Here is a 57671-nt window from a genome sequence, read left to right on the forward strand (position 1 = left end):
GAAGGGCTTGCTGTTCAGATGCCACCCCGTAAAGATTACTGGCAACCCAGTAAGATAATTCTCTGGGAAGGGTCGGCAAGTCTTCTGGTAGCTCCATGTCTTGGTCGGTCAACTTGGATGAGAGACGCACCACATCTCTGAGCAGTTGTTCAACCTCAGAAGCTAAAGTTCTGAGGTCTTTTTCTGGTGGATGGTCTTCAATCCATTCCACCAAACCGACGCGATAAGGTTTTTCTCGGACGTACTCTAAGACCCTAAACCGCTGCTGTCCCAAAGTCAAGATTTTCATACGGTCATCGGGAAGACGCTGGAAGTGGATAATTTCAGCGCAGCATCCCACGGCGGCTGGTTTACTTTGAACTGGGTCCCACATCAAAACCCCAAAACGGCGATCGCTCTCCAGAATCGTGTTCATCATGATTCGGTAGCGAAATTCAAAAATATGTAGCGGTAAAGGTCTCCCTGGAAATAGCACCACTTCGGGCAGTGGAAACAGGGGGAGTTCTCGAACTGCGATTGAGGAAGAGGATGCCATTGTCCCTATAGTTGCGGTAAGTTGCGATTCTTTACTTACTTTAACCGATCTCTTTCCTAGAATCCCAACGACGAAGCCCTTTAGAAGTGTCTCTAAAGGGCTTCATCAAATGCAAACTCCCAAGAGTGTGTATTTAAAGTTTGACTTCAATATCGACGCCTGCTGGCAAATCCAGTTTCATCAAAGCGTCAATTGTTTTGGAGGTGGGCTGATAAATGTCAATAATGCGGCGGTGAGTCCTAGTTTCAAAGTGTTCCCGCGAATCCTTATCAACGTGAGGAGAGCGCAAAAGACAGTAAATTTTCTTCCGAGTTGGTAAGGGAATAGGGCCAATCGCTGTTGCCTGTGTCCGGTTTGCAGTATCGACAATCTTTTCGCAAGAGGTGTCAAGCAAACGCCGGTCAAAAGCTTTCAAGCGAATGCGAATTTTTTGCTGCTGGATAGTTGCCATTTTTAGTTGTCCAGGTTCTAATTAGGGGTTATTTGTTAGGTTTTAGTTGTTAGGATGACGGCGGTTTTTTTACCGTACACGCACAGCTTCGGAGTTTAGCATCTGATTTCAAGGACACAGATAAGGAGCAGAAAAGCATCTGCTTTCCTGCTCCCCATTTGTTTGTCAAAATCCTATTTCAGGATCTTGGAGACGACGCCAGCACCGATGGTGCGACCGCCTTCACGAATCGCGAAGCGCATCCCTTGCTCAATTGCGATCGCGTTGATCAATTCAACGGTCATTTTGATCCGGTCTCCTGGCATTACCATCTCGGCATTAGAGCCATCATCCGAGGTGAAAGCTCTGATGGTTCCAGTTACGTCGGTTGTCCGCACGTAGAACTGAGGACGATAGCCAGCGAAAAACGGTGTTTTCCGACCGCCTTCCTTTTCCTGAAGGATGTACACTTCAGACTCAAACTGAGTGTGAGGAGTAATTGTACCAGGTTTAGCTAGCACCATACCCCGTTCAATATCTTCCTTCTTCAAACCCCGAAGGAGTACACCGACGTTATCGCCAGCCATCCCTTCTTCCAAGGTCTTCTGGAACATTTCCACGCCAGTTACTGTTGTGCTACGGGTGTCTCGAATTCCCACCAGTTCAACAGTTTCCCCAACTCTGACTTTGCCCCGCTCAATCCGACCAGTCGCAACGGTACCACGACCGGAGATGGAGAATACGTCTTCCACAGCCATCAGGAAGGGCTTATCAATATCCCGCTCTGGAGTAGGAATGTACTCATCTACCTTGCCCATCAAGTCATAGATTTTATCTACCCACTCATTCTCACCGCGTGGAGTCTTGGGATTGGCAGCCATGGCGTTCAATGCTTGAAGCGCCGAGCCTGCGACGATGGGAATATTATCACCATCGAATTCGTAAGAACTTAGCAGTTCCCGGACTTCCAGTTCTACCAGTTCCAACAATTCTTCATCGTCTACCATGTCTTGCTTGTTCAAGAAGACAACTAGCCGGGGAACGCCAACTTGCTTAGCGAGGAGGATGTGTTCCCGCGTCTGAGGCATGGGGCCGTCTGCTGCCGACACCACCAGAATGGCACCATCCATTTGAGCTGCACCCGTGATCATGTTCTTCACATAGTCCGCGTGGCCTGGGCAGTCCACGTGGGCATAGTGGCGAGATTCGGTTTCATACTCAACGTGGGCGGTATTGATGGTAATACCGCGAGCCTTTTCCTCCGGCGCTGCATCAATGTCGGCATAACCCTTTGCTTTCGCCCGACCCATTGCTGCCAGAGTCATCGTAATGGCAGCGGTTAAGGTCGTTTTACCGTGGTCAACGTGACCAATCGTACCGATATTAACGTGGGGTTTATTGCGTTCAAACTTTGCGCGTGCCATGTATTACCTGTTCCTTTTTCCTTTTTCCTTTGCCAGTTGTCAGTTGTCAGTTGTCAGTTGGCTTTTCTACCGACAACTGACCAAAGACTACAGACCAATTTATGTGTTCCCTTTGCTCTTGGCGATGATGGTTTCAGCCACGTTGCGAGGAACTTCTTCGTAATGGCTAAACTCCATTGAGAAGATACCCCGCCCTTGAGTCATCGACCGGATATCCGTCGCATAGCCAAACATCTCTGCAAGTGGAACTTTGGCGGTCACTCTAGTAACGCCTTGTTCCGAGTTCATGCCTTCAATTTGACCGCGACGGGAGTTGAGGTTTCCCATCACATCCCCAAGGAAGTTTTCTGGAGCTTCCACCTCAACTTTCATCATAGGCTCCAACAGCACGGGTGAAGCCTTCATCACAGCTTCTTTAATCGCCATTGATCCTGCGATTTTGAAAGCCATTTCTGAGGAGTCTACCTCGTGGTAAGAGCCATCCACCATCGTTGCCTTGAGGTCAATCACCGGATATCCAGCTACAATACCCGATTCGCAGGCTTCTTTCATCCCTTGCTCTGCTGGGTTAATGTACTCTTTAGGTACTATACCGCCAACAATTTTGGAGACAAACTCGAAACCAGTCCCTGGCTCTCCAGGCTCAACTTGAATCACAACGTGACCGTATTGACCTTTACCACCACTCTGACGGATAAATTTCCCTTCAGCTTTGACAGCTTTGCGAATGGTTTCGCGGTATGCAACTTGCGGCGCACCCACGTTGGCTTCTACCTTGAATTCTCGCAACATCCGATCTACGAGAATCTCTAAGTGCAGTTCGCCCATCCCCGCAATTACTGTCTGGTTGGTTTCTGGGTCAATGTGAACTCGGAACGTCGGATCTTCTTCCGAGAGCGATTGCAGAGCTTTGGAGAGCTTCTCCATATCCTGCTTAGTTTTGGGTTCCACTGCTACGGAGATCACGGGTTCTGGGATAAACAGTGACTCCAGAATCACTGGTGAGTGTTCGTCACAGATGGTATCGCCCGTATAGGTGTCTTTCAGACCCAAAGCTGCACCTAAATCACCAGCCCGCATTTCATCTACTTCGATCCGTTCGTCAGCTTTGAGAACGATCAAGCGGGAGATACGTTCCTTTTTATCCTTGGTTGAGTTAAGGATGTAACTGCCCTTTTTGATTACGCCAGAATATACCCGAATGAACGTTAAGCGTCCATAGGGATCTGCCATAATCTTGAAAGCTAAAGCAGCCGCTGGTTCGTCATCGCTGGCGTGCCTTACCACCTCGGTTCCGTCTGCCAATAGTCCTTGAATGGGGGGAACGTCAATAGGAGCAGGTAGGTAATCTACCACTGCATCCAACAGCAGCTGAACACCCTTGTTTTTAAAGGCAGAACCACACAACAGCGGGACAATTGTGCCAGCAATTGTGCCTTTACGCAACGCCTTCCGAATTTCTAGTTCGGTGAGTTCTTCACCTTCCAGGTACTTTTCCGTCAGAGCATCATCGGTTTCTGCTACCGATTCGATGAGCTTCGTGCGGTACTCTTGGGCTATCTCCTGAAGGTTTGCAGGAATGTCTGTTTCTTCGATTTCTTTTCCTTGGTCGTCTTTGTAGAGGTAGGCTCGCATCCGAACTAGGTCTACAATTCCCTCAAAATCGCTTTCAGCGCCAATAGGAATTTGAATGGGGACAGCATTTGCCCGCATGCGATCGCGTATCTGGTTATAAACTTTGTAAAAATTCGCCCCAGTCCGATCCATTTTGTTAATAAAAGCGATCCGAGGCACCTTATACCGATCCGCCTGTCGCCATACAGTCTCAGATTGAGGCTGCACACCTCCCACCGAGCAGAACACAGCAATCACTCCATCCAACACCCGCATTGAACGTTCTACTTCAATCGTGAAGTCTACGTGACCGGGGGTATCAATGATGTTGATTTGGTGATTCCGCCAGCTCGTGCTAATCGCAGCGGCGGTAATGGTTATACCTCTTTCCCGCTCCTGCTCCATCCAGTCAGTCGTTGCTGTGCCTTCATGGACTTCGCCAATTTTATGAACAATCCCGGAATAGAACAGAATCCGCTCTGTTGTTGTTGTTTTACCCGCATCAATATGTGCGGCAATTCCGATGTTACGTGTTCTCTCTAGCGGGACGGTACGTGCCACAGCTACCTCCTTCATCTGTGCCGCATAGTAATGTGCTATGCGTTCTATCCGTTTAAAATTGTATACTTTATTTAAGATTTTCAGCTTCGTACAGACGCGAGGAAAAGGTCGCAATAACCGATCTCGCGTCTGTCGTAGTGCTTAGTATCGGTAGTGGGCAAATGCCTTATTCGCTTCAGCCATCCGGTGAGTTTCTTCGCGTTTGCGAATCGCATTCCCCGTCTCATTCGCGGCATCTAGCAGCTCATTTGCTAGCTTCCCAGCCATTGTGCGACCTGGGCGAGAACGAGCAAACTGAATCAGCCAACGCAGCGCCAACGCAGTTCCACGGTCAGGGCGGACTTCCATTGGCACCTGATAGGTTGCACCACCCACTCGACGAGCCTTGACTTCCACCAAGGGGGTTGCATTCCGAACTGCTTTCTCAAAAGTCTCTAGAGGATCTGCTCCAATCCGTTCTTCGATGCTTTTTAGGGCATCGTAGATAATTCCAGTGGCAATGGATTTCTTGCCACTATGCATAATCCGCCGCACCATCATACTGACAAGACGGCTGTTATACATCGAATCGGGGGGAACAGGACGCTTTTTAACAACGGTACGACGAGACATACTAAGCCTTCAATGAATAAAATACAGAATTTTTACAGATCCCTCCCAATGTTCGTGCCTGAGATGGGATTTTTTTCAACAAGTCTTTGCGGGTTCTAGAGAGCCGTTTGCTACTAAGGTGGAGATTTCGCCCGACTGTGAAACTCTCCCCTACCTACAGTGAGGTTTCCCCCGACTGCAAGCAATGGCTATCTTCCCTGGTGCAGTAATTTCCCAATTTTTCGTTTTGGGGAACTTAAGCAACCTTCTCCGGATTTGGATACATCCTACTGGATTCGCACACACTCGCTTTAAAAGGTATTTCTACCGCAACGGGTGCTAATCTACGTGTTTACAACATCTCTGATGCGTCTTCCCGCACGGAATCCAGTAAAAACATCTTCTATCCAACTTTACCATTTATACCGAGGGTTCATTGGCATCCTTTGGGAGGCAAATGATGTTTCCGCGCATTTTCTGTGCAATTGGCGCTAGATTCGGGAAGTTTTGAGCAACATTAGCGTTTTGTCTTTTCTGCAAATCGGAAGCCATTGATCTTGACTGTACCGAGGCAGATAAACCCTCCGCTTATTTTGCTGCCTTGGGACGTTTTGTGCCGTACTTAGAACGACCCTGACGGCGATCCTTAACTCCAGCGGTATCTAGGGTTCCGCGAATAATATGATAACGGACTCCGGGCAAGTCCTTAACCCGTCCGCCCCGAATCATCACAACTGAGTGTTCTTGCAAGTTGTGACCAATACCAGGGATATATGCCGTTACTTCAAAACCTGAAGTCAAACGGACTCTTGCCACTTTCCGAAGGGCTGAGTTGGGCTTTTTAGGCGTCGTCGTATACACTCTGGTGCATACTCCGCGACGCTGCGGACAGCTTTTTAGGGCTGGCGACTTGGTTTTCTTTTGGGTACTTAGGCGCTCGTTACGAATGAGCTGCTGGATTGTGGGCATGAGTTACTGGGGTTACTGAATCCTTGCTAGTTCCAAATTGCAGACAAATTCTGAGTGTATCATCTGTCTGGGGTTCTGTCAATTTACTCTGTTTACTCTGTCAGTTTAAAGGATCTGGAGATGAAGCTTCTGGGGTAGCAGAGTTGGCAAGCGGCTCGTTAATAGAGAAAGAGTTACCGCAACCACAGCTTTCTTTCGCGTTGGGATTGTAGAAGCGAAACCCTCCCCCCATAAGATCCTCGGAGTAATCTAAGGTGAGACCATTGAGGTAGGCTAGGCTTTGAGCATCAACTAATACTGCAATGCTATTGCATTCATACAGTCTATCGTCTGGCTTTACGGCTGCATCAAAGCCGAAAGCATAGGAGATGCCAGAACAACCGCCTAATTGTACGGCTAGACGAAAGAATTGAGCGTTGGCGTTTTGACGCTTGGATTGCAAACGCTTAATCTCACTAGCTGCTGCTTGAGTAAGATTGATCGTGGACTGAGTGAGTTTCACAGAGCTTTCATAGAGTGCTGAACCAATGCTACAGGCGGTTACGGTAAAGCTTGTCAATTTTTCAGGTTTTCAGGTAAAAAATTGAGTCATTAGTGTTCCCGCTCGGTAGTTCTGTTACATATACCGCAGGATGCTTGATTTTTATCACTCCAATAGATAAAAACTTGGTAGCGAAGTATGTTTTTCGCTTCTTGATGAGAAAAAGCAGAACGAGAAGAAACACTGCCATAACCAAGGCATCAAGTTGTCGTCATTCCTAAAAGTTGATATGAATCCTGAAACTCCCTCTTCTGAAAGTATGCCTGAATCTGAAAAGTCCTCAGTAGAAGTCAATGTACAAAACGTAGAAGAAACCCCTTCGGAGTTGCAAGTGCCTTCTACTGAAGTCTATAGTGCAAAATTGCAGCAGGTGTGGGCACAAATCGCTAGGTTTTTAGAAAAGATGCCAAGTTATGCGGGCAACTTTTTTTCCTCCTACCAGCGATCGCTCGTTACCCTTGGACTACTCTTAGCAGTGTTAGTCACATTAAGGCTAACAGTGGCTCTGCTGGCGGCGATTCATAGCTTGCCGTTGATAGCGCCAACCCTACAGCTTATTGGCATCGGATATACGGCTTGGTTCGTTTATCGTTACCTACTTACTGCTGAAAGCCGCAAAGAACTCTCTCAAGACTTCCAGACCTTAAAACAGCAAGTTTTGGGCAGAGGAACTTAAGACAGCTAACAGTCTTCATCTTCGATTCGACTGAATTTGTTTAGCCTGTGTAGGCAGGCTAAGTTTTTTTATAGCCGCACCTAAAGGGGTCAGGCTGGAATCATGACATACGCAAAAGCTGCCTTAGCAAAGGGCGGGCAAAGCGCAGTTGCTCTTGGTAGCAACCTCGGCGACTCCCGCGCCACTCTAGAGGCTGCTCTGGAAACGCTGAACCAAACTTCCGGAATTACTCTGCTAGCCCAGTCTAGGTGGTATCAAACGAAGGCTGTAGGGCCACCTCAACCAGATTATTTGAATGGTTGTGCCCTGCTGCACGTCCAGATGAAGCCTCAGCAATTGTTAGAGACGCTGTTGCAAATTGAAGATCGCTTTGGTCGTGTCCGTCAAGAGCGCTGGGCGGCGAGAACACTTGACCTTGATTTATTGCTCTTTGATGACGTCATCCTGGACACTCAGGGCGGAGAGATTCCATCTCTCCAGCTGCCTCACCCTCGGATGAGAGAAAGAGCGTTTGTGCTGGTGCCTTTAGCGGAAATTGCACCAGATTGGATCGATCCAGTTTCCGGATGTGCGATCGCGCAACTCGTTCAGGCTGTAGACTGTTCAGAAGTCCGCCGTTTGTAGTTTCCTATGGTACTGGGTCAAGAACCCCCTGAAGTCCTCAAACAACGCTTGTTCTACCAGGGGCGTAAATTTAATTTTGAAGTCAGCCGTCTGCGCCTCCCGAACCAAGTAGAGGGAGACTGGGAATGCATTCGGCATCCTGGTGGTGCGCTTGCTGTACCTGTAACGTCAGAAGGGAAGTTGATCCTATTGAGGCAGTATCGGTTTGCCGTACAGGGGCGTCTTTTGGAGTTTCCGGCTGGAACGATAGAACCGAATGAAGCTCCAGAGGAGACTATTAAGCGCGAAATTGAAGAAGAAACCGGATATCGCGCTCATAAATGGCAAAACTTAGGTAAATTTTCTCTTGCTCCCGGTTATTCAGATGAATTTATCTACGCTTTTTTAGCGCAAGATTTAGAACGTTTGGAGACACCTCCCAGTCAAGATGTTGACGAAGATATTGAAACGATTTTGATGACTCCCCAAGAATTAGAGCAAGCAATTCTGGCGGGTGAACCAGTAGATGCTAAATCGATTTCTAGTTTTTTCTTGGCTCGTCCTTTTTTACAATAGTTTGTCAAGTTAAAGTCTGCGACTACAAAAAATTAGCCAGTTTAGGATGGCTGATTTTTTGTATTTTAATAGCCAGATATGAGATTATTTCAATCCTCAATTAGGTGCGATACATCAGGAGGGATCTGGCATTGCTATGTCTCTACCGAGCATTAGAACTGCAATATATTCCACCCACCTGAGAAACGCTATATAGCAATCTTGTTTGATTTGGAAGATATCCAGCGGTTCAGATCCCCGTCTTTAAAGAAGCCGGGATCTTGCCTTCAGGAATCATTTAGGATTGCTATAGTCGTTTAGTTTGCAGTCACTCGCGGGAGTGATACACACGGTGTTGTCAGCTTTTAAACTGTCAAACATAAGCAAGTGATTTTAAAAGCAAGGGATTGAATGTCTGACCTGATTTTGTTTTGGCACCGCCGCGATTTACGCCTTTCGGACAATGTAGGATTGGCTGCTGCACGGCAGCAAAGTCCCAAGGTAGTAGGGATTTTCTGCTTAGATCCGAATATTTTGGATAGAGACGATGTGGCACCGGCAAGAGTGACTTATATGATTGGCAGCTTGCAGTCACTCCAAGAACGCTACGCAAAGGCTGGTAGTCAATTGTTGATCCTTCAAGGCAACCCGACTCAAGCAATTCCAGCGTTGGCGGCGGCGCTGAATGCGAAGGCTGTATTCTGGAATTGGGATGTAGAACCGTACTCCAAAGAGCGCGATCGCACTATCAGCGAAGTCCTGAAAGAAAAGGGTATTTTAGTCCAAAATCACTGGGATCAGCTATTACACGCACCAGAGGAGATTCACTCCGGTTCTAATCAGCCGTACACGGTTTATACTCCGTTCTGGAGAAATTGGAGTAATAAACCCAAGGCTAAACCCGCAGCAGAACTCCAGAATGCCGAGGGACTTACCCAAGAAGAACAGCAGAAAGCGCGACAAGCGGGTGCAGGTAAACTGCCTACGGCTAAAGATTTGGGATTTATTTGGGAAAAGGAACTGGTCAGTGCGCCAGGAGAGAAGGCGGCGCAAGAAAAACTGGCAGAATTTTGCGCTCAAGCGATCGCAGAATATAAAGAACAGCGGAATTTTCCAGCAGTTAGCGGCACCTCCCAACTCAGCGCCGCTTTGAAATTTGGTGTAATCGGCATTCGCACCGTTTGGGATGCCACGCTGAAGGTGTTAGAACATAGCCGCAGCGATGAAGAAGACACCCATATCCGCACATGGCAACAAGAACTAGCATGGCGCGAGTTTTATCAACACGCGATGTATTGGTTCCCAGAATTAGCCGAGGGTGCCTTCCGCGAAACGCTCAAAAATTTCCCTTACGACACCAATCCAGAACATTTCCAAGCTTGGTGCGAGGGGAGAACTGGCTACCCAATTGTCGATGCAGCAATGCGCCAGATGAATGAAACAGCCTGGATGCACAATCGCTGTCGGATGATTGTTGCTAGTTTTCTCACTAAAGACTTGCTGATCGATCCCCGGTTAGGGGAAAAATACTTCATGCAAAAGCTTTACGATTGGGATCTTTCTGCGAATAATGGCGGCTGGCAGTGGAGTGCTTCTAGCGGGATGGACCCCAAGCCAGTCCGAATTTTTAACCCAGCTTCTCAATCGCAGAAATTCGATCCAGACGGGGAATATATCCGGAAATGGGTGCCAGAACTCAGGTCTGTAAATACAGAATATCTCGTCAGTGGGAAGATACCGGCGAATGAACGCGATCGCTGTAATTATCCCGCCCCGATTGTGGAACACCAGCTACAGCAGCGTCTGTTTAAACAGCGCTACCAGCAGCAAAAAGAAGCACTAGGGGCTAAAGAGAAAGAGTAAGAGTCGGGTGGACAGTGGACGCCGTCCAAGCGTACTTTCTATACCCTAAAGTGTCACAATCACCACAGCTAATCCTTTAATCAAGAAGATGATTTGAGTATTCATCTCTAGGGTGGCTGCCGATGTCATCTTCACATGACCGCTCCATCAATATTAAAGTAACGATTAGCAACTCGCAGCCTCAGCTCTTGGAAGGTCTGGATGTTTGGCTGCGCTTGGGTTTGATTTCTGAGGGTCAGGTTAGCGATATAAGTCAAAAATACTTGGTCTGTGCGTTGCCACCCGTTGCGGTAACACCCAAACCAACGTCTCAACTAACGTCTCAAGTTACGGTATCTTCTGATTCGCAGTTACTACCAACAGCTGGTAAGACTGCTTCTCGCCAACGTCCCAAAGCGATCCCAGGGATATTGCAGTCGCTGATGGCAGAACTCAGCGTCCGGTGGCTGCTGTTTTTGGGAGTGTTCATGGTGGTGGTGTCGTCCGGGGTGCTAGCTGCCACTCAATGGGAAAGATTTCCGGCTGCTGGGCAGTATGGGGTTTTATTAGCGTATACCTTGATTTTTTGGCGGGTAGGCGCTTGGGCGAATCGCCAACCCAGTTTGCAATTGACGGCGCAGACGTTGCAAATTGTTACCCTACTGTTAATGCCCGTGAATTTTTGGGCGATGGATAGCTTTGGGTTGTGGCAGAATCCTGTTAATCAGATAGTCGTTGCGATCGCATCTGTTCTCTTGACGGCGATTACTCTCCAATTATTGAAAAATTGGCGATTGGCGGCTTCTAGACGGCTGAAGTTACTAGAAGCGTTACCAGCATTGAATATTTTGGGACTCAGTTACCTGCATTGGGGCTGGAATTTGTCAGGATTTCCCGTCATCGCCGTTTATCTGGGAATGGTGGGAACGTCCCTCCTCGCGTTCTATCAAGTTCGTCACCGACAGCCTGCGGGGACTATCGAAAAAAAGGGAATCGGGATTGAGTTGCCAGCCGGGGTAGTGATTTATGCCTTGGTGGTGCTGCTGGTACGAGCAATTTTTATTGTCCAAGTACCTGTAACGCAGTTGGGGTTAGCCCTTGGTATCTGCGGCTGGCTGGTGGTGTGGTTATCGCAACAGCAACCCGAAACATCCACCCAATCACCCCAATTGCCGTGGGAGAAAGTTGGCGGTAGTTTGTTGTGCCTCGGTTGGCTGGTTTCGGTAGGAACAACGGTTCCCTGGCAAGCAACGGCGATTAGCGGATTGGGTTTGTGGTTTTTCTTCAGCCGATTGCAGCGTTTTTGGCTACAGGTTGATCTGGCAGCATTTTTAGGGATTGCCTTACAGACGATTTGGCTGGTTTGGCGGTTAGTGCCTGCTTCCGTGCAAGAATGGGCGATCGCAACTGGCACTCAACTGACGGGTTCGGAAACGGTTCCTTGGGCGTTGCTGAGCCTGGTTTTATTTCCCTACGTTGTTTTTATCGTCGGGGTGAGCGATTGGCTGCATCGAGCTGCCAAGACCGATTTAGCCACTTTTGGCGAACAACTAGCACTCACTTGTGGGACGGTACTGAGTCTAATTAGTTTACTAAATCCCACATTGCGATCGCTTAACCTGTTGTTTTCGACTGTGACACTGGCAATTGTGACACAGCGCCGACTTCCTATTAGGGCTAATCTGGTCTATTTCACCCACTTAGTGGGGTTGCTGACGCTATTCTCTACGATTGACCGCTTTTTTCCCAATCTGCACCAAGAAGTTTGGGCAAGCATTTTGTTGGTGGTGATGGTTGCTGAATGGACGCTTCACGTCCTCCTACCCTCTTCAGCACTTCTGTGGAAGCAAAGTGCTTGGCATCTGGGTTTAGGACTAGCGGGACTCAGTTATCAATTATTGTTAGCAAATGTTTCCTTATTCGGGAACGATGCCTTTTGCCGTCAGCAGTGGGGCATTTTTTGGCTGATTACACCTTTGGCTTTGACGGGAGTTGCCAGCCAAACTGCTGGAAAGCAACGCACATTGGCGAGTTGGTTGAGTGTCGCCAGTTTGGGAATGGCACAAATTCTCACATTCGTGCTACCTGGAGGCAGATTAATTGGCTTAGGAATGGCAACTGGGCTGATGTTGGTGAATACGCGCTATTTACGGCATCTGGCAGCAGCCGTCATTACCGTTGGGTTTAGCTTGAGTTTTTTCAGCGTGCTGCTGGGGGATGGCGTGCCTGGAGTACCGCCTCTTTCGGTACCGGGTTGGTTTTTAGCCGGAGCGATCGCGCTGGTAGGTTTATGGCTTGCCAGAACCTGGCTGATGCGTCGTTATGGGACGTTAGCGGCACTTTATGCACAAGCGGTTGAGGGTTGGGCGATCGCGTTATGTAGTTTTGAGCTGTTGATGCTAACGCTGCATTCGCTTTTTCTCTACCAAGGGGTTGCTTCGCCCAGTGGGGAATATTTACTTGCGGTTACTTTGACAATTGGGGCGATCGCTTATCGCAGTTGGCAACAACCGAATCATTGGGCATTTTACGGACTGGGTTGGGGTTTAGAACTGTTGACAGCCGAGACATTGGGCTTCTTTGAACGCTCGGTGATAAATTTAGCGATCGCTAATATCGTCTTAGGTTTAGGCACGCAGCTTTTGGGAGAAGCATGGCGGCGGCGATCGCAAATCGAAAGTGTTCCGAACCGTTGGCATATCCTGCCGCTACTATACGGCGTGTTGGGGGCACTTCTGCGGTGGGATACATTTACCAGTTGGACAGGATTGTGTACGCTTGCGATCGCGTTCATTGCAATTGGAGTTGGCAGACGACGACAGGAACTCAAACCCATTCTCTATTTGGGACTTCTGGGAGTATCAATTTCTGCCTACGAACTTTTGTTCTACCAACTTTTACAAGCATCAGGTGGAGCTTTGGGCGATGGATTCATTGTCATGTCTGCCCTTGGCACCAGCATCATGTATGCTTATCGCTTGTTATTCCCCTGGCTGCTAAATTACTTACGCCTTACTGCTGAAGAACTGAAAGTAATTGCTCATTTTCATTGGGCTTGGAGCAGTTGCTTACTCATCGCGGCGATTGGTAATCCCATTGAAGCTAGCCGACTTCTGGGATTAGGAACCGGCTTGTTTTTAATCCGATATGCGATTTTTCAAGGGCGCAGATTTCCCCTTTCTTCTCCCTCAAAAAACAGGGGAGATTCACAAGACCTCTTAAAAACAGAGGAAAATTTAGCACATTCCTTATTCCGTGAAAAAAGGGGAATTAGCATTGCAGAAGTCTGGATTTACCTAGGTTTATTAGAAGTAGGTATCATCAGAATATTTTGGCTTTATACAGCCATTGGACAGTTCTGGGCTGGGCCATTAGTTCCTTGGAAAGCCCCAATTTCTTGTGTTTGGGCTTATTTTCTCTATATTTTGCCTTGGGAGAAATGGGGATGGTCTAAAAGACCTTGGCAGCACGCGGCATATATTCTGCCATTGGTGATGATTTGGGAAACCAGAGTAGAAATTCACCCAATTAGCTTGTTGATAACAGCGGCATTCTATGTCTTTATTGCCAAATTATCTAATCAAATTCGATTTACTTATCTCAGCCTAGCACTGATTAATTGGGCACTTTTTCGGTGGTTTTTGGAATTACAACTTTCCGATTACTTGTGGTACATCATGCCGGTTGGATTATCGTGGCTGTATGTTGCCCAAGTCGATTCTGATTTGACGCTACCAAGCCGCAAACAGACTCGCCATCTATTTCGTTGCCTAGGCGCTGGGGTAATTTGTGGAGCGGCATTTTTGCTACACCAAGAAACTGGATTGCTACCGGGAATCTTGAGTATTTTATTCATTTTTGCTGGATTGGCTTTCCGAGTCCGGGCATTTCTCTACGTTGGTACCGCCACCTTTTTACTGACTGCTTTTTATCAGTTGGTAATTTTTGTTTTCCGTTACTCCTTTTTCAAGTGGGTGATCGGGTTGATAGTCGGTATCAGTTTTATTTCGATTGCCGCTAATTTTGAAACTCGGCGCGATCGCTTTATCGCTTTGGTTCGGCACTGGCTGTCGGAATTGGAACAATGGCAATAATTTCCTTTCGTTCAATCCCACTCATCTAATCCTAAAACGATTAAATTTAGGCTCGCTTTGCTCCCATCTATCAGGTATCTCTTGGCTAACTGAGACATGGCTAACTGAGACATTGGGTAATTGCGTGGCATAATGAAGTATTTGCTTGCCTTATACGATTTGCCCTGTAAATTTACTAGGTTTTCAGATGATAGATCGTCCCTGAGGATAAGGCGCTGAATTGAGGCGCTGCCCTAGTCTGGGCGGGCGTACAGCCTGCAATTTAGCAAGATTCAAGAAAACAAAAACAGGAGCGCGAGGCGAACGTGAAGGTTTTGGTTGTTGGCAATGGGGCACGCGAACACGCCCTGGTATGGAAACTGCTGCAATCTCAACGCATTCGGCAGATAGTCTGTGTTCCTGGAAACGGCGGCACAGCTTCTCTGGAGCGTTGTCAGAATCTCCCCTTAAGTGTTGATGATTTTGAGGGGATAGCACGATTTGCCCAAGTGAATAACATCTCGCTGGTGGTCGTTGGACCTGAAGTCCCTCTGGCTTTAGGAATCGTAGATTACTTGCAACGCCAAAATCTCAAAGTGTTTGGTCCCACCAAAGCGGGAGCGCAAATTGAGGCGAGTAAGTCTTGGGCAAAGGATTTGATGCGGGAAGCGGGTATCCCAGCCGCCAGATCGGAGGTTTTTACTGAGCCAGAGGCGGCAAAAGCTTATGTAGCAGCGCAAGGGGCACCCATTGTTGTCAAAGCTGATGGGTTGGCAGCCGGTAAGGGAGTTACGGTAGCGGCAACGGTGGAAGAGGCATACTCTGCGATCGCAGATTTATTCTCCAGTCGAGTCAAGACTGTAGTGATTGAAGAATATTTAGCGGGTCAGGAAGTCTCGGTTTTGGCGTTGTCGGATGGCTTGACAGTTCGCCAGTTGTTACCGGCTCAAGATCATAAACGCATCGGTGAAGGCGATACAGGGGCAAATACAGGCGGAATGGGAGCCTATTGCCCTGCTCCTATCTTGACACCTGCCTTAAGTGCGCGAGTTCAGCAAGAAATTCTGGAGCCGACTGTTGCTGCTTTAAAGGCGAGGGGCATCGACTACCGGGGTGTCCTTTACGCTGGATTAATGATTACTCCCCAAGGCGATCCGAAAGTTTTGGAATTTAACTGTCGCTTCGGCGATCCGGAAACGCAGGCGATCTTGCCTTTACTCGAAACCCCTCTAGAAGACTTACTGGTTGCCTGCGTTGGACAAAAACTCGCCCAACAGCCTCCTATTGCCTGGAAATCAGGCGCTTCCGCCTGTGTCGTTGTAGCGGCGGGGGGTTATCCAGAAAGCTTTAAAAAGGGTCATGTCATTACTGGCATTGAGCAAGCCGAGACAGCAGGAGCGCATGTGTTTCATGCGGGCACTCAGAAGAAGCAGCAACAAGTGGTAACAGAAGGCGGTCGGGTGTTGGGAGTTACTGCGATTGGAGAGGATTTTGATGCAGCGCTCGCTCAAGCCTACACGGCGATTAATTGCATTGAGTTTGAGGGGATGTACTACCGACGGGATATTGGTTATCGTGTCCGCACGGCAGGGAAACTTTAGCGTTTAACGTCATGTGCAACTAAAACCCAATCGCTCCTTAGTTTTCAGAGCATTTGTCGTCTACGCTACAGAGTTTTGGAAAGTTGCACATCACGTAAATCTTTAAATTTCTTCAAAATCTTAATCGAGCTGCATCCAAAGATACATGAGAGTTCCAAGGGGAACATGAGAAAATAAAAGTAGATAATATAGTTGAGAAACGTTCAAAAATCCACCTCTCCTTGGTAAGAATCCTCTACAATTTTTGATAAATCTCTCATTTTTACCATTTTTAGTGGCAAATTTACCTTGCTGGCTCTACTAAAAACCCTTCGAGAAGTCATTGCCCATTGGTGGTCTGAGTTTACGCTTCAGACGCGCCTGATGGCGGCTGCTACCTTAGTCGTCTCCTTGGTGATGAGCGGTCTGACCTTCTGGGCAGTGAATACAATTCAGCAGGATGCTCGGCTGAATGATACTCGCTTCGGGCGCGACCTAGGTTTGTTGTTGGCGGCGAATGTCGCGCCTCAGATTGCCGAAAACAATCTGACAGAGGTGGCACGCTTTTCTCACCGCTTTTACAGCAGCACCTCCAGCGTGCGCTATATGCTCTATGCCGACGACACTGGCAAAATCTACTTTGGAATTCCTTTCTCTGAGTCCGAGGTACAAAACTCGCTGACGATTCAGCGTCGGATTCAATTGCCAGAAGATTACGCTGATAATTCCGACTTACCAATGGTGCGACAGCACCTAAGTCCGGATGGGGAAGTTACGGATGTCTTTGTTCCCCTGTCGCACGACGGCAAAAACTTAGGAGTTTTGGCAATTGGAATTAACGCTAATCCGACCGTGGTGGCGTCGTCCCATCTGACACGAGATGTCACGATTGCCGTATTTATTTCCATCTGGGTGATGGTGATTTTGGGGGCGGTTTTTAATGCCTTAACCATTACTCAGCCAATTAAAGAACTTCTCGTCGGGGTCAAGAATATTGCCGCTGGCAACTTTAAGCAACGAGTTGATCTGCCACTCGGAGGAGAACTGGGCGAACTGATTTACAGCTTCAACGAGATGGCAGAAAGGCTGGAGAGTTATGAAGAGCAAAATATCGAGGAACTGACAGCAGAGAAAGCCAAGCTAGAGACGTTGGTTTCTACAATTGCTGATGGAGCTGTGCTGATTGACACCAACTTTCAGGTGATCTTAGTCAACCCGACAGCGCGACGAATTTTTGGGTGGGATGGCGTTGATGTAGTGGGATCTAACGCTCTGCATTGCCTTCCTTCTCCAGTCAACGTGGAGCTAACACGACCCCTGTATCAAATTGCTGCCGGAGAATGCGAAGGGGCAGAGTTTCGGGTGACGCTATGCCAACCGACGAACCGCACCGTCCGCATTCTCCTAACGACCGTTCTCGACCAGTACCGGGAAACCATCAAGGGAATTGCGATGACGGTACAGGACATTACTCGTGAGGTAGAGCTGAACGAGGCGAAAAGCCACTTTATCAGCAATGTTTCCCACGAATTGAGAACGCCGCTTTTCAATATCAAGTCATTTATTGAAACGCTCCACGAATACGGCGAAGATTTGACTGAAGAGGAACGTCGGGAATTTTTAGACACTGCGAATCGAGAAACCGACCGCCTGACTCGCTTGGTAAATGACGTTTTGGATTTATCTAGGCTTGAGTCGCACAAGCGATATCACTTTGAGCCAGTAGAGATTGCCCAACCTGTGGAGCAAACGCTGCGTACTTACCAGCTAAATGCCCGCGATAAAGGAATTGAACTCATCCAGGAGATTGAACCGGATTTGCCAGCAGTTTGGGGCAATTATGATTTGTTGCTCCAGGTGTTTGCTAACCTAGTCGGTAATGGGCTGAAGTTTACTCAGCCGGGTGGAAAGGTGGCAATTCGCGCCTATTTGCTTGAGTTGAGAAATGAGAAGAGTCGGGATGCAGTCTCCCCGTCCGAAGCAGAGGAACACGGAAGAATTCCTGCAACTGCCAATCCCAAATTAGTCCGGATTGAAATTTCGGATACGGGAATTGGCATCGATACAGAAGACCAAGCGGCAATCTTCGATCGTTTCTTCCGAGTGGAAAACCGAGTTCATACCCTTGAAGGGACGGGTTTGGGTCTATCCATTGTTAGAAATATCATTGAGAAGCATCACACCAGGGTTCACTTGGTTAGCGAGGTCGGAGTGGGTACGACTTTCTGGTTTGATTTGACGGTTTTTCAAGAAGCAGCACCCGTTGAGGAGTTGCCTCTAAAAGAAGCAAAAGAAGCTTCAGAAACCAGTTCGGTTACGGCTAAGGTTGTCTAGATTTATTTTCTCGCATAGAAAGCGATCGCTAAACTGACGACGATTAGACCGCATAGCAGCAGTAAAGGTTGGTTTCGTTGGCACCAAAGCTGAAGCGAGTGACGCCAGCCGAGACTGTAGCGAGTGGCAGTTATCTGCTGAGATTCTTGAGAGCGATCGCTATACATCGTACATTCCTTGGCGTAAGGACGCTTGGAAAAGGTACAGGTATCATCTTCGTGGTAAGTGCAGGTATTGCACAGAAATTCCTCCCCCGTTGCTCGATGTAGGGGAATGCCAGGATGACCGTAGGCTTTTAGCTCGGTTCGGCAATAAGGACAGGTCGTTACCTGGGCATTGACGGGTTGATGGCACTTAGGACAGTTCGGCATGGATAGCAGCACGGTAATTCTGGGCCTGTATCCGGTCTAGCAAGTCGCAATCTAGAAAGACCTCTAGATCCAGTTTAAGCCTGGGGAAACTTTCGGATTTGATATTCTGCTAACTGAACGATGGGGAAAGCCTCTCCCATCGCTTGGACAAACTGCCGCTCGATTTCTTCCAGGCTTTCTGGTGGAACAGACTTCCACTGTTCCCGCGTCGCCCAGCGAATGACTAAAATAACCTCTGTTGGGTCGTTCGGGTTGAGCCAGACTTCTTTACCCAAAAAACCCGGACATCTGGCGAGGAAAGCCGTCCAGATTTCGCCATCCTTCTGAATGTATTTTTCCCGCAGTTCGGGGGCGACTCTTACCTGAAGCCACTCAATGACCATGAGCTGGAGTATAAGCTGCTTTGAAGCTGTAAATAGACTCTTCAATCATCCATCAGACAGATTGATTTTGCCACAAGCAACGTCTGGAAGATGGGCGGCAGTTGTTGAGAGAATGTCACAAAATAGAACTGTAGGTGAAAAATCGGTAAGATTTTAGCACCGCTTTATGATACGTGTTTAGCCGCTCAAAGTCGCGGCGGAGTGACAGGAAGGGAAAATGGATAATAACAACTGGCTTAAGCAGCTACTAATGATGGGTGTGGGGACTACGTCTTTAGTAGCGGACAAAATCCGCGAAGTGAGCGATGAATGGGTCAAGGAAGGCAAGATCAACCCCGATCAAGCTAAGGGGATGGTGGATGATTTGATGCAGCAGCTCAAGTCAGATCAGGGGAACTTGGAGATCCAGATGCAACGGCAAATGCGGAATATGTTGCAGGATCTGGGGGTTCCTCGCCAGTCGGAAATGGATGAACTGCGGGGACGCATCGACCGCCTGGAACGTCAGGTGCGTGACATGGAAAATAAGCTCTGGCGGTAAGTAAAGCTGATAGGATTGAGAATCTAGTTAGGCAATCAATTTTAGATTTTGGATGGGGAATTTTGGATGGAATCGAAAATTCTCTCAATCTAAAATCTAAAGTTTTGAGGTCTTAGAGGTACGGAGAATGGATGCATGAGAGAAATTCTAATCAGCGTTGGGGTAATGTTTACCTGTGTGGTACTCCTGATTTTTGCTCAAGTTACCAGCAGCAATCAAGGAGATGCAAAAGCAGCTGAACTAACCAAAACTGAAACCGCAGTTGTTGCAAAAACTCCCAGTAACGATCCTACTGCTGATATTACAAGGCTTATAACGATGAATACCAACCCAGGAAGTGATGAAACTGCCAGTGGCGAAGTGAAGACTACGCCTTCTGGTCTTAAGTACACTGAGTTAAAGGAAGGCGAAGGGGCAACTCCTAAAACAGGTCAAACGGTGGTAGTGCATTACACCGGCACTCTAGAGGATGGCACGAAGTTTGATAGTTCGCGCGATCGCAATCAACCCTTCCAGTTCAAACTCGGCGTTGGACAAGTCATCAAAGGCTGGGACGAAGGACTCAGCACCATGAAAGTCGGCGGACGCCGCCAGTTAATTATCCCTCCTGACTTGGGATATGGCGCTCGTGGTGCGGGTGGAGTCATTCCTCCCAACGCGACTCTAATTTTCGACGTAGAACTGTTGAAAATTAGCTAACTAACGTCAGTTCGGGTTAAGCCGAAGGCAGCAAGTTGTGGTCAATGGCAATCGCCGGCTTCTTCGGTTGATGGCAGTAGGCAATCAATCCGCAGAGAATGTTGACTCTTCAGTTGACCGGCGAACGGTGACGAGAATGCTCAATCTGAGAAATGTTCTTCAACTGGTCAATCACCGATTCAATGATGGCTCGTCGCCGCAGGAGCAGCTTATCAGCCAAGCTCATCAAGCGGTTTTTCATGTTCCGTTTGAGCTTGGTCACCAGGTGAATGCCCCAGTCTTGCCATAGCTGAAGGGCGAGTTTTTGGGAGATATAACCCCGGTCACCAAACACCTTACCCTCATAGCTGTTGCAGCAATTGGGGGACAGGCTGACGGTCATCCACATTGCCCGGAGTGAGGATCGCATTTAGCAACTCCCCATGCTCGTTGACCACTAGGTGCAGCTTAAACCCAAAGAACCAGTCCACCGACGTTTTGCCTCTTGCGGCTAGGGCCTTGAACACTTTGTGGGAGGCGATGCGACGGTTGTGGCAGACCTTGATGCTGGTCGAATCGATAAAGCTGATGCCTGTACAGTTGCCTTCTTCAGTGGCGCAGGTAGGCGCACAGTGGAATCAGGGTGGAGGGCATCCATTCCACGAAGCGTTGGTAGCTGACTAATTGAGGAAAGGCGTTGCGCCAGTAACGACAGACTAACTGGGTATAGAACCACTTGAAGTTACGATACGCCGATTGATGGAAGGCAATCAAGATGGTCATGATCTCGCTTAAGCTGAGGCTGCGGGAGCGGGAACGACGCTGTAACCCTTCCCCCAATAGGCGTTGCCGCCAGAGCGGTTCAAACCATCGGCAAAAATCATCGACATGGCAAAACAAGGCTTCTAGACTAAGCATAGGGTGGTCAGATGTGTTGAGAATTAGGTACTTTCAACTGTATCTGTTCCACCCTTCCTTATCCCGAACTCACGTTAACTAAATCCTCAGTTTTTAGAACCCCGATTTCTCCAAGAAATCGGGGTTCTTTTTAGCATAATCAACAAGAGTATATGTTGAACTTCTTCTTGGTAGGAGAATATACAATTACTCGCTGGGCAAAAATGTAGTATTTAAACAACCTCCAGCGTAAATTCAGCCAGCATTATCAGCATTTACGTGACAAAATTCATTAGGAATGCCAAAAAGTGTGAGGAGAGACCGTCTTGAAGCTGTTTCAGACCCCTCTAAAATTTTGCCTCGCAGTGCTGGTTAACGCTTTAGCGATCGCTAGCATTGCCCAAGCAGCAGAATTTCCAACTGTCTTAGAGGAAACCGTTGATCCCTTCCCCCAGGATACTGATGCTCTAGTTGGGACAGATGCCGTTTCTCAGGGAACTGAAGAGACTGATGCGATGGATCAAGTCAGCAATGTGTCGCAGTTGCGAGATGTAGAACCGACGGATTGGGCGTATGAAGCACTGCGATCGCTTGTTGAACGTTATGGCTGTATTGCAGGATATCCGAATGGCACCTTTCGTGGCAATCGGGCGCTGAGTCGTTATGAATTTGCGGCTGGGTTAAATACCTGCTTGCAGCAAATTGAGAAATTGATTGCTGCTAGTTCAGCAGATTTTGTCACCAAAGACGATTTAGGAACCTTACAACGGCTGATTGATGAATTTGGAACGGAATTGACGGCGCTGCGGGGTCGAGTGGATACTTTGGAAGCTCGGACAACCCAACTGGAAGCTCACCAATTTTCTACAACCACTAAATTAGGCGGTGAGGTGATCACCTATGCAGGTGATGCTTTTGGTGAGAATGCTAGCGATGTAAATAACGCTACTCTCGGTCATCGGACTCGCATTGATTTTAATACTAGCTTCACTGGAAAAGACCGTTTAAGAACTCGTTTTCAAATCACTAACTTAAGACAGTTTGACACTGGGGCAACATTTGGTGGAGGACCAGATCCAGGCTTAACAGGTGAAACTCGGTTTACTCCCAGTAGCGTATCTCAAAATAATGAAGCCAGAATTAGCCAGTTAGAGTATCGCTTTCCAGTTGGAGACAAACTCACAATTTATATTGAAGCAGGTTCCATCGATCCATCCTACACAACGGATACAGTTAGTCCTTTTATCGATACCTCTACGGGGGCAATATCTAATTTTGGTCAAGTCAATCCTGTATATTTTCCGCTAGGAAATCGAGCGGGGATTGCGACAAATTATGCCCTTAGCGAAGCCCTCAGTTTAGATTTTGGTTACTTTGGTGAAGACGCCCCTAACGGCCCTAGTAACCCAGGCAGAGATTCAGGTATATTTAATGGTGGTTACAGTGCTTTTGCCCAGTTGGTTTATAGTGGCGATCGCTTGAAACTTGGCTTGCTTTATCTGAACTCTTTTTCTCAAGCTTTTGGCGTCGATACTCTCGCAGGTAGCAACGCCGCCAAAGTCATCGATCTCACCGATCCTGATGGAAATCCTGTGGTAGGTAACGGTTACGGTGCACAAGTTAATTACCGATTTAGTCCCCGCTTTGAACTCGGTGGCTGGGTGGGTTACACTGCCGCCCGCGCTCTTGGTAATATCAAGGGGGATGCCGATGTCTGGAACTATGCGGTGACACTGGCTTTCCCTGATTTGGGCAAAAAGGGAAATTTAGGTGGCATTGTGTTAGGGATGCAACCGAAGTTAACAGGGACTAGCAATCGTGCTTTAGCAGAGGCGATTGGTTTGCCTCCCGGACAAAGAAGCGATCGCGATACTGGATATCACATCGAAGCTTTCTACAGATATCAATTAACCGAAAATATTTCGATTACTCCTGGTTTCTTTTGGCTAACAGCACCCAACCATGATGAGCGGAATCCTGATGCTGTGATTGGTGTGGTGAGAACAAGTTTCGTTTTTTAGAATTCAACAGACCTAACCCGCTAACTCTCTTCATTCCGAAGGCAGTAGGGAAGTAATGAAAGACCCTCTCCTGTAAAAAAAAATCTTACTTTTTCCTCTTTTATACGGAGAGGATTAGCCAGAAGTGGAGAGGAGTTCGGGCAAGGTCAACAAACCCATGTTTTTTATAACTATATCTATTATAAAAATGTAACTTCATGCAAGCAGAATCTCATCCTTAAGATAGTAGGAATCATCCTATCGTTAAAGAGTTAAATATTAATAATCAAAACGATTAAGGAATTACTAGCCATGCCAAAAGGGAAATGGCTCTTCGCCATCCTCTTTTCTATTGCGTTGTCGATAAGTTTGCTTTTTGGAGGTTGGAGAAGCGATCGCGTCTTAGCCCAATCGCCCCCATATCAAGGTAAAAAATTTGTGATGGTCACGTCAGCAGACTATCCACCTTATGAATTTCGAGATACGGCTAGCGGTAGCGCTGATATTGTAGGTTTTGACGTAGACATTGCCAACTATATTGCCAAAGAGCTAGGGTTTCAACTTGAGATTAAAGATACAGATTTTAGTGGCATAATTCCGGCTGTGCAATCCGGTCGGGCTGACTTTGCGATGGCTGGGATGACACCGACAGCAGAACGGAGAAAAAATGTTGATTTTTCCGATATTTACTATGAAGCTAAAAACACAATTGTTGCTAGAAAGGGTAGTAACCTAACCACCCCTGAAAGTTTAGCGGGAAAAAAAGTCGGCGTTCAGTTGGGTTCAACTCAAGAAAAAGCTGCTAAAGAAATAAAGGGCACAAATCTGGTAGCCCTTAATAAGACTGGTGAGATTATCCAAGAAGTTAAATCAAATCGTATCGACGCTGCAATCATCGAAGATACTATCGCCAAAGGTTTTATTGCCAATAACCCAGATTTGGAATTTAATACGGTTCCCAATACCGGGGAAGCAGGGAGTGCGATCGCTTTCGCCAAAGGTTCGCCTCTTGTCAATGACTTCAACCGCGTTCTGGCAGAAATGAAACAGAACGGGCAAATAGAAAGTTTAGTGACAAAGTGGTTTGAAAATAACGGAAAAGCTGAAACTTCCGCCAACGGAAAAGCTGAAACTCCCGCCAGCAGTTCCAGCTTATCTTTTGCTAAGATAACGCCTCGGATTCCTTTTATTCTAAAAGGAATATTAGTGACTCTCCAATTTACTGCTATTTCAGCAATTTTGGGCTTCATTTGGGGGACGATCCTCTCTTTATTTAAGATTTCCACCTTCAAGCCGCTGGTTTGGTTTGCAACAGCCTACACCTCTATCTTCCGAGGCACACCGTTACTATTGCAAATCGCTTTAGTTTATTACGCAACCCCTCAATTGATTGGCTACAATATTCCGGCATTATTAGCCGGTGTCATTACCTTTACTCTCAACTCAGGTGCTTACATTTCTGAGACAATCCGCGGCGGTATTCTTGCAGTTGATAAAGGGCAACAGGAAGCTGCTTTGTCCTTGGGAGTTCCCTACAGACCGATGATGCTGGATATTATCTTGCCACAGGCGATAAAAAACATTTTGCCAGCATTGGTGAATGAGAGTATTGCACTACTGAAAGATTCAGCATTAGTCTCTACAATTGGCGTAACGGATTTGTTACGTCGTGCCCAAATCGTGGGCGCAGAACAATATATCTACTTTGAACCTCTGCTATTTGCAGGCGCGATTTACTATTTAATGGTCATGAGTTTAACATGGGGGGGTTATGTACTCGAACGAAGATTACAACGCAGCAGTTAAGGTAGAAAATTTGCATAAATCTTTTGGTAACCTCAAGGTTTTGCAAGGAATTTCGACTGAGATTGGACATGGGGAAGTTGTAGCGGTAATTGGCCCTTCGGGTTCTGGAAAGTCCACTTTCTTGAGGTGCATGAATTTACTGGAAGTGCCCACTTCGGGTAAGATTTATATTCAGGGGGCAGACATCACCTCGCGGAAAACCGACATTATGAAGGTTCGCCAGAATGTTGGAATGGTGTTTCAACATTTCCATCTATTTCCTCATAAAACTGTCCTTTCTAATGTGACGTATGCGCCTAAAAAGGTGAAGGGCATTTCTTCAGAGGAGGCGCGGCGAGAAGGAATGGAACTGCTGAATAAAGTAGGTTTATCAGAAAAGGCTGATGTTTATCCTTCTAAGCTGTCAGGGGGACAAAAGCAACGGGTAGCGATCGCGCGTTCCTTGGCAATGAAGCCAGATATCATGTTGTTTGACGAACCGACCTCCGCACTTGACCCGGAAATGGTGAAAGAGGTGCTGGAGGTGATGAAAGACCTCACAAAAACTGGTATCACAATGGCAATTGTCACCCATGAAATGGGGTTCGCGCGAGAAGTCGCCGACCGCATTTTGTTTCTTGATGGCGGAAAACTGGCTGAAGATTCACCGCCTAGTAAGTTCTTTACAAATCCAGACTGCGATCGCGCTAAGCAATTCTTGGATAAAATCTTGTAAAAGATAATCGTTGAAGGCTGTAATCTTTCTGTAGAAATTTCAGCTAATCTATAGGGATACGCAGAAATTTAAGCAGCCTTGTTCAATCATTTGAGCCATAATAGGAATTTTCGATAAATTATCCTTAATCATCGCCGATGTCATGTTAAGGACAAACACAAGGTTGAAAGGAATTGGATTTTTCAATTTTAGATTTTTGCTTCAATTAATCACCACTTAGGCTGAAAGTAGGAGATGAAAATTGACATCGTTCTAAATATATTTTAGCAACTTTATCCATCGGGTTATAGTAAAGACAATCTTGAAAGAGTTGTGCGGCATCACTAAATTTTTGGTTTTTGTAGAGTAACAAAGCTTTTTCAAAGATTGTTTTCGCGCTCAATTTAGCATCTTTTAATTCCCCTACATCTCCGTCAAATACTTCATAAACAGTCACCTCTTCGGATTTCCCTTTAATTTTCACCCGGTCGATAATGCGGATGAAATAATCAGATGAGTTCTGTAACTGTAAAAAAGTCTGGTGACTGATTAATAAAGATACTCCATACTCTTTCGTCAATCCTTCAATTCGGGCAGCTAAATTTACGGCATCGCTGATAACAGTGCCCTGCATCCGGGTTTTTCCTCCCACCGTACCCAACATCAAAGAGCCTGTATTGATACCAATCCCAATCTGAATTGGGAAATAACCAGCTTGGACGCGATGCTGATTATATTCGGCAAGATTATGGAGCATGGCAATCGCTGCTTTAATCGCATCATCTGCACCGCCGCTAAACAGTGCCATAATCCCATCACCGATATATTTATCAATAAAGCCATGATTATCGGTAATCGCAGGCTCCATGCGGCTCAAAAAGGCATTAATAAATTTAAAATTGTCTGACGGTGTCATCTTTTCCGAAAGCGCCGTAAAGTCTCGAATATCGGCAAATAACACCGACATTTCCTGCTGTACTTGGTCGCCTAAGGTAACATCGACAATCGTTTCCTTCTTTAAAAACTGAAGAAATTCACGGGGTACAAACCGTTCGTAGGCGATGTTTAGTTGAGAAAGTTGATTAATCAATTTTATTCGGTCTGCTTCTGCCTGTTTGCGTTGAGTAATATCTTGAAAGGCAGCGATCGCGTACACAATTTCACCCTTTTCATCAAAAATTGGCGTTGCCCACACCTCTATTGGGATAATCTTGTCTGCTTGGTGAACCTCCATATCATCAACAGTCGAGCAACAGCCGCTCAACGCCAGCATGAGCGGTTGTTGAGCAGTCGGGTACAACTGATGTGTCCCTGCTACATAAGCCTGGTAACGTTCTGGAAGTTGAGCCGCGGTGTCTTCCGGGGCAATCCCCTTGCCGAGTATCCGCTGTGCCGTATGATTTGCGTAGTAGGATTTTCCGCTCGCATCAATCACGAACACGCCTACCGGCACGGCTTCTAGAAATTGAGCCAATCTTCTCTCGCTGGCACGCACTGCCTCCTCTGCCTTGTTATGCAACTCAGCTTCCACCGTATCGGAGTGTTCCGTCGTCGTCTCTAGCAAAATTTCCAAATCGCTCTTATCTCGAGTAAGAATCGTCAAAAGCGATTGGAGCGTGTCTTGACTAGCTTGTAGAGCTTCTTCAGTACGCTGGCGTTCGGCAATTTCGGCTTGTAGTTGTTGATTCGACTGATGCAGCTGAGCTTCAACCGTATCGGAGTGTTCTGTCGTCATCTCCAACAAGATTTCCAAGTCAGCCTTTTTGTTTTTCAAGTCTTCTAGTTCCCGACGCAGACTTGCGATTTCTAAAAGCAGCTGTTCCCTTGAGGGTTGTTCTTCCTGCATCGTCTTAGGATTTGCACTTTGAGGAAAATTAACTTATCTAGTTTTAAAGGCTATTACCCTATTGTTGTAGGATTTCTTATTCAAATTCCAGATGCAAGGAAGGCATGAGCCGCTGCAAATTCTTCAAGGACTTACTTTGCCAGGGAATGTTCTTAGAGCCTTGTACAATCATCTGAATTTTTTCTTTTTGACGCACATTGATGACAAATTTCGACAGAACATTAATTCCCGAACTATTGAGAAATTCTAATTCCCGCAAGTTCAGGGTAATGGTTGGTGGTTCTGAGTCAACTAAATCATTGAGTAACTTCACGATTGGTGCATATTCCTCCATTCCACTCAGGCGGAGGGAACCCTGGAAGTTCGCTGTTTCAGTAACTGAGTCGTACCAAATGCTGTAATCTTCGGTCTTAATTTCCATTACGCATCAACTCCTTGCATATTCTGAGCGACTAGGTAAGCTATGCTGCCAACTGCACCATTGTGGTCACGGCGATCGCTTCCGCTTCTGGCTCTTTTTGGATAGTCTCAAACTTCCAGCCTAGCTTAGCCTGATAATCGTTCATCATTGTCAAAAAACCTAACCCAGATTCACTCTCGCTCTCGTCTTCTGCATTTTTTTCTAGCTGACGAAGATACAACTCGCTAGGATCGCTGGTGGTTAACTCGGTGATAAATGTCTGAAACTTAGCGATCGCGCCTGGATTGATATTGTTAGTGGCGAGAAATACAAGGCGATCGCTATGCATTTGCAGCCGAATGCTGATCGGTTGCAGCGACGTATCATCATTAAATTTCATTGCATTCTCTAGCAACTCATTGGCGATAAAACTAACAGCACTTTTAATCTCCGCCTTTGGATCGGTTTCGGTCGTATTCTTATTACCAGGAAAAAAAGTTGCAAAATAGTCAGCCATAAAATCAGCCGACAAACCATTGTTGCGCCAGCGCTGTTTGAGCGGAATTGAGGTAGGCGAAAATACAATTGTTAAGCCTTCCTGACTGCTCGGTAACTCGTTTCTAAAGTCTCCAAATATTTGCATCATATCAATTTTATTCTTCAGCAATTGATAATTTGTAATTGGTAATGTTTTTGAGTTTTTGATTTTGAATTGTAGCGGTTCTCTCTGAGCGCGCAATACACTGTATAACCTCCCGTTCTACACTATCTCACCGAAAAAATGAGAGGGAGAACATTGAATCTATTCCCGCTTGTCGGGAAGGAGTAAGGGTGAGATTAAACCTTACTGCATCTAAACGAGAATTGCGATAAATAATTTCTTCTGACTTAACACTCATTACTAATTACAAAATTTTGTTTGAACATCAGAAAAATAATTTGTTGTACTTGTAGAGTATTGGTTTATAAATTTGCCCCTGTACAGCCAATCGGAATCTCAATGTAGAATTCTGTTCCTTGTCCTGGTTCAGAGATACATCCAAGCTGTCCCCCATGTTTTTCTACTACAATTTGATGACTGATTGATAGACCCAATCCGGTGCCTTTGCCGACTTGCTTGGTTGTAAACAAAGGTTTAAACAACTGTTGCTTTGCATCTTCTGAAATCCCAAGTCCATTATCTGCAATCCGAATTAAAATATGAGAAAAATTAAGCCCAAAGAATGAAGAGCCAACCGATTCATTTTTATTTTTCATCCTTGGATTATTCTGCTTTATTTCCGTGCTAATCCGAATAGTAGGCACAAGTTCTTGATTTTTACTGAAAATTCCAGAAGCTATTGCTTCTTCTAGCGCATCAATGGCATTGGCAATGAGATTCATGAACACTTGATTAAGTTGCCCGGCATAACACTCAACAAGCGGGATATTTTCATATTCTTTAATTAATGTAATTCCTGGACGATTTCCGTTTGAATTCAAGCGATGCTTCAAAATTAGTAGAGTGCTATCAATCCCATCATGAATATTAAAAAGTGTCTTTCTGGATGTATCGGCACGAGAGAAGGTTCGCAGAGACACGCTAATTTGATTGATACGGTCTATTCCAATTTTCAGAGAAGAAAGTATCTTAGGTAGGTCTTCTGCTAGGAAGTCAATATCAATCGCTTGTACCTCTGATTGAATTTCCGGTGCTGGATTTGAATAATGCTTTTGGTAAAGTTTTAACAGCTTCAGCAAATCGCAGGTGTAGTCATAGACATAAGTGAGATTGCCAGATAGAAAGTTAACTGGGTTATTGATTTCGTGGGCAATTCCTGCGACCAATTGCCCAAGAGAAGACATTTTTTCACTTTGTACTAATTGAACTTGAGCTTGCTGCAAGTCGTGCAGCGATCGCGCTAGTTGTTGAGCTTTTTCTCGTTCTCGCACTTCGCTTGCCCTGAGAGATTGCTCAATCTGCTTGCGCTCCGTGATATCAATGGTGGTTCCCTCGTAGTAGAGTAAGGTGCCGTTGGCATCACAAATCGCACGAGTATTCTCCGAAACCCAGATGATGCTGCCATCTTGCCGATAAATTTGATACTCGAATCCCTTAACTTCACCCTGTTCGGTTAACAAATAGATGAGGTTCTCGCGGCATTTCGGGTCAACATAAACTTGAGGTTTGATTTCTGGGATGCGATTCATCATCTCCTCAGGAGACTCGTAGCCATAGATTTGTGCCAATGCAGGATTGACACAAATGTAGTGCCCGTCCCAGGTAATCTGGAAAATCCCCTCAATGGCATTTTCAAAGATACTGCGATACCTCGCTTCCGCTTGTTGCAACGCTTCTGCGGATCGCTTGCGCTCGGTAGTGTCTTGAAAGGCGGCGATCGCATAAGCAACATTGCCCCGATCGTCAAAAATGGGGGACGCCCATACCTCGATGGGAATCATTTTGTCTATTTGGTGGATCTCCGAATTGTCAACGGCTACTTTTTCGCCTCTCAATGCCCGCACAATCGGCAAGCGATCGCTGGGGTACAATTGCTCTGTGCCTGCGAGATAAAGTTGGTAACTCTCTGGCAATTCCTCAACAGTGGCTTCTGACATAATGCCTTGCCCAAGGATTTGCTGTGCTGTCTGATTAGTGTAGTAAGGTTTACCGCTAGCATCAACCACGAAGACGCCCACTGGCAAGGCTTCCAGAAATTGCGCCAGCCTGCGATCGCTTTGCTTGCCCGCCTCTACTGCTTTGTCATACAAATGTGCTGCAACCGTATCCGAGTGTTCTGTAGTATTCTCCAGCAAGATTTCCAAGTCAGCCTTTTCTCTTTTCAAGTTTTCTACTTCTTGGGACAAGCTTTCTATCCTCAAGAAAAGCTGCTCTGTTAATGATTTTTCTTCCTCGGTTGCCATAGGTTTTTATCTTTGCCAGAAAATGGCTTTCCCTCGCCAGGGATATTTTTAGAGTTTTGTATCACTATTTAAATATTCCCTTTCTCAAGGGCTTTTGTAACAAACTGTACAGAACCTTTATCTGCAAGCTCCTTTAAATTCTATATCTCTCAATTTAGTTTCACAGGAGCAAACCTACGAAAGATAAAGTGCAGGTTTTTGACAGGCAGCGCAGATTACAGTCTTTGATCTCAAGGCAATTTTGCTGTTTTGCATCTGCAACAGATAACACCGCTAAACCCCCACCTTACTGAGCTGGAGAGCGCAAGAATTGCCTAAAAAATAGAAATGATATCAACCAAACTCAGCTTATTTCTGTTTAAGAACGAGCAAAGTGATGTCATCGTAAATTTTTTGCTCACCGATATGCCGTCGCAGATCCTCAATTACAACTTGTTTAATTTCTCCAGCCGTGTGTAGGCAGTTGCGACTGACTATCTCACACAGCCGCTCTAATCCATATTGCACCCTGAATCTATCTTCGGCTTCAGTGATGCCATCGGTGTACAGCACCACTATGTCCCCTGAGTACAATTGCAACTGAATATGAGCGACGAAACTAGTAATATCTGCTTCTAGCCCAATCGGGAAGCCTAAATCAACCGTGTCAATCCGTTCCACCTGACCACCGGAACGCACAATAATCATTTCTTCGTGTTGCCCGGTCAGGCGCAGCGTTCCCCCTTGGTAGTCCAATAAGGAAAGGCTAAGATTTTTATCGGAACTCATCCGCTGTACATTGTGATAAATGGTTCGGTTGAGTACGTCCAAGAATTTTTTGGGGTCGGTTTCGTTGTTTTCCAGTAGCGTTCGGACTGCTGTCTGCACCATGATGGTTAAAACGCCGCTTTCGAGTCCGTGTCCGGTGACATCGCCGATCCCGATTTTGACTTTATCCTCGTAATGGAGTACATCGTAGTAGTCACCGCCTACCTCTTCAGCGGGTTCCATGAAGCTAGCAATCTCCAATCCGGCAATTGATTCAAGCTCTTGCTGTTTGGGCAGTAGCATCTGTTGCAGTCGGCGTGTCACTGCTAGCTCAGCGCTCATACGGATATTGTCAGCTTGAAGACGCTCGTTGAGGGCAAGAATCTCGGCGTTAGCGCGAGCGAGTTCGCTGGTACGTTCCTCAACTTTTTGTTCCAAAGTGTGGCTGTAATTCCGCACCGCTTCCTCAGCTTGCTGGCGCTCGGTAATATCGCGCACCAGTACCACATATTCTTGGAAGTCTTGATTGTAACGGTTGGAGACGGCTGCCTCAACAATGGTGGGATGTTCGGGCGTTTTTAAGGTGTGTTCGCTCCGACTCGACCAATCATTTGGCTGACCTACCAAGGCGGGAAATATCTGGTTGAGACGACATCCCAGGAGATTAGGAGCGATCGCGGTTAATAGTTGTTCGGCGGCTGGGTTGGCTTGACGAATGACGCCGTTTTCATCGACGACAAGAATCCCATCAATGGCAATGTTGAACAAATGCTCAGACTGTTCTCTGGCTTCGACGATTGCCGTCACTTGGGGCAAACTTGTCCAGCAAGCGATCGCTACTCCAACAAAGGCAGTGATCAGCAGCATCACCACATAGAGATTGTTGCCATTCTGACCCAGGTCTATCGTCCCAATTCTGGCTCTAAACATCCAGCTAATCGTAGCAGCGCTACAGATCAGTAAGATCAGGATGACTACCTGAAACGCCACAAAATCGGATATTTTAGTTTGCGCTCGCCCTCGGTAATGCTGAATCCACCAAGCCGGATGAAAGGGTGCTAAAGGGATGCGGCGCATCACCCGATCTGCTGCCAAAATCCCTATGGGAAATAGCAACCCAATCAGAAAGTCCCTCCAACCCCAAGCCAGACCCCCTACCACCAAGACAACGACTTCCAGCAAAAACAAGACCCCCGACCACCAAGGCAGAAATACCTCTGGTCTCTTTCGGCGCAGCCACAGTGCTAAATGCACCGACATGATCGAGACAAACCAGCCGGTGTTACTCACCACCGCAATCTGGGGAACATCTCCCCAAGCTAGACAGATGAAACTGAGTAACAACGTCAGCACCAAAGCGGGACCGAATACACCCCGTCGGGACACTACAGCGAAGACAGGAGATAAATGTCCGTCTACAGCAAGTTGGTACAGCATCCGGGGACAGTTGGAAACCACCGTCGCGCACGAGAGAAGCGACCCAGCGGCAAGAAAAAAGGTAACGATGATAGCTGCCGACTGTCCCCAAAACGGCGTGGAAACCGCTAACAAATTTAAGAAAGTATCACCACCTAGACCTGGATCGGTGGCTAAGCGCATCAGTACCCAGGAACCCCCCAGAAAGATGGGCGGCATAATCCAAGAGGAGATAGTTAGAAACCGCAATGTTTCATTAGGGCGGCGGCTATCGGCAACAAATGCAGACGCAGATTCACAAGCGTAGGTCGTGTAGGTGACGAAGAATAACCACTTCGCCCAATCCGCAAAAGAGGGAGGCGACCAACTGGTGGGGAAAAAGCCAGGACTCGCTGGGGAAATGGCTAACCAGCCGATGCCAAATAGACAAAAAGCGAGTAAAAGCCCAATTGCCGGGATGACAAAAAATAAGTGCAGGATACTTAAAGCGCGGGTGCCGCTAAACGCCAAAATAAAAGTAATTAGCGTAAAGCCAATTTTCACCAGAGTATCGGGACAGTCAATTCCTAAAGGCTCCAGGTTTACCTTAATTAGTTCGGTAAGGACAACCACGTTAATCGCCAGCGTCGAGACCCAGCTGAAGAAGTAACCAACTGCCGCGTAACGGGCTAGCCCCGGATAGTGCTTTAGCAACCGGGTGGTATAGTTGGGCGTACCTCCCGCTACGTCAGGAAAATGCCTGCCTAAGCGTTTTACTTGTAGGTTTAGCAAGATGCCAAGGATCGTTCCTGGCAACCAGACAAAAATAGCCCCCGTACCGAGAGCAATGTGCAGTGCGGGGGCAATGGCAGGCCAAGAGATATGAGCCGTTACACCAAAGCCCCACGTTTCCAGAGAGCTAAGACTGCGGGGTAAGCGCGAAGCTGAGAGCCGATTTGGAGGAGCCGAGCCGATTGTTGTCGGCAATGGTGTTGAGGTCATCAGGTTTATTCGTGTTTTTATGTCAATTTATTTTCAGCGCTTGACAATGAGAGCGATCGCGATTGAGATTTAGGAGAATTCATCGCAGTCGGATACTTTCTTTTAATTTACTTTTTAAATTTCTATGTCGAACTATTTCTGTTTGAGAACTAGCAAACTGATGCTGTGGTAAATCCTTTGTTCTGCAAATTTTCGCCGGTTCTCAATACAACCTGTTTTAGCCAGTATTACATCCCGGACCTGTTTTCGGCTTCGGTAATTTCATCGGTTCTACCGATTTATTTTCTCTAGATAACTTACCCATCTATTCAGAGTTGAATAGCAGTGACTGAAGCCCTAAACTAAAATTTAGGCTAAAAGCTCACAATCCGTTGCAATGAGTTCAAAGCTTAACCAGTAAGCTTTAAATTGATATAGATTCTCGCTGTAAAATTTATTTTCAGGCTCCTAAGCCAGTGCCATTCATTCATCATTGATTGTTCTTAGGGCCGCCATCAACCCTGAACCAGAAACTTTTCTACAAACCGTTAAATTTCTTTTATTAGCCTATTCAAGGAGCAACGGAGGGTTCGACTGGACGGATAATTGCTGGGGTAGCTGATTCTTCGGGTTGGAAGATTGCCTGAAGTGCTTCTTCTAGAGTTTCTGCCATAACGATACGGTTTTCGTAGGCAACAATCACTCTCACTAATGTTGGCAGACTATTTTGTTCAGCTTCTAGATAAAGAGGTTCGACGTAGAGAAGCGATTGTTCAATCGGAATTACCAATAAATTCCCTTGAATTGCTCTTGAACCTTGACGATTCCACAGAGAAATCTGTTGAGAAATAACCGGATCTTGGTTAATCAACGCTTCAATCTGCTCGGTTCCGTAGATTAATTGTTGCTTAGGAAATTGATAAAGTAACAGCTTACCGTAGTTTTCTCCATCGGAACGTGCTGCTAACCAAGCAATTAAGTTATTGCGTTGTATCGGAGTGAAGGGCAACAGCAAGATAAATTCTTCTTCTTGGGCTGTTGGCAGCCTCATAATTAGAAAGTAGGGTTCTACTGCTTGCTGTTCAGCGGCATAAATTTCCATCGGAATGCGCCACTGATCTTCGCGGTTGTAGAACACCTGCTGATCTGTCATATGGTAGGTTAGTAATCGTTCCGATTGGGTGGTGAAAAAGTCCATCGGATAACGAATATGACTGCGTAAGGTAGCTGGCATCTCGTTTAAGGGTTTGAAGAGTCCCGGAAAGATGTCACTCCAGCTATGAATAATTGGGTCGTTCGGATCGGCGATGTAGAAGTTAGCAGAACCGTTGTAAGCATCGATGACGACTTTAACAGAATTCCGCATATAGTTAAAGTCATACTTGCCTGGGTCAGAGTAGGGATAGCGATCGCTGGTTGTATAAGCATCGACAATCCAGTACAAGTAACTTTGAGTCTCGTTGTCGCCAGCATTCGCCGCGACCAAATAAGGTTCGCTATCGTATCGCAAAAAAGGCGCGATCGCTCGAATTCTCTGATTAATATTGCGGCGAAACAACAACTTAGTTTTTGGCGTAAAGTCCCGCGTTAGCAACATTTGCCAGTCTTTTAAATACTCGGAAAACAACAACCGCCGCCACCAAGCACCGATAGAAATACCGCCGCGACCATCATAAGTATTGTAAACATTCTCGTCGCCACTCGGAAAATCTAACTCTCTCGCTCTTGTTGATGTCATCACATAGGTGTTGCTGATTTCACCGTAGTAAATCCGAGGCGTTTCAATCGGAATACTCGCTCGAATTGCTTCGCTAGATGTCTTTAAAGTGCCTGCTTCACCCCCTTCCGTACCAATATCTCTGACAAAATAGTCTGGTAGTCCACCTTGACCGACTGTATTGACTGGAGAAAGAGTAAAACCGTAACCATGAGTGTAGACTAGGTGTTCGTTCACCCAAGTCTGCGCCTGTTGGGGAACCGAACTATAGTCTAATTCCCGCGCAGCGATGAGTACCTGTTGTCTTGACGTTGCGGGCGTTTTTTGTGCAACCTCCTCAGTTTTCAACGTATATCTATCGATATCAGCATCGGGGAACTGGTAATAAAGTCTGATTTGCTGTAACTGGCGGTTAGTTTGTAAAAGTGGTCGCGTATCCCAAAGGCGAATATTATCAATCGTTAGGTCGTTATTCTGCAAGTCATCTGCGGTGAGTTGACCTGTGGGATTAAAGGTTTGGACTTCAATATCCTCTAAATCGAATGCCTGACGTGTAAAAGCAATGCTGCGTTGTATAAAAGGTCTTTCTCGTTGGAGTTCGTTAGGCTGAACGATAAGGCGTTGAACTGCGGCGGGTAAGACAATTAGAAATGAAAAATTAAAAATTAAAAATCCCAACAAAACAATTTTTAATTTAAAAGCTTTAATTTTTAATTGAATTGTCTGCCAGAACAGGAACAGCGCCATCGCTAGTGAGAAAAAGCTCAATCCGGTATAAAGTGGCAATCGCACGCTGACATCGGTATAACTGGCACCATAGGTAACGCCGGTGGTGGAATACAGCAATTGATAGCGCAATAACCAATAACCGAGAGCGAGAGCAGTACAGAGGAACCCGCCAAGTCCGCACAAATGGCGAATCTGCGATTTGGAAAACCCTAGAAATCTTCCCTCACTAAAACTATCTCCGGACAGCACATATATTAGAGTGACTGCGACAAAACCATACAAAAATAGCCCGAAAAACCAAAATTCTAGTAATTCCCAAACAGGCAACTGAAAGACATAAGAACTGATATCTCGCCCAAATAAGGGGTCAACACTGTTAAAACTGGTGGGATGGAAATACTGTAAAATTCTCGCCCAGTGGCTTGATAGCACCAGTCCAAAGAATAAACTGAGGACAAGCGCGATCGCAGTTAACAAAAACTGCGGATAAATCAACACCAGCGCCGCTGATACCAACACCACGACAACCTGCCAGATGCTAGAGAGCATCTTTCTACCCATCTGCCAGATCAATTCAGGCTGAAACCAAACCGGCAACAGAGGAGATACGCTTGGCAACCCGGCCTTAGAATGCCAATAACTCGCGGCTATTTGACCATAGTGCAGCAGCATCAACCCAATCGCTAAACTGAGTACCCCTAGCAAAGGCAAAAGCGATCGCAATTTTAGTGCTGAAGACTGAGGACGGATCGAAGAAAAGGATTCTCTTCGATCCTCTTCACTTAAAACTTGCTCCCCCCTAACTCCCGCGCTAACGTGCTGCTTCGCGAGAAAAAAGGGAGAATCAACCTCTCCCTTTTTAAACCCTGTTGGGGGAATCTCTTGAGAATACTTAAGACGATGGGCAAGATATAGATTACCCAGTAAAAAGCCAGCGGTGACGATAAATGCGATCGTCCCCAACGCCGCCTGAGTGCTTAACCTGAGAAAAAACGCCGGGAGATATCCGACTTCCTGAAACCAAAAAACATCTGCTACTAGGTAGGCGACTAGATCGAAGGCTAGCCACATTCCTAGTAGCAGTACAATTCCTGGAAAAATTCGATTCATTATTCCTTGTTCGTTGTTCCTTGTTCGTTGTTCATAGAAGTTGCCATGAACCCTGAACGATGAACTCGGAACGATTAGCTAAATTGTTCGCCTATATCCAGGTTAAACAGGGTTTGGAGTGCCTGCATCGCTTTGCGTCTGGCTTCGATATCTTGTTGCGATCGCAGTTGTACCATCGGATCGTGCAGAATTTTGTTAACAATTCCGCGCGTGAGTGCTTCGATAACTTCTTGATGTCTTTCGGCAAATTCCGTACCCAAGCGAGACAAAGCTTTTTCTAACTCTTGAGTGCGAATTGTTTCCATTTTATCGCGCAGGCAGCTGATGGTAGGAACGGTTTCAAGCGATCGCCACCAGACATCAAAGGCTTCCACCTCTTCTTCTAGCAGCCCCTGAGCTTCCATTGCCATCTTGCGGCGGCTTTCGTGATTCTGAGCCACCACTGCCTTTAAGTCATCGACATTAAACGCCTGCACATTGTCGAGATCGTTAACATCTCCATCCACGTTACGTGGCACGGAAATGTCAAAGATCATCAAACCTCGGTGCGCTTCTAGGTGAATTTCCAGCTTCGACCGATTTAACAGGGGTTCTGTGGAAGAAGTACTGGTAAACACCAAGTCTGAGCTAGCAATCTCTGACATCATTTCCGACAGCGGATACAGTTGCAACTGCGCCTCTGGGAACTGATTCGCCAATTCCTGCGCCCGCTGCATAGAGCGGTTCAGCACCGAGATGTGAACCGCTCCTTTTGCCAGTAAATGTTGCACTAACAGCCGGGACATTTTCCCAGCGCCCAAAATCGTCACTCGACAAGCTGCCAAGTTCTGGGCTTTAATCTGGGCTAACTCTACCGCCGCTGAACTGATGGAGACAGCACCCGTCCCGATACTGGTTTCCGTCCGGACTCGCTTCCCAGCCGTCAGCGCTTGCTTGAACAAACGATTCAGGATGCTACCGATGCCCTTGTATTGCTGTCCCAGTTTGTGGGTATGTTTCACTTGCGCCAGGATTTGCCCTTCGCCCAGTACCAAACTATCTAAACCTGCTGACACTCGCATCAAGTGCATGACTGCATCTTCATGCAACAAAACAAATAAGTGTTGTCGCAGCTGATGGAGGGGAAGCTTGCTGTGTTCGGAAAGAAATTGGGTAACTTCCCGAACACCTTGTTCGGTTTCATGAGCAACGATGTAAATTTCCAGGCGGTTGCAGGTGCTAAGAATCGCGACTTCTGCAATGTGGGGGTAGCTCAGGAGGTCAAGAGTTGCACCTTCACAAGCTGGCTCTGGAATACTTAATTTTTCCCGAATCTCAACCGGCGCTGTTTTATGGCTAAGACCTATGACTGCAATATTCATTTGCTAATTGCTAATTACTAATTGCTTATTGGGTTGATGGTTAAAAGATTAGAAGATTGAAGATTAGAAGGTTGAAGATTAGAAGGTTGAAGATTAGAAGGTTGAAAGTGAACTTGCACAACCTTCAACCTGCAACCGACAACCTGCAACCCAATATCCCGATTATCCGCAGACTACCTTAATTGCAGTTGCTTCGGCTCTTCAAACATGTGGATCGTGTCAACAAAGCGGGCGGTCTGCGACTGGCTGGAAATAACCAAGCTTTGAGTCCGTGCCCCACCCTTGAAGAACCGGACGCCTTCCATCAGTGTTCCGGGGGTGATGCCACAAGCTGCGAACAGAACCGTCTTACCAGAGGCGAGTTCCTCAGCACCGTAAACTTTGTCTGGGTCTGTGATGCCCATGCTATTAAGCCGTGCGATATTGCTCTCTCTGCTCTCTCCAATCAATCCAGTTTTCACCACATCTGGATCGTAGATCAGCTGACCTTGGAAGTGTCCACCCAGACAGCGCAGAGCGGCGGCTGAGATGACACCTTCGGGGGCAGCACCAATTCCCATCAAAGCGTGAATATTGGTACCAGAAAAGGCGCAGGAGATGGCAGCAGAAACGTCACCATCGCTGATCAGTCGCACTCTGGCACCGGCTTGCCGGATTTCTTGAATCAGCTCTTTGTGACGGGGGCGATCCATCACCACGACTACCAGTTCCTCAATCGAGCGACTTAGGCACTCGGCGAGAATTTTCAGGTTTTGGGTAGCGGACTTGTTAATGTCAACATGACCGCGTGCTACTGGGGGCGCTGCCAGCTTTTTCATGTAGAAGTCAGGAGCGGCAAATAAACCGCCTTTCTCAGCAATTGCCAGAACTGCCATTGAACCATTTTGACCGTAGGCAACGAGGTTGGTGCCTTCGCAAGGGTCAACGGCAATATCAATCTCAATTAATTCATCTGGGTTGCAGTAAGTTTTGGCATCTTCGCGGGTACAGATACCAACTTCTTCTCCGATATACAACATGGGGGCATCATCGCGTTCGCCTTCACCGATGACGATCCGACCCCGCATATAAATTTTGTTCATCCGCTCCCGCATGGCTTCCACAGCCACTTGGTCAGCAATGTTTTTTTCGCCTTTGCCCATCCACCGGGAGGATGCGATCGCAGCCTGCTCCACTACCTCTATAATTTCTAATCCCAGCGTGTTTTCCACAAAAATTATCCTCTCAACTGCTTGATTTAGCGTCGTTTCATCTGGCGATTCCAGTTAGAAGTCTATCAGAGGGGGGATACCCAAAGCTGGAGATTAACGGCTTGGTTTATGTTAACTTTTGTAATTCGTCCGGCTGACGGGTCATGGGTGATTCGTTAGGAAATCACGAATAACTCATGACTCTTGGCGTTCTCTAGGGCAATTCAACCGACGTCGGTTTAGCAATGTGAGGCAGACCCCAACCGAGTTTTTCTCGTAAAATTCGGAAAAACTCAGGGGATTGTAAGCGGATGAATCGAGCCGAAAAGGGCGATCGCTCTAGATACACCCGATCTTCTGGCAATACATAGCACCCAGCATTCCCATCCACCACCATCACCAGTCGGTTAGGATTCGCGGGGAAAATCGTCACAGGTTCGCTATCTGCAAACACCAACGCCCTAGACGCCAATGAATGAGGACAAATCGGCACCAACTGTAATGTCGGCACTCCAGGCGTCACCACCGGCCCCCCAGCACTCAATGAGTAAGCCGTTGAGCCAGTCGGAGTCGAGATAATCACCCCATCTGCGGCAATATCCATCAGCGCGTGACGCCCAATCAGCACCTCAAAATGGCACATACTGGTGAGCGGTTCCCGATGAATCACCATTTCATTCAGGCACAGTGCTTCCCACAGCCGGGTATTCTCTCGAAATAGCTGCACCGAGAGCATCGCCCGCTCTTCGACTTCATACTCCCCAGACATGAGCATTTCCAGCGCTTGCGGTATCTGGTTCACATAAGCTTCAGTAAGAAAACCCATGTGCCCAGTATTCACCGCCAGCAAGGGAATCCCGCAAGGTGCCACTTGGCGAAATGCCGCCAGAACCGTGCCATCTCCCCCCAGCACCACAGCAAATTTCATCTCTTTATCAAAGCCAGGGGGGGCCAGGGAATCAATCGGGGTATGACATACCGGACGATCGGGGCGAGAATATCCCAAAATTCCACCGGAACCCGTTGTCATGCAAACTTCCCAACCAGCGGCTGTCAGCTTGTCCTTTAACTCTGTTGCAGCGCGACAAGCTACAGGTTTGGTGTCATTGTAAATAATCCCTGCTTTGGGCACGCTTCGAGTCCGGTAGTAGTTCATTTTTAATTGTTAGCGATCGCGGGTTGGTTTTTATATATGTAAACTATTAAAAACCAACAACTAACAACTCACTTTGCTTTGAGCCTGTAATCAGTCAAGATGTATAGGGCATCTTCTTTTTACTCTGCTTTTTATTTTTTGATTTTTCGTAATCAATTTCCTTGAGTTTTTTCAAGATGCGACTGAAGTAGTCTTGCAGGTATGCCTCCAAAGTCGTGATTTGGGCTGGGTCTATCCCAAAGACTTGATAAACCTCATCCATCGACGCATTTAGGGGTTTGCCGGTCGCTACTACTTCTGCAAAAGCCAATCTATCTGCTAGATTCCAGCCCCACTCAAAAAAGCGAGCGATCCGTCGCACTGTCCGCAGTAAGCCCAAAGGCATTCGCGTTACCTTGGATTCTCGCCCAGAAAGACGTTCGCACAGGCGGATAATTTCATAAGCACCCCAAGCGCGAGAACCGACAATCGGGAAGGTTTTCTTTTCGGTTTCCGGAACCTTTAAGGCTTTGATTGCAAACTTAGCAATATCCTGAGTGTCCATGTAAGCCACCGGAGAGGTGTCCCCTGTCACCCATACAGCTTGCCCATCTAAGATCGGCACTGCATACTGACCAATCAGCCCCTGCATAAAGCCGCAAGGTCGCAAAATGGTGTAATTTAACCCGGATTCTGCCAAGAAAAGCTCCGTACATCGCTTGATTTCCATCAACGGGACTTCGGGGTACTTTTCAGCATCCAAGATGGAGAAGAAGATAAAACGCTCAACTTTGGCAGCGGTGGCAGCTTGAATCAGTGCTACTTTGCCATCCCAGTCTACCTGTTTGATACTGGTGCCGTCTGTCGGTCGTGAAGTTGCCGCATCAATCACGGCTGTGACACCTTCAAAGGCTGCTTTCAGGCTTTCAGGATTGGTGAGATCGCCGCCGAATAACTCAGCGCCCCATTCTTTTAAAAATGCCGCCTTCTTCGCACTTCGTACCAGACAGCGAACTTGATAGCCCTCTTCTATTGCCCGACGAGCCACCTGTCTGCCCAGGGTGCCGGTGGCACCGACAATTAATAAAGTCATCTAGTAATTAGTAAGGAATCTTAAACTTTCTATAAGATGTTATCAGAAATCTCAGAATTAACGCAAAGAAAGTTTACAAAAATAGTAAACCCAGCGATCGCGCACCTCAATTGTCAGTCGCTAATCCTGTGAAAATACCCAATAGCAAATTCTCGCCAGATGACAAAGCAACGGGCGAGGAACAGATTAACGATTCGTTTTTATGGCAACGGACAAGCCGCTAGGCGCGTTGATGGAAGACGCACTAGCGTCGCCTGCCCTTGCTTTCAGGGGTTGCCCTTAGCTACCGTGTACATCACAAGTCTTCTAATGTTGCCCCACAACGTTTTGATCCCCCCTACCCTCCTTAAAAAGGGGGGAAATCCAATCAAAGTCCCCCTTTTTAAGAGGGATGCAAGGGGGATCGGAGAGCGTTTCGCATCCTGTACAAGATGTGTGTACACGGTAGGTTGCCCTTAGAGGGACTCGTTTTCTCCACCTTGGATTTTGAGTAACAAAAAGCCCAGACCCAGACCCACTAAAATCAGGGTAGAGGACAATATAGCTGCATTAAAAATCTCACCGCTCATCGGTTGTAGGCTCCTTAGGAATCAATTAAAAAGTTTAGAGTATTTTAAACTGAAAGCTGTGAAAACTTTCTTTACACAAACACCTACCACTCTCACGCAACGGCAAGAACGTCCTCGGTTAGCGGTAACACTGGGAGATCCGGCGGGGATTGGGCCAGAGGTGGTGCTGAAGGCATTGGCAGATCCAACGGTTATCGAAAATTGCGAGATTACAGTCGTTGGCAGCCGGGGACTGTTGCAAGAAACTTATCATCGATTGACCGGACAACCTAGGGGCACGATGCCGCGTCCCTCCCAGCGACAGGAACAAAGCCTGCCTAAACAAGCTTTAGAAGCGGGTGGGAAGGCATCTGAGTTGGTGTCAGCACCGCTAGCAGACCCGGCACATTTATCAATTCTTGATGTCCCACTAGATGGGGAAATAGAGCGGCAAATCAAGATTGGGACGGGGAATGCTGCGAGTGGCGCGGCTAGTTTTGCTTATATGGAAACTGCGATCGCGCAGACCCTTGCGGGTGAGTTCCAAGGCATTGTTACAGGCCCGATTGCGAAATCTGCTTGGAAAGCCGCAGGATATGATTATCCGGGTCAAACGGAACTGTTGGCCAAGCGTTCCGGCGTCCAGCGCTTTGGGATGTTATTTGTGGCGCGATCGCCTCATACTGGTTGGACACTCCGCACTTTACTTGCCACGACTCATATTCCCCTCCGTCAAGTCGCTGAGGTGCTGACACCGCAACTGCTGACGAATAAGCTTGATTTGTTGCTGGAATGCTTAAAAGCAGATTTTGGGATAGAAAAGGCAAAGATAGCGATTGCTGGATTAAATCCTCACAGCGGCGAACAAGGACAACTAGGACGAGAAGAAATCGACTGGTTAATCCCTTGGCTAGAGGAAGAGCGACGGCGACCCGATCTGCAACTAGATGGCCCGATTCCCCCAGATACGATGTGGGTCAAGCCTGGTCAAGCCTGGTTCGGTTCAAATGGCATCTCATCTGCTCACGATGCTTACCTGGCACTCTATCATGACCAAGGCTTAATCCCCGTTAAACTAATGGCATTTGACCGAGCAGTCAATACTTCTATCGGTCTTCCCTTCATCCGCACCTCCCCCGATCACGGAACTGCTTTTGATATCGCTAGTCAGGGAATTGCCGATGCTACCAGTATGAAGGCAGCGATTCAACTTGGGGCTGAATTAGCCGCTCGGAGGATAGCCGCGAACGATCTGTAGCTCTCGCTAGCGAATCAAATATCGTCAGCCAGGTTAATTCGAGAAGAGATTGTTCATGTTTGCATATTTGATTTTTAGTGCGATCGCTCAAAGCATCTACTTGAGCGCTCCAATTCCTGCATTGATATTTGAGAACGATCGAGCCAAGTCCGAGCGAATAGCAGCCTCAGCAGTACCAACGAAGTCCGCCTTCGCAAACTCAAGGTATTTAAAAACCGCACAGACGGGTTTTGCCGTTTTGCCTGTTGCTTATGTAGCCGCGCATTCTATTCGCCAGGAATATTCTCCAGCGTGGGATGCTAGAAACAGTATTTCCTCACAAACATCATTTATTAAACGCGATCGCAATCAAAAATTCTTGCCTCTTGGTTTTAAAGCGATTAGAAGTGCGCCAGGAGCTACGCTTTATCACCAAAACTCTGATTACGTGCAAGTTGTTGATTTGAGCAAAGGCGCGTCTGTCAAGTTTTTTTATGGGGAGATTACCAATCCCGGTAAGAGACAAGGCGCTTATGGAGGAAACGATCCTAAGTTAAGACGCCAAACGCTGACGCAAGCCTGGGAAAGTTTCTATTCTTTCAATAAAAAGGCTTTTTCGATAACGAATGGTCAGTTCTTCAGGAACGATCCTAACTCCGCCACTATCACTAACTTAGCTTTTCCAGTTAAAGTTAATGGAACTATTGTGAGTGATGGATATGCAGGGGAGAGTGAATTTGCTAGCCAAAAGCTGATGCTTGCAGTTTGGAATAATCGCGCAGAAATTAGCGCATTTAAGGGTAAGAATTCTCTTTACGCTTCTTCAGCGCCTAATATCATTGTTGGCTTGAGTGAAAAGGCGAATAAATCTATAAATAAAAATCTGGGTAGAACTTTTATGGGGGTTGGAGATGGCGACTCTAACGGAATTTACGAAACAGTTTTAATTTTTAATTCGAGTGATTCAACTCAGTTTCATGCAGCGGAGACACTGAAAAAGTTTGGTGCAGATAAAGTAATTATGCTTGATGGTGGTGGATCTTCACAGTTGCTTGCTCAGGGTAAAAATTATATTAAATCCACAAGAACCATTCCCCAAACCATCGGTGTGGTAAGCACTCCCTGAGCTAAGAGTAGGCAGAAATAAGGATGCGATCGCAAGGAAGACCTTGTTGAACCAGGTAAGGTGCGATCGCATATTTTTTTTCCTTTTTCACTTTAACCTTTGCAAATTAGGTAAACCAAGTAGATGGAGAAAAACTCTGCTCAGATGAGTTAGAAAGTTGATGTTGAATCCAATCTCTCTTCTTTTGGATAATCTCAAAAATTCCTTGACGAATTACTGTTTCTATGTGTAGCTTTCTTTCTCCAGAGCAGTAACGACGATTGCATTGCTCTGAAATTTTCTGACCATCCTTAATCACAGCGTATACGTTAGGAACTCGGCTCAAGGTATAGTTCATTAATTCTTTATATAATCTAGAATTTAAAAAAGCTCCGTATTCAAAATATTCTTGTTCATTGTCTAAGATTTGAGCAATTTCATCGGCAACCCATAACATTGTTAAATTGATGGTTCGATCAGCCATTTCAACCTCACTTTTTGGCAAGTTGACATTCTGGTTTTGTCTAGTTAATTTTATAACTTATATCTATTGCTGAAAGCTAGATTTATTGGTTTATTCACCTGTTCACTTTTAGAAATATCAAAAGTTTTCCCAAAATTTGCTAATTTGAAAACAAAATATACTCGCTTGTCTTTTCTAAAAATTCTCCAAGTAAAGATACAGATAGAGATAAAATCACTTGCTTTTGAAGAGACCACAATAGTTCCTACAAGCTGGATAATAGGTAATAAGTTCCCTCACCCATCCAATTTAAGGGTTTCTTGCTTAGAGGTTTTTGTTAACATCGACTGCTTTGCAAGTTCAAGGCATGAATATTAACATTAAACTCACATTAAATTGGATGAATATCAATTTTATCAAGTCCAGGGAGAGCATACTGGATTAATCGTTTCTAGCCTATGCCGACTAACCCAGCCTGCATTAAAAGGAGGTCGTCAGATTGGGAAACAGACTCTAGACTGTTTTGAATTTAAGATTACGTCTCAAATGTAAAAAAATAGAGAAGAAATCGGGAAGAAATCGGGAAGAAATGAAAAAAACAGTAAAGTTTTGTAAGGAAAATTTTGCTTGGTGTATGTTCCCAAAGCATCAAATTTAAGATGGCTGTTTAAGGCGATACCCAATCCCGTGAATTGTCTCAATCAAATCAGGCGGCGCTCCCACTGCTCTGAGTTTTTGCCTTAGGCTTTTAATATGGGCTTTAACCGTCTCCTCCTCTGGGGGTTCCTCCAGAGACCATACGTGTTCAATGATACTACTGCGGCTGAGTACCCGCCGACCATTGCGGAGGAACAGCTCCAATAAAGAATACTCTTTACGGGTTAAGTGCAAGAATTGCTCAGCATAGCTAACTTCATAGGTACTAGGGTTAAAGCGTAAGCTGCCCCACTCTAGCACTGGGGATGCCGAGGAACTCCCTCGACGCAACAAAGCGCGTATCCGGGCTAATAATTCTGGCAGATCAATTGGTTTAACAATATAATCATCTGCTCCAGCATCTAACCCAGTCACTTTATCCGTGCTGGTATCGCGGGCAGTCATCATCAAGATTGGTTGGTTGTAGTCATGAGATCGCAAACGACGGCAAAGGCTTATGCCATCTAGCTTAGGCAGCATTACATCCAGCAAAATTAAGTCATACGCAAGGGTTTGAACTTGCTCCCATGCACTTTCTCCATCTGTAACCACATCAACCACATAAATTTGGTCAGTAAGAGCTTCTACTAAAGCTTCCGCAAGACGCAAATCATCTTCTATGAGAAGGATTCTCATTGCATAAATTGCTTTTAGTTGATAGGAAATGGGAAATAAAGACGATTAAAAAGTTTCTAATTGGCTAAACTGCCCTACCCATAGAATATCATCTATCATTCAGAAGATTAACGCAGCATAAACAGTAACTTCAGCCAAAAATTACTGCTATGAAGTGGTCTATAAAAAAAACAATTATTATCAGTGGTTTAGGATTGGCATTGTTGCTACTTGCCGCAACGAGTACAGCTTCGTATTGGAGCATGACTCGACTGATCGAAAGCCATGCATTGATACAGCGCACCAATCAAGTTGTGCAGAATCTTGAGGAAATCCTTCCCACGATAAAAGATATTCAAGCAAAAGAACGTAACTACATCCGAACCGGCAACGAAACTTGGCTGAACGCCGATCTTGCTGCTAGCCCGGAAATTGGTTCAAAAATCCAAAAGCTCCGAAAGTTAACTGGCGATCGCTTTACCCAACAGACAAAGTTGAATGTGCTTGAGTCTTTAGTAACGAAAGAAGTCGCGAAGGAACTCCCTGTACTCAAAAAATCGGTTTCCCTGCCGCAGGAAAACGATAAAGATGGGGCGGTTCAGATTGCTCAAACGGAGGAAGAACAGAAGCGTCAGGGTGAAATTCGCCAGTTAATCCAGCAGATGCAGAAAGACGAGCAAGCATTTTTACAGCAGCGATCGCTAGCAGTCTCAACCAGCGCCCAAAATATAATTCTGATGCATTATCTTGGCACTAGCTCGATCTTTTTGCTTTTATGCTGGGTCTACTTGCTTCTTTATAGCGAAAATATCAAGCGTCAACGCGCAGAGGAAGCACTCAGAAAGGTTAATGAACAACTAGAAATCAGAGTTCAGGAACGAACCGCAGAAATCGTTAGTACGAATGAATTGCTGCTGGCTGAAATTATCGAGCGCAAGCGAGCCGAAGAAGCCTTACATCTGACCCAATTTTGTGTCGATCGGGCAGTATATGCGATCGCTTGGATAAATCTGGAGGGGCGTTTTATCTATGTAAACGACGCCCTTTGTCATTCCATCGGTTATTCACGGGAAGAATTACTCTCGATGAACCTACCGGACATAAATCCGGACATTCTCTCAGCAGTCTATCCAGAGATTTGGCAAGCAATCAAGCAAGGCGGCTCTCTCTCTCTGGAGTCTCATCATCGTTGCAAAGATGGCAGGATATTCCCTGTTGAGGTGACATGCAATTACTTGCAGTTTAAGGGCAAGAAGTATGTTAGTTTTTTTGCTCGCGATATTAGCGATCGCCTGCGGCACGCTACGCTACGCCAACAAGCAGAATTCGCTCTTCGAGAGAGCGAACAACGGCTCCAGGCAATTCTAGATAACTCCCCAGCAATTATCTACCTTAAAGACAATTCTTGCCGTCACATTTTGGTCAATCGCCAGTTTGAAAATTCATTACACGTCACTGCACAGGAAGTTATAGGCAAAAACGATTACGATATATTTCCCAAGGAAATCGCCGATAGGTTGGTATCAAACGACAAAATAGTCCTTGAGTCTGGACGTTCTTTTGAGTTTGAAGAACTTATTCCTTGCCCCGACGGCATCCGCACTTACTTATCCCTGAAGTTTCTCATTTATAACGCCGAAGGAATTCCCTATGCAATTGGCGGTATCTCCACCGATATTAGCGATCGCAAAGCTGCTGAAGAAGCACTGAGAGTCAGTGAGGAACGCTTTCGGATTGCGCTCAAAAATTCACCTATCATTGTCTTCAATCAAGACACCAATTTACGCTACACCTGGATAAATCATCCTACCTCAAGATTCGTACTCGGAAAATTAGAATCAGAAGTCTTTACACCTGAAGATGCTCAACAGATGGTAGCAATTAAGCGCCCAGTGCTGGAAACCGGCATTGGAACGCGCACACAGATGTGTATTACCCTTAACGGAGGAGTTCGCCACTACGATTTAACCGTAGAGCCGTTGCGTAATCCGGCAGGGGAAATCGTTGGCATTACCGGCTCAGCGATGGATATTACCGATGTCCGTATTCGGGAAGAACAACTGCGAGCAATCTTTGAGGGCGCACTCGAAGCAATATTAATTACAGATAACGAGGGCGCTTATGTAGAGGGAAATCCCGCCGCCTGCCAACTGTTAGGAATGCAAGTTTCAGAACTCCTGGGAAAGCGGATTGCAGACTTTGTGGAGCCTTGTTTCGATTTTGAACAGGCGTGGCACAACTTCCAAAAACAAGGGCTGGCAACCGGAGAATTGCGCCTCCTTCATCCGGATGGAAACGTGCGAGAAGTTGAGTATGCTGCTAGAGCTAATTTTCTTCCTGGGCGAAATCTATCAGTGTTACGCGACATTACCATGCGTAAGCAAGCGGAGGCAGCGCTGCGGGAGAGTGAGGCTCGCTTCCGCATGATGGCTGATAGCGCCCCCGTTATGATCTGGATGTCCAATCCAGACGCACTTTATACGTTTTTCAACCAAACTTGGCTAAACTTTACCGGACGAAATCTAGAACAAGAACTTGGGAATGGTTGGTTGGAAGGCGTGCATTTTGAAGATATTCAGCATTGTTTAGATAGCTACTTATCCGCTTTCAATTCCCGAATTTCTTTTTGTATGGAATATCGGCTGAGAAGGGCTGATGGCGAATACGGTTGGATTTTAGATAAAGGAGTTCCCCGGTTTACCCCAGAAGGAGATTTTGCAGGTTATATCGGCACCTGCCTCGACATCACCGAGCGCAAAGCTAACGAGGAAGCGCTGAGGGAAAGTCAACGTTTCATCCAGAAGATTGCTGATACAACTCCTAATTGGCTCTACATTTATGACATAATCCAAGATTGTAATGTTTATGCCAATCGCCGGACGGAAGACTTTTTTCAATGTACCCAGGCGGAAATTCAAGCAATCGGTTCGCGGATTTTATCGGATTTTTTACACCCTGAAGATTTGGCTAAGGCTGAAGAATTTAACAAAGAATTTGCCGCTACTAAAGAGGGTCAAGTCATCGAAAAAGAATACCGCATGAAAAACGCCACAGATGAATGGCGTTGGTTTCGTATCAGTGAGGTTGTTTTTACGCGAACTGCTGACGGTAGACCCGAACAAATCCTGGGTACAGCGGTAGATATCACCGAGCTTAAAAGAGCTGAAGAAATTCATCTGGCGCTAGAAAGAGAAAAGGAACTAAGTCAACTTAAACAGCGGTTTTTTTCAATGGTTTCTCATGAATTTCGCACTCCAATTAGTACGATTTTACTCTCTGTCCAATCCTTAGAAAATTCCTTCGAGCGATGGTCAAAAGAGAAAGTATTGAAGAATATTTTTCGGATTCAAGCCAGTGCCAAACATATGGTTCAGCTATTAGAAGATATTCTAATCATCAATAGAGCTGAAGCAGGGAAATTAGAATTCAATCCTTCGTCTATTGATATCAGAAAGCTTTGCTACTACTTAACTGAAGAAATGCGGTTAATCGCGGGTAGTAAAAATTCAATAATATTTGTTAGCCAAGGGGATAGTCCAGAATTAGCTACAAAATCAGCAATCGATGAAAAACTTCTGCGCTCGATTATTACTAATTTACTCTCCAATGCGATTAGGTACTCCCCCCAAGGTAGTCATATTCATTTTTCCTTGGTTTGCGATCGCCAAGAAGCGATCCTGCAAATTAGCGATAAAGGCATTGGGATTCTGCCCGAAGACCAACCTCATCTATTTGAGCCGTTCTATCGAGGGGAAAATGTTGGAAATATCGCTGGTTCAGGGTTAGGGCTAACCGTGACGAAAAAGTGTGTGGACTTACACGGCGGCACAATTGCGGTAAAGAGTGAAGTCGGCGTGGGAACCACTTGCACGGTGACATTGCCTTTACACAATCCTTTACACAATCTGGAAAGGACAGCGAGTCTCCATCCCGACTAGAGCAGTCAAACCATTCTGAGGGTAGACGGCTGCGATCGCACCCACCGAGTAAAGTAATAAAAGTAGTTCAATTGACTAAGATTGGCATTTAACAGCAAGATAAGTCATGACTTCTTGGCGCGATCGCTTCAATCAAATCAGTGGCAAAAGCCGCTTTGTAGTCTGCCGTTTGTTTGTCCATCTAGCAGGTGCAGAGGTTGCGCCTCTGTTGGGAGTTCTCAATCGTGCTGCTAGAGAAGCCGTCGAAGCTGACGGGGATCTGCAAATTTTGGGAGAAGGACTGGTTGAAATTTGCCAGAACCTCTTACAGAACGATACCTACTGGCAATCCGCAGCCAATGAAGGCGACGTTTTCTGGGATGAAGGTGAAGCGGGAGACTACGTGAATGAATTGTTCACAGACTCTGCTGAGCGCTACTTGAGCGAACCAGACTTCAGCCAAACTCCTCCTGGAAATGAACCCTTATCACTGCCGGTCACGCGCAACTTGATTGTGATGATTACCGTGGCTTACGAGGGGGAAGTTCCCTCACTCGAAGGCGATCTCGCGAATCTTAGTGCGCTCAAAGAAGGTCTAAAAGCCTTAATTAATCTGCACTATCAGGAAAGGCTGCGAGCAATCCAAGTTCACTTTTCTCCAGCGCAGTTGGGTGATGAACTGACAAACGATCAATTGTTGCTGAATTTTCCAGAACTAATTCCCCTTTAATGGCTAATAGATTCCTCATCAAAACTATTCATCAATTTATGTTACGTAGATTGACCATCCTTTTCATGTCCCTGACGTTGTGTTGCACCACGGTAGCTTGTGGTAGCCCCTCAACCACAAGCCAAGTCCCATCTCAGAATCGGGACTTCAAGACAACGACCGCTCAAAGTCGTTTGCCTGACGGACAATATCCAGTCCAGCAGGCAACCTACAATGATGCCGATGGGGAATACACCCTCATGTTGCTCAATACCCCTCCGGGCACACCTGCGGTTTATCGCAGCACAGATTTGCAAATGGCCCGTCTGACAGACGAAGAAATTAAGTCTGGTCAGAAGGGTTATCTGAAAGCAGCGAACGGTCAGGCATCTCTACACATTCCAGAAGACTTCAAAATTGAATACGTTCACAACGTAACTGAAACTCGACCCGACCCTCAAACAGGTCAACCTCAAACGGTGGTCGTGCGTCAGCAGTCAAGCTTCTGGGCACCTTTTGCAGGAGCGTTGGCAGGTCAAGCGGTAGGCAGTTTGTTGTTTACGCCGCGTTACTATATGCCGCCGGTGTATCAACCGGGCGGAATTATGAGAGGTTACGGTGGATACGGCAATACTTATAGCCAAGCGGTTCAGCAATACCAAACCCGCTACCAAGCGCCGCCACCTGCTGTTAGCAATCGTCAAACCTTGCGGACAACCGGGCGCTTAAGATCGCCTTCCTCCAGTCAACCAACCAGCATTCGTCGAGTCCCGCAAAGTGGAAACCGTTCTACTGGGTCGGGTTATGGTTCTAGCACGCTGCGTCGGTCTAACAGATCGACTCCCAGCCGCGCTAATAGAAGCCCCAGCTTTGGCAGCGGAGGACGATCGAGTCCCAGCCGCAGTCGGGGAGCGTTTGGTTCTGGTTCTAGACGACGCCGCTAATTATCGGGAGCATGGGCAGTGCCTTTCTCCTAATGCTCTAAGTGCAGATTGCTGCACTTAGAGCGTCAATGGAACCCCACCCCTAACCCCTCCCCGCAAGCAGGGAGGGGTAATCAGATTGAAGTTTTGGTATTAAGAGTCGAGTAAAACAAAAAACGCCCAACAAAAACTTGAGGGCGTCGATCATCAGGGTGCATCTACTAAATTCAATATACCCTGATGAGGGGTCTGACCCCCCACCCCTCAAAAGATTGTTATAAAACTTCATAATAGGTTTTTAAAAAGCCAAAGATTCTTGCAGTCGGGCGTTATACCCCTTCATTTTATTAACGCCAGCTCCTGCACCGGGCGGTTGAAACAGCACCCCAACAGCAAGTACACAACCGTAATCACATAAACCAAACCTGCCAGGAGCTGGTTACAAAATCTTTGATTTTCAGTTAGTCCGCGTTTTTCGGGCTGGGAATTTTTCGGACTGGGAATGCGATTGCCCCAAAATTCCATTCTGAGTGCTTGGTGCAAGGTGTGAGTTAAACCCTACATCTGTGATTCCTGCTTGCCCTTTTGGGCGTCTACCAGCTTCCGAGAATCGAACAGCATCCGTAGCCCCAAAAACAAAAAACGCCCAACAAAAACTTGAGGGCGTTGATCATCAGGGTGCATCTACTAAATTCAATATACCCTGATGAGGGGTCTGACCCCCCACCCCTAAGAGAGATTGTTACAAAACTTTACATTTTTAAAGAAGTGGGTAGCTGGAAGTACCTACTAGAGGAGTTGAAGGAGGTGCTTGCAAGTCAATCCAGACAAACCGATACCCGTGAAACCTAGCTACAGCCTAGAATAAAGAGATGCCTGATGGGGCAAGAAATACACAGCGATCGCTTCTGTTAGCTTTGTATTCACTGGGCTTTGGATTCACTCTATCTATCCAAATCACCGCTCTCTCAAGCAGTGCGTGCAGATTGAGCTTCGATTGACTGAAAAAAGCGCCCTTCCGATCCCTGGCATTTAGAGCCGTCCTCAATGATTCGTGAACCCAAGATGCCCGACTTTAGAGAAGTCGGGCATCTGAAGGGCTGGCATCTCACAACTAAAATAGGATTTTTCTACCGTAGCTGTTATTCAAGGGAAATTCTCCCAAAACAGTCTCAGCAGTTTCGGTCGTAACAATGCTATATTTGATAGCCGTTATCATTCTGATGGAAACTGATGGAAATTTGTTCCTACAAATAGGCGACTACCTAGGGCGTAAATTCTAAATCCGATCTATACTAATCCCTCAGGTGATCCCCTATTATTTTTGCAGATAAAAGTTTACCCATTAGGGTGATGTGGAAAGGAGGTGAGGAGGGAAACATGGTAATAGCTTGATGTAGTGACCCTAAACTGGGCAACTTGACAACAAGTAGCCTACATATTCGATTTCAAGAGGTTTTGGATATGTCCTTGCTTTTTTTAATCCCTTTAGCAATCTCAGTCGTATCGGCCTTCGTCATCTTTGAGAATTCTCACGATGAAGTTGCCTTGATTGCTGCATCAGCAGCATCTGTCAGCTTGATTCTATGTTTGCTCTTTTTGCCTTGGCAAGTTCAGCTTTTAGTGTTGATGTTTGTCTTAACGATTACTAGACGGGTTTCTGTGCCAAATCAGAGCAAATTTAGGTAAAAAGACGATAAATTTATGCCGCGCTTTCCGATACAGCGAAGTCCAATCCAGTCTCAGTCTAGGTTGTTAGGGCTGGATTTGGTAACGCTGACACTTAACCTCTAGGTGAAAACATCTGATGAACTGCTGGCGTTTGGAACAGCAGCTATCGTTTACAAGTTCTTCAGATACAATCATCAACTCTTAAGAATTTATGGGCTTAGGTAGGGATATCGCTGTTTGCCTTGCCAACCCAAGTATGAAAAGATGCGATCGCTGGAATCTCTACACCCAGCGCTAGAAACTGCCCTTTCTGAAACACCATCTTTACTCATGCGACCTTAACTCATGCAACCTTGTGCTTTTCGCCTCGCTGATTCATCTATGAACTGAGGGGAATGTTTGCAGCCCGTTTTGATTTTGACTGAAGAATATTTAGAATCGCCCAGTCGGGTGAATGCACCCAAAGAATTAGTTGCAACGATAGGAATACAAGCCTCTGTTCTTTCCCAGCAATTTTAGAAACAGAAGCGATCGCCTCTAGTTGAACTGATTTCAAGTTGAACTGATTTCACGAGGTGTTCAAGATGAACGCAATTCCAACTTCTGTGCAGACCGAGACCCAGGACATTCTCGATGCAAGCGTTTATAGATTGAGCTAAAGGAGGAAATGATGAATCCGACAGCAACCATTATTGAGACAGATAAGCGAAAAACTCAGATTCTCAACCCCATTGAACGACCTGAAATTACGCATAGTCTTTCTGAAAATGTCGTTTTGACAACCGTAGACGATTTTTACAACTGGGCACGCCTCTCCAGCCTGTGGCCTATGATGTTTGGGACTGCCTGCTGCTTCATTGAACTGATGGGGATGTTTGCAGCCCGTTTTGATTTTGACAGATTTGGCTTGAAACCTTGGGCAAGTCCTCGTCAAGCTGACTTGATGATTACCGCAGGCACCATCACCATGAAAATGGCTCCAACATTGGTGCGCCTCTACGAACAAATGCCAGAACCCAAGTACGTCATTGCAATGGGTGCTTGCACGATTACCGGCGGAATGTTTAGCGCAGACTCACCAACGGCGGTACGGGGAGTCGATAAGTTGATTCCCGTAGATGTTTATCTGCCGGGTTGTCCTCCCAGACCAGAAGCCGTGATTGATGCGATTATTAAACTGCGTAAGAAAATTGCTAATGATTCGATGCAAGAGCGAGACATCATTGCTCAGACTCATCGATACTACAGCATTCGTCACCAGATGAAGGCAGTTTCGCCAGCCGTGACGGGTGAATATTTAGAATCGCCCAGTCGGGTGAATGCACCCATAGAATTAGTTGCAACGATGGGAATGCAAGCCTCTGTTCTTTCCCAACCGATTTTAGAAACAGAAGCGATCGCCTCTAGTTGAAATTATTTCACGAGGTGTTCAAGATGAACGCAATTCCAACTTCTGTGCCGAGCGAGACACCCGCCACGACCCATGACATTCTCGATGTACAGCAAACACACTGCTGCATTGTCGGTGGAGGGCCTGCGGGGGCTGTCCTAGCACTTCTCCTAGCCCGTCAAGGCATCCCAGTGATGTTGCTGGAGGTACACAAGGATTTCGACCGCGATTTTCGGGGAGACACGCTTCATCCATCGGTGATGGAAATCATGGATGAACTTGGTTTGGCGGATCGCTTGTTGCAGATGCGTCACACAAAGGTTCCCAGTCTTACCTTGATGACAACCGAGGGGCCGATTCGATTTGTTGACCTCAGTCACTTGAAGACGAAGTACCCCTACATCACCATGCTTCCCCAGGTAGATTTCCTGCAATTCATTACTGAAGAAGCGAAACGCTATCCAAATTTTCAGTTGGTGATGGGAGCGAACGTACAGGAGTTGATTGAAGACAATGGGGTCATCCAGGGTGTACGCTACCGGGGACACGGCGGCTGGCATGAAGTCCGATGTCAAGTGACCATTGGCGCAGACGGACGCTTCTCTCGCATCCGCCAATTAGCCGGGATGGAACTGATCAAGACTTCGCCACCAATGGATGTGCTTTGGTTCCGCTTACCTCGCAAAGCAGACGATCCCGAAGAAACAATGGGGCGCGTTGCTGGCGGTCGCCTTTTAGTTTTGCTGAACCGCTTTGATTATTGGCAGGTTGGCTATGTAATTCCCAAGGGTAGCTATCAACAGTTGCGGGAAGCGGGTTTAGAAACTTTGCGTCAGTCTGTAGCTGAGACATCACCCTTGTTTGCAGACCGGATGCAAAAATTACATGATTGGAGCCAAGTGGCGCTGCTTACCGTCGAGTCTAGCCGCGTCAAGCGTTGGTATCGCCCTGGTTTGCTGCTGATTGGCGATGCGGCTCACGTCATGTCGCCAGTTGGAGGAGTTGGTATTAACTACGCGATTCAGGATGCAGTGGTCGCTGCAAATGTGCTGAGTGAGCCGCTGAAAAAAGGACAGTTGCAAGAAAGCGACTTGGCGAAAGTACAGCGCCAGCGGGAGTTGCCGACGCGGATTATCCAAGCCTTTCAGTCTTTGGTTCAGCAACGGGTTATTGCGAGGGCGATTGACTCGACCCAGACATTTAAGCCGCCATTCTTGTTTCGTTTACCGATTTTGCGCGATATCCCGGCGCGTGTAATTGCTTTTGGCGTCTGGCCTGTTCGTATCAAGAAAAGCTTAGAAGCAACTTAGCTCCAATTCCACCAACTTAAAGACTTGTAGCAAAGTACACAGAGAGAAGAGAATTTCACGTTTTCGACGCTTTTTTCAAAGGCATTAAGGGAATTTTTGCGGACAAGCCGTGAAACGACATTAGCGTGTAAAGGGTGTTAACTGGAAAGCTTGGGTTTTGCCGTTATAAGTACCAATGCCGACAATGACTCCGCGATCGCTAATGTCGGTGGCACTGGTTAAATCCCAACCCGAATTAGCTGGAATCACCTGATTTAGGTCAATCATGCGATCGCTACTGTAAAGAAAGGCGCGGGGGATGCGGCTGGCATTCTCTGCTTCACCGACCACTTGCCCCTGATTGTTGATACTGTGAGCAATGCTGCTTTGTCCCCCCAAAGTTCCGAGGTCGAGCATCTTGCCATTGTTGTAGAGGAAGGCTTGAGGGCGATAATTCGCGGTGTCTGCCACACCAACCACCTGACCTTGGTTGTTAATACTATTAGCAGTGCTGCTTTGTCCCCCTAAAGTTCCAAGGTTCACCATCTTGCCGCCGCTGTAGAGGAAAGCTTTGGGAATGCGATCGCTATTCTCTGCGGAACCAACTACTTGTCCGTTTTCATTGATGTCATTCGCGTAGCTGTTCAACCCCCCAAAGGTACCGAGGTCAATTTTCTTGCCCTCGCTGTACAGGAAGGCGTGCGCCTTCTCATCGCGAGTATCGGCAAATCCAACTATCTGACCTTTCCCATTGATACTTCTGGCATCGCTACTTTTACCGCCAAGGGTGCCGAGGTCGATT

Annotated in this window: 44 protein-coding genes and 1 pseudogene (2 of these 45 cut by a window edge); 19 read left to right on the plus strand and 26 right to left on the minus strand. The window is 46.6% G+C overall.

The genetic code is table 11. From position 1 onward, the window contains the following. The 7 genes from H6H02_RS03635 to H6H02_RS03665 all read right to left on the minus strand — a co-directional run. On the minus strand, positions 1–535 hold the 5' portion of the coding sequence (locus tag H6H02_RS03635) for an LON peptidase substrate-binding domain-containing protein (RefSeq protein WP_190415401.1). The gene continues 107 nt to the left of window position 1, outside the view; only the first 535 of its 642 coding nucleotides appear in the window; its start codon is at positions 533–535; the stop codon falls past the left edge of the window. Between the two features lie 133 nt (positions 536–668). Beyond that, on the minus strand, positions 669–986 hold the full coding sequence (rpsJ, locus tag H6H02_RS03640) for a 30S ribosomal protein S10 (RefSeq protein WP_190415403.1): 318 nt from the start codon (positions 984–986) through the stop codon (positions 669–671). Between the two features lie 173 nt (positions 987–1159). Further along, positions 1160–2389, minus strand: coding sequence for an elongation factor Tu (gene tuf, locus H6H02_RS03645; RefSeq protein ID WP_190814727.1), 1230 nt, complete (start codon positions 2387–2389; stop codon positions 1160–1162). 99 nt (positions 2390–2488) lie between these two features. Further along, entirely contained in the window at positions 2489–4564 is a 2076-nt protein-coding gene (gene fusA / locus H6H02_RS03650; RefSeq protein WP_190814729.1) for an elongation factor G, read from the minus strand. A gap of 141 nt (positions 4565–4705) precedes the next feature. After that, a complete protein-coding gene (gene rpsG / locus H6H02_RS03655; protein WP_190814731.1) occupies positions 4706–5176 on the minus strand; it encodes a 30S ribosomal protein S7 in 471 nt (156 codons plus the stop codon). 567 nt (positions 5177–5743) lie between these two features. Continuing rightward, complete coding sequence (rpsL, locus tag H6H02_RS03660; RefSeq protein ID WP_190690283.1) at positions 5744–6124, minus strand: 30S ribosomal protein S12; 381 nt, start codon at positions 6122–6124, stop codon at positions 5744–5746. Positions 6125–6224: 100 nt separating this feature from the next. Continuing rightward, positions 6225–6605 carry an iron-sulfur cluster assembly accessory protein gene (locus H6H02_RS03665; protein WP_190814874.1) on the minus strand — a complete coding sequence of 127 codons (381 nt, stop codon included), beginning with the start codon at positions 6603–6605 and terminating at the stop codon, positions 6225–6227. Between the two features lie 289 nt (positions 6606–6894). Here H6H02_RS03665 and H6H02_RS03670 point away from each other — a divergent pair, with 289 nt between their 5' ends. The 7 genes from H6H02_RS03670 to nblS all read left to right on the plus strand — a co-directional run bounded on the left by H6H02_RS03670 (position 6895) and on the right by nblS (position 18328). Continuing rightward, on the plus strand, positions 6895–7341 hold the full coding sequence (locus H6H02_RS03670; RefSeq protein WP_190814733.1) for a CAAD domain-containing protein: 447 nt from the start codon (positions 6895–6897) through the stop codon (positions 7339–7341). Positions 7342–7443: 102 nt separating this feature from the next. After that, positions 7444–7965 (plus strand): 2-amino-4-hydroxy-6-hydroxymethyldihydropteridine diphosphokinase, encoded by a 522-nt coding sequence (gene folK / locus H6H02_RS03675; protein ID WP_190814735.1) that lies wholly within the window; start codon positions 7444–7446, stop codon positions 7963–7965. A gap of 6 nt (positions 7966–7971) precedes the next feature. Next, complete coding sequence (locus H6H02_RS03680; RefSeq protein ID WP_190814738.1) at positions 7972–8520, plus strand: NUDIX hydrolase; 549 nt, start codon at positions 7972–7974, stop codon at positions 8518–8520. Positions 8521–8910: 390 nt separating this feature from the next. Continuing rightward, on the plus strand, positions 8911–10362 hold the full coding sequence (locus H6H02_RS03685; protein WP_190814740.1) for a deoxyribodipyrimidine photo-lyase: 1452 nt from the start codon (positions 8911–8913) through the stop codon (positions 10360–10362). Positions 10363–10484: 122 nt separating this feature from the next. Next, complete coding sequence (locus H6H02_RS03690; RefSeq protein WP_190814742.1) at positions 10485–14435, plus strand: DUF2157 domain-containing protein; 3951 nt, start codon at positions 10485–10487, stop codon at positions 14433–14435. A gap of 305 nt (positions 14436–14740) precedes the next feature. Further along, entirely contained in the window at positions 14741–16015 is a 1275-nt protein-coding gene (gene purD, locus H6H02_RS03695) for a phosphoribosylamine--glycine ligase (protein WP_190814744.1), read from the plus strand. Positions 16016–16303: 288 nt separating this feature from the next. After that, the gene (gene nblS / locus H6H02_RS03700) at positions 16304–18328 is read left to right on the plus strand and encodes a two-component system sensor histidine kinase NblS (RefSeq protein ID WP_190814746.1); all 2025 of its coding nucleotides are present in this window, start codon (positions 16304–16306) and stop codon (positions 18326–18328) included. A gap of 2 nt (positions 18329–18330) precedes the next feature. Here nblS and H6H02_RS03705 read toward each other — a convergent pair whose 3' ends face one another. Beyond that, positions 18331–18699 carry a zinc ribbon domain-containing protein gene (locus H6H02_RS03705; RefSeq protein ID WP_190814748.1) on the minus strand — a complete coding sequence of 123 codons (369 nt, stop codon included), beginning with the start codon at positions 18697–18699 and terminating at the stop codon, positions 18331–18333. Between the two features lie 74 nt (positions 18700–18773). Beyond that, positions 18774–19082: a TIGR03792 family protein gene (locus H6H02_RS03710; protein ID WP_190814750.1), complete on the minus strand. Its 309-nt coding sequence runs from the start codon at positions 19080–19082 to the stop codon at positions 18774–18776. A 217-nt stretch (positions 19083–19299) separates the two neighbouring features. On the opposite strand from H6H02_RS03710, the gene H6H02_RS03715 reads away from it, so the two are divergent. Then, complete coding sequence (locus H6H02_RS03715) at positions 19300–19623, plus strand: phasin family protein (protein WP_190674204.1); 324 nt, start codon at positions 19300–19302, stop codon at positions 19621–19623. A gap of 135 nt (positions 19624–19758) precedes the next feature. Continuing rightward, positions 19759–20322, plus strand: a complete 564-nt coding sequence (locus H6H02_RS03720) for an FKBP-type peptidyl-prolyl cis-trans isomerase (protein WP_190814752.1) — start codon at positions 19759–19761, stop codon at positions 20320–20322. Between the two features lie 16 nt (positions 20323–20338). Here the strand turns inward: H6H02_RS03720 and H6H02_RS03725 are convergent. After that, positions 20339–21219 (minus strand): annotated as a pseudogene (locus tag H6H02_RS03725) (IS982 family transposase). 305 nt (positions 21220–21524) lie between these two features. On the opposite strand from H6H02_RS03725, the gene H6H02_RS03730 reads away from it, so the two are divergent. From H6H02_RS03730 to H6H02_RS03740, 3 genes are all read left to right on the plus strand, one after another. Continuing rightward, positions 21525–23219, plus strand: a complete 1695-nt coding sequence (locus H6H02_RS03730; protein WP_199328961.1) for an iron uptake porin — start codon at positions 21525–21527, stop codon at positions 23217–23219. Between the two features lie 291 nt (positions 23220–23510). Beyond that, the gene (locus tag H6H02_RS03735; RefSeq protein WP_190814754.1) at positions 23511–25004 is read left to right on the plus strand and encodes an ABC transporter substrate-binding protein/permease; all 1494 of its coding nucleotides are present in this window, start codon (positions 23511–23513) and stop codon (positions 25002–25004) included. Further along, entirely contained in the window at positions 24970–25719 is a 750-nt protein-coding gene (locus tag H6H02_RS03740) for an amino acid ABC transporter ATP-binding protein (RefSeq protein WP_190814756.1), read from the plus strand. Before H6H02_RS03735 ends, H6H02_RS03740 begins: the two co-directional genes overlap by 35 nt. Positions 25720–25924: 205 nt before the next feature. Here H6H02_RS03740 and H6H02_RS03745 read toward each other — a convergent pair whose 3' ends face one another. The 11 genes from H6H02_RS03745 to H6H02_RS03795 all read right to left on the minus strand — a co-directional run bounded on the left by H6H02_RS03745 (position 25925) and on the right by H6H02_RS03795 (position 42875). Beyond that, positions 25925–27544: an adenylate/guanylate cyclase domain-containing protein gene (locus H6H02_RS03745; protein ID WP_190814758.1), complete on the minus strand. Its 1620-nt coding sequence runs from the start codon at positions 27542–27544 to the stop codon at positions 25925–25927. 76 nt (positions 27545–27620) lie between these two features. Then, positions 27621–27965 carry a hypothetical protein gene (locus tag H6H02_RS03750; protein ID WP_190814760.1) on the minus strand — a complete coding sequence of 115 codons (345 nt, stop codon included), beginning with the start codon at positions 27963–27965 and terminating at the stop codon, positions 27621–27623. 40 nt (positions 27966–28005) lie between these two features. After that, the gene (locus H6H02_RS03755) at positions 28006–28590 is read right to left on the minus strand and encodes a DUF6272 family protein (RefSeq protein ID WP_190814762.1); all 585 of its coding nucleotides are present in this window, start codon (positions 28588–28590) and stop codon (positions 28006–28008) included. Between the two features lie 317 nt (positions 28591–28907). Next, positions 28908–30848 (minus strand): PAS domain S-box protein, encoded by a 1941-nt coding sequence (locus H6H02_RS03760; RefSeq protein ID WP_190814764.1) that lies wholly within the window; start codon positions 30846–30848, stop codon positions 28908–28910. A 348-nt stretch (positions 30849–31196) separates the two neighbouring features. Next, entirely contained in the window at positions 31197–33992 is a 2796-nt protein-coding gene (locus H6H02_RS27845) for a SpoIIE family protein phosphatase (protein ID WP_190814766.1), read from the minus strand. Between the two features lie 550 nt (positions 33993–34542). Further along, positions 34543–37527, minus strand: a complete 2985-nt coding sequence (locus H6H02_RS03770) for a UPF0182 family protein (protein WP_190814768.1) — start codon at positions 37525–37527, stop codon at positions 34543–34545. Between the two features lie 74 nt (positions 37528–37601). Then, positions 37602–38888, minus strand: a complete 1287-nt coding sequence (locus H6H02_RS03775) for a glutamyl-tRNA reductase (RefSeq protein WP_190814770.1) — start codon at positions 38886–38888, stop codon at positions 37602–37604. A 173-nt stretch (positions 38889–39061) separates the two neighbouring features. After that, positions 39062–40099 carry a class II fructose-bisphosphatase gene (gene glpX / locus H6H02_RS03780; RefSeq protein WP_190814772.1) on the minus strand — a complete coding sequence of 346 codons (1038 nt, stop codon included), beginning with the start codon at positions 40097–40099 and terminating at the stop codon, positions 39062–39064. Positions 40100–40292: 193 nt separating this feature from the next. Next, positions 40293–41210: an NAD(+) kinase gene (locus H6H02_RS03785; protein ID WP_190814878.1), complete on the minus strand. Its 918-nt coding sequence runs from the start codon at positions 41208–41210 to the stop codon at positions 40293–40295. 118 nt (positions 41211–41328) lie between these two features. After that, entirely contained in the window at positions 41329–42306 is a 978-nt protein-coding gene (locus H6H02_RS03790; RefSeq protein WP_190814774.1) for an SDR family oxidoreductase, read from the minus strand. A gap of 455 nt (positions 42307–42761) precedes the next feature. Then, a complete protein-coding gene (locus H6H02_RS03795) occupies positions 42762–42875 on the minus strand; it encodes a PetM family cytochrome b6-f complex subunit 7 (RefSeq protein ID WP_190415454.1) in 114 nt (37 codons plus the stop codon). A 49-nt stretch (positions 42876–42924) separates the two neighbouring features. Between H6H02_RS03795 and pdxA the strand changes: the two genes are divergently transcribed. After that, positions 42925–44112, plus strand: a complete 1188-nt coding sequence (gene pdxA / locus H6H02_RS03800) for a 4-hydroxythreonine-4-phosphate dehydrogenase PdxA (protein ID WP_190814880.1) — start codon at positions 42925–42927, stop codon at positions 44110–44112. Between the two features lie 100 nt (positions 44113–44212). Next, entirely contained in the window at positions 44213–45217 is a 1005-nt protein-coding gene (locus H6H02_RS03805; protein WP_190814776.1) for a phosphodiester glycosidase family protein, read from the plus strand. A gap of 106 nt (positions 45218–45323) precedes the next feature. Here the strand turns inward: H6H02_RS03805 and H6H02_RS03810 are convergent, their stop codons facing one another. Both H6H02_RS03810 and H6H02_RS03815 read right to left on the minus strand, forming a co-directional pair. Beyond that, positions 45324–45680 (minus strand): hypothetical protein, encoded by a 357-nt coding sequence (locus H6H02_RS03810; protein ID WP_190814778.1) that lies wholly within the window; start codon positions 45678–45680, stop codon positions 45324–45326. A gap of 633 nt (positions 45681–46313) precedes the next feature. Continuing rightward, complete coding sequence (locus tag H6H02_RS03815) at positions 46314–46991, minus strand: response regulator transcription factor (RefSeq protein ID WP_190814780.1); 678 nt, start codon at positions 46989–46991, stop codon at positions 46314–46316. Between the two features lie 149 nt (positions 46992–47140). On the opposite strand from H6H02_RS03815, the gene H6H02_RS03820 reads away from it, so the two are divergent. The 3 genes from H6H02_RS03820 to H6H02_RS03830 all read left to right on the plus strand — a co-directional run bounded on the left by H6H02_RS03820 (position 47141) and on the right by H6H02_RS03830 (position 52540). After that, positions 47141–50908 (plus strand): PAS domain S-box protein, encoded by a 3768-nt coding sequence (locus tag H6H02_RS03820; protein WP_190814783.1) that lies wholly within the window; start codon positions 47141–47143, stop codon positions 50906–50908. 106 nt (positions 50909–51014) lie between these two features. Beyond that, a complete protein-coding gene (locus tag H6H02_RS03825) occupies positions 51015–51617 on the plus strand; it encodes a DUF1517 domain-containing protein (RefSeq protein WP_190814784.1) in 603 nt (200 codons plus the stop codon). 38 nt (positions 51618–51655) lie between these two features. Beyond that, the gene (locus H6H02_RS03830; RefSeq protein WP_190814786.1) at positions 51656–52540 is read left to right on the plus strand and encodes a hypothetical protein; all 885 of its coding nucleotides are present in this window, start codon (positions 51656–51658) and stop codon (positions 52538–52540) included. Between the two features lie 537 nt (positions 52541–53077). On the opposite strand, the gene H6H02_RS27520 is transcribed toward H6H02_RS03830, so the two are convergent. Both H6H02_RS27520 and H6H02_RS03840 read right to left on the minus strand, forming a co-directional pair. After that, positions 53078–53203 (minus strand): hypothetical protein, encoded by a 126-nt coding sequence (locus H6H02_RS27520; protein WP_277922511.1) that lies wholly within the window; start codon positions 53201–53203, stop codon positions 53078–53080. 1366 nt (positions 53204–54569) lie between these two features. Further along, the gene (locus H6H02_RS03840; RefSeq protein ID WP_190814790.1) at positions 54570–54746 is read right to left on the minus strand and encodes a hypothetical protein; all 177 of its coding nucleotides are present in this window, start codon (positions 54744–54746) and stop codon (positions 54570–54572) included. Positions 54747–54857: 111 nt separating this feature from the next. Between H6H02_RS03840 and nuoB the strand changes: the two genes are divergently transcribed. Further along, complete coding sequence (nuoB, locus tag H6H02_RS03845) at positions 54858–55601, plus strand: NADH-quinone oxidoreductase subunit NuoB (RefSeq protein ID WP_347342561.1); 744 nt, start codon at positions 54858–54860, stop codon at positions 55599–55601. Positions 55602–55624: 23 nt separating this feature from the next. Further along, positions 55625–56890 (plus strand): FAD-dependent oxidoreductase, encoded by a 1266-nt coding sequence (locus tag H6H02_RS03850; RefSeq protein ID WP_190814792.1) that lies wholly within the window; start codon positions 55625–55627, stop codon positions 56888–56890. A 120-nt stretch (positions 56891–57010) separates the two neighbouring features. Here the strand turns inward: H6H02_RS03850 and H6H02_RS03855 are convergent, their stop codons facing one another. After that, a protein-coding gene (locus tag H6H02_RS03855; protein ID WP_190814794.1) for a DUF3466 family protein crosses the window boundary here: on the minus strand, positions 57011–57671 show its 3' portion. It continues 404 nt past the right edge of the window; the window shows 661 of its 1065 coding nt (coding positions 405–1065); its start codon lies beyond the right edge, outside the window; the stop codon is at positions 57011–57013.

The organism is Coleofasciculus sp. FACHB-1120, from assembly GCF_014698845.1.
Taxonomy (GTDB): Bacteria; Cyanobacteriota; Cyanobacteriia; order Cyanobacteriales; family FACHB-T130; genus FACHB-T130.

Coding starts and splice junctions, on each gene's coding strand:
- H6H02_RS03680 (WP_190814738.1), top strand. CDS start 7,972: ATGGTACTGGGTCAAGAACCCCCTGAAGTCCTCAAACAACGCTTGTTC.
- H6H02_RS03705 (WP_190814748.1), bottom strand. CDS start 18,699: ATGCCGAACTGTCCTAAGTGCCATCAACCCGTCAATGCCCAGGTAACG.
- H6H02_RS03710 (WP_190814750.1), bottom strand. CDS start 19,082: ATGGTCATTGAGTGGCTTCAGGTAAGAGTCGCCCCCGAACTGCGGGAA.
- H6H02_RS03715 (WP_190674204.1), top strand. CDS start 19,300: ATGGATAATAACAACTGGCTTAAGCAGCTACTAATGATGGGTGTGGGG.
- H6H02_RS03810 (WP_190814778.1), bottom strand. CDS start 45,680: ATGGCTGATCGAACCATCAATTTAACAATGTTATGGGTTGCCGATGAA.
- H6H02_RS03755 (WP_190814762.1), bottom strand. CDS start 28,590: ATGATGCAAATATTTGGAGACTTTAGAAACGAGTTACCGAGCAGTCAG.
- H6H02_RS03685 (WP_190814740.1), top strand. CDS start 8,911: ATGTCTGACCTGATTTTGTTTTGGCACCGCCGCGATTTACGCCTTTCG.
- H6H02_RS27845 (WP_190814766.1), bottom strand. CDS start 33,992: ATGACCTCAACACCATTGCCGACAACAATCGGCTCGGCTCCTCCAAAT.
- H6H02_RS03770 (WP_190814768.1), bottom strand. CDS start 37,527: ATGAATCGAATTTTTCCAGGAATTGTACTGCTACTAGGAATGTGGCTA.
- H6H02_RS03735 (WP_190814754.1), top strand. CDS start 23,511: ATGCCAAAAGGGAAATGGCTCTTCGCCATCCTCTTTTCTATTGCGTTG.
- H6H02_RS03720 (WP_190814752.1), top strand. CDS start 19,759: ATGAGAGAAATTCTAATCAGCGTTGGGGTAATGTTTACCTGTGTGGTA.
- H6H02_RS03760 (WP_190814764.1), bottom strand. CDS start 30,848: ATGGCAACCGAGGAAGAAAAATCATTAACAGAGCAGCTTTTCTTGAGG.
- H6H02_RS03775 (WP_190814770.1), bottom strand. CDS start 38,888: ATGAATATTGCAGTCATAGGTCTTAGCCATAAAACAGCGCCGGTTGAG.
- folK (WP_190814735.1), top strand. CDS start 7,444: ATGACATACGCAAAAGCTGCCTTAGCAAAGGGCGGGCAAAGCGCAGTT.
- rpsG (WP_190814731.1), bottom strand. CDS start 5,176: ATGTCTCGTCGTACCGTTGTTAAAAAGCGTCCTGTTCCCCCCGATTCG.
- H6H02_RS03825 (WP_190814784.1), top strand. CDS start 51,015: ATGACTTCTTGGCGCGATCGCTTCAATCAAATCAGTGGCAAAAGCCGC.
- rpsL (WP_190690283.1), bottom strand. CDS start 6,124: ATGCCCACAATCCAGCAGCTCATTCGTAACGAGCGCCTAAGTACCCAA.
- H6H02_RS03670 (WP_190814733.1), top strand. CDS start 6,895: ATGAATCCTGAAACTCCCTCTTCTGAAAGTATGCCTGAATCTGAAAAG.
- tuf (WP_190814727.1), bottom strand. CDS start 2,389: ATGGCACGCGCAAAGTTTGAACGCAATAAACCCCACGTTAATATCGGT.
- H6H02_RS03795 (WP_190415454.1), bottom strand. CDS start 42,875: ATGAGCGGTGAGATTTTTAATGCAGCTATATTGTCCTCTACCCTGATT.
- H6H02_RS03740 (WP_190814756.1), top strand. CDS start 24,970: ATGTACTCGAACGAAGATTACAACGCAGCAGTTAAGGTAGAAAATTTG.
- H6H02_RS03690 (WP_190814742.1), top strand. CDS start 10,485: ATGTCATCTTCACATGACCGCTCCATCAATATTAAAGTAACGATTAGC.
- H6H02_RS03850 (WP_190814792.1), top strand. CDS start 55,625: ATGAACGCAATTCCAACTTCTGTGCCGAGCGAGACACCCGCCACGACC.
- H6H02_RS03745 (WP_190814758.1), bottom strand. CDS start 27,544: ATGCAGGAAGAACAACCCTCAAGGGAACAGCTGCTTTTAGAAATCGCA.
- H6H02_RS03820 (WP_190814783.1), top strand. CDS start 47,141: ATGAAGTGGTCTATAAAAAAAACAATTATTATCAGTGGTTTAGGATTG.
- rpsJ (WP_190415403.1), bottom strand. CDS start 986: ATGGCAACTATCCAGCAGCAAAAAATTCGCATTCGCTTGAAAGCTTTT.
- H6H02_RS03750 (WP_190814760.1), bottom strand. CDS start 27,965: ATGGAAATTAAGACCGAAGATTACAGCATTTGGTACGACTCAGTTACT.
- H6H02_RS03790 (WP_190814774.1), bottom strand. CDS start 42,306: ATGACTTTATTAATTGTCGGTGCCACCGGCACCCTGGGCAGACAGGTG.
- H6H02_RS03815 (WP_190814780.1), bottom strand. CDS start 46,991: ATGAGAATCCTTCTCATAGAAGATGATTTGCGTCTTGCGGAAGCTTTA.
- nuoB (WP_347342561.1), top strand. CDS start 54,858: ATGATGAATCCGACAGCAACCATTATTGAGACAGATAAGCGAAAAACT.
- H6H02_RS03830 (WP_190814786.1), top strand. CDS start 51,656: ATGTTACGTAGATTGACCATCCTTTTCATGTCCCTGACGTTGTGTTGC.
- H6H02_RS27520 (WP_277922511.1), bottom strand. CDS start 53,203: ATGCACCCTGATGATCAACGCCCTCAAGTTTTTGTTGGGCGTTTTTTG.